Source organism: Acinetobacter sp. SK-43, from assembly GCF_015351505.1.
GTDB lineage: Bacteria > Pseudomonadota > Gammaproteobacteria > Pseudomonadales > Moraxellaceae > Acinetobacter > Acinetobacter junii.
The window spans coordinates 1-57671 of the sequence record NZ_JADKPY010000036.1; the positions used below are offsets into that span (position 1 = coordinate 1).

At 38.4% G+C, this 57671-nt stretch carries 59 protein-coding genes, 1 tRNA gene and 1 pseudogene; 35 read left to right on the forward strand and 26 right to left on the reverse strand.

Going from position 1 to position 57671, the window contains the following annotated elements:
• Positions 1-8: 8 nt before the first annotated feature.
• On the reverse strand, positions 9-920 hold the full coding sequence (locus tag IRT38_RS08380) for a LysR family transcriptional regulator (protein WP_004913535.1): 912 nt from the start codon (positions 918-920) through the stop codon (positions 9-11).
• Positions 921-1017: 97 nt separating this feature from the next.
• Here IRT38_RS08380 and gstA point away from each other — a divergent pair, with 97 nt between their 5' ends.
• The 3 genes and pseudogenes from gstA to IRT38_RS08395 form a co-directional block, all read left to right on the forward strand.
• Positions 1018-1620, forward strand: a complete 603-nt coding sequence (gene gstA / locus IRT38_RS08385) for a glutathione transferase GstA (RefSeq protein ID WP_194597440.1) — start codon at positions 1018-1020, stop codon at positions 1618-1620.
• 38 nt (positions 1621-1658) lie between these two features.
• The gene (locus IRT38_RS08390) at positions 1659-1871 is read left to right on the forward strand and encodes a tautomerase family protein (protein WP_194597441.1); all 213 of its coding nucleotides are present in this window, start codon (positions 1659-1661) and stop codon (positions 1869-1871) included.
• A gap of 1 nt (position 1872) precedes the next feature.
• Positions 1873-2250 (forward strand): annotated as a pseudogene (locus IRT38_RS08395) (nuclear transport factor 2 family protein); the annotation flags it as partial.
• A gap of 3 nt (positions 2251-2253) precedes the next feature.
• Here IRT38_RS08395 and IRT38_RS08400 read toward each other — a convergent pair.
• The 8 genes from IRT38_RS08400 to dapD form a co-directional block, all read right to left on the reverse strand.
• Positions 2254-2616: a glyoxalase superfamily protein gene (locus IRT38_RS08400; RefSeq protein WP_087540078.1), complete on the reverse strand. Its 363-nt coding sequence runs from the start codon at positions 2614-2616 to the stop codon at positions 2254-2256.
• Positions 2617-2628: 12 nt separating this feature from the next.
• The gene (locus IRT38_RS08405) at positions 2629-3192 is read right to left on the reverse strand and encodes a CAP domain-containing protein (RefSeq protein ID WP_194597442.1); all 564 of its coding nucleotides are present in this window, start codon (positions 3190-3192) and stop codon (positions 2629-2631) included.
• Positions 3193-3306: 114 nt separating this feature from the next.
• Positions 3307-3768, reverse strand: coding sequence for a peroxiredoxin (locus tag IRT38_RS08410; protein ID WP_004913517.1), 462 nt, complete (start codon positions 3766-3768; stop codon positions 3307-3309).
• Positions 3769-3788: 20 nt separating this feature from the next.
• Complete coding sequence (locus IRT38_RS08415) at positions 3789-4475, reverse strand: diphthine--ammonia ligase (protein WP_194597443.1); 687 nt, start codon at positions 4473-4475, stop codon at positions 3789-3791.
• Positions 4476-4565: 90 nt separating this feature from the next.
• On the reverse strand, positions 4566-4982 hold the full coding sequence (locus IRT38_RS08420; protein WP_004913510.1) for a hypothetical protein: 417 nt from the start codon (positions 4980-4982) through the stop codon (positions 4566-4568).
• Positions 4983-5012: 30 nt separating this feature from the next.
• Positions 5013-5681 (reverse strand): 7-cyano-7-deazaguanine synthase QueC, encoded by a 669-nt coding sequence (gene queC, locus IRT38_RS08425; protein WP_212639577.1) that lies wholly within the window; start codon positions 5679-5681, stop codon positions 5013-5015.
• A gap of 70 nt (positions 5682-5751) precedes the next feature.
• Positions 5752-6462 (reverse strand): 7-carboxy-7-deazaguanine synthase QueE, encoded by a 711-nt coding sequence (gene queE, locus IRT38_RS08430; RefSeq protein ID WP_004913505.1) that lies wholly within the window; start codon positions 6460-6462, stop codon positions 5752-5754.
• A 103-nt stretch (positions 6463-6565) separates the two neighbouring features.
• Complete coding sequence (gene dapD / locus IRT38_RS08435) at positions 6566-7387, reverse strand: 2,3,4,5-tetrahydropyridine-2,6-dicarboxylate N-succinyltransferase (protein WP_004913502.1); 822 nt, start codon at positions 7385-7387, stop codon at positions 6566-6568.
• Between the two features lie 290 nt (positions 7388-7677).
• On the opposite strand from dapD, the gene carO reads away from it, so the two are divergent.
• Positions 7678-8430, forward strand: coding sequence for an ornithine uptake porin CarO (carO, locus tag IRT38_RS08440; protein WP_125318105.1), 753 nt, complete (start codon positions 7678-7680; stop codon positions 8428-8430).
• Positions 8431-8523: 93 nt separating this feature from the next.
• On the opposite strand, the gene IRT38_RS08445 is transcribed toward carO, so the two are convergent.
• The 6 genes from IRT38_RS08445 to IRT38_RS08470 form a co-directional block, all read right to left on the reverse strand.
• A complete protein-coding gene (locus tag IRT38_RS08445) occupies positions 8524-9447 on the reverse strand; it encodes a CysB family HTH-type transcriptional regulator (RefSeq protein WP_004913497.1) in 924 nt (307 codons plus the stop codon).
• 76 nt (positions 9448-9523) lie between these two features.
• Positions 9524-10594: a sulfate/molybdate ABC transporter ATP-binding protein gene (locus tag IRT38_RS08450; protein WP_194597444.1), complete on the reverse strand. Its 1071-nt coding sequence runs from the start codon at positions 10592-10594 to the stop codon at positions 9524-9526.
• Positions 10595-10605: 11 nt separating this feature from the next.
• Complete coding sequence (cysW, locus tag IRT38_RS08455) at positions 10606-11499, reverse strand: sulfate ABC transporter permease subunit CysW (protein WP_194597445.1); 894 nt, start codon at positions 11497-11499, stop codon at positions 10606-10608.
• Entirely contained in the window at positions 11496-12329 is an 834-nt protein-coding gene (gene cysT / locus IRT38_RS08460) for a sulfate ABC transporter permease subunit CysT (protein WP_126131786.1), read from the reverse strand. The genes cysW and cysT overlap by 4 nt, the downstream gene beginning before the upstream one ends.
• A 78-nt stretch (positions 12330-12407) precedes the next feature.
• On the reverse strand, positions 12408-13010 hold the full coding sequence (locus tag IRT38_RS08465; protein ID WP_194597446.1) for an RBBP9/YdeN family alpha/beta hydrolase: 603 nt from the start codon (positions 13008-13010) through the stop codon (positions 12408-12410).
• 82 nt (positions 13011-13092) lie between these two features.
• The gene (locus IRT38_RS08470) at positions 13093-14100 is read right to left on the reverse strand and encodes a sulfate ABC transporter substrate-binding protein (protein WP_194597447.1); all 1008 of its coding nucleotides are present in this window, start codon (positions 14098-14100) and stop codon (positions 13093-13095) included.
• A gap of 251 nt (positions 14101-14351) precedes the next feature.
• Between IRT38_RS08470 and pabC the strand changes: the two genes are divergently transcribed.
• From pabC to tmk, 3 genes are read left to right on the forward strand one after another with little or no spacing between them, the layout of a single operon-like run.
• Positions 14352-15164, forward strand: coding sequence for an aminodeoxychorismate lyase (pabC, locus tag IRT38_RS08475; RefSeq protein WP_194597448.1), 813 nt, complete (start codon positions 14352-14354; stop codon positions 15162-15164).
• A gap of 2 nt (positions 15165-15166) precedes the next feature.
• Positions 15167-16243 (forward strand): endolytic transglycosylase MltG, encoded by a 1077-nt coding sequence (gene mltG, locus IRT38_RS08480; protein ID WP_004953066.1) that lies wholly within the window; start codon positions 15167-15169, stop codon positions 16241-16243.
• Entirely contained in the window at positions 16243-16842 is a 600-nt protein-coding gene (gene tmk, locus IRT38_RS08485; RefSeq protein ID WP_194597449.1) for a dTMP kinase, read from the forward strand. Before mltG ends, tmk begins: the two co-directional genes overlap by 1 nt.
• A gap of 221 nt (positions 16843-17063) precedes the next feature.
• Here the strand turns inward: tmk and nadB are convergent, their stop codons facing one another.
• The gene (gene nadB / locus IRT38_RS08490) at positions 17064-18701 is read right to left on the reverse strand and encodes an L-aspartate oxidase (protein WP_171191614.1); all 1638 of its coding nucleotides are present in this window, start codon (positions 18699-18701) and stop codon (positions 17064-17066) included.
• A 376-nt stretch (positions 18702-19077) separates the two neighbouring features.
• On the opposite strand from nadB, the gene IRT38_RS08495 reads away from it, so the two are divergent.
• The 11 genes from IRT38_RS08495 to IRT38_RS08545 all read left to right on the forward strand — a co-directional run bounded on the left by IRT38_RS08495 (position 19078) and on the right by IRT38_RS08545 (position 28379).
• On the forward strand, positions 19078-20454 hold the full coding sequence (locus IRT38_RS08495) for a Do family serine endopeptidase (protein WP_004913465.1): 1377 nt from the start codon (positions 19078-19080) through the stop codon (positions 20452-20454).
• A gap of 115 nt (positions 20455-20569) precedes the next feature.
• The gene (locus tag IRT38_RS08500) at positions 20570-21028 is read left to right on the forward strand and encodes an acyl-CoA thioesterase (protein WP_004913463.1); all 459 of its coding nucleotides are present in this window, start codon (positions 20570-20572) and stop codon (positions 21026-21028) included.
• Between the two features lie 161 nt (positions 21029-21189).
• Positions 21190-23007, forward strand: a complete 1818-nt coding sequence (gene lepA / locus IRT38_RS08505) for a translation elongation factor 4 (RefSeq protein ID WP_004913460.1) — start codon at positions 21190-21192, stop codon at positions 23005-23007.
• Positions 23008-23028: 21 nt separating this feature from the next.
• Positions 23029-23892, forward strand: coding sequence for a signal peptidase I (lepB, locus tag IRT38_RS08510; RefSeq protein WP_004913459.1), 864 nt, complete (start codon positions 23029-23031; stop codon positions 23890-23892).
• 23 nt (positions 23893-23915) lie between these two features.
• On the forward strand, positions 23916-24296 hold the full coding sequence (locus IRT38_RS08515) for a DUF4845 domain-containing protein (protein ID WP_004959732.1): 381 nt from the start codon (positions 23916-23918) through the stop codon (positions 24294-24296).
• Complete coding sequence (gene rnc, locus IRT38_RS08520; protein ID WP_004913454.1) at positions 24262-24960, forward strand: ribonuclease III; 699 nt, start codon at positions 24262-24264, stop codon at positions 24958-24960. Before IRT38_RS08515 ends, rnc begins: the two co-directional genes overlap by 35 nt.
• Before the next feature lie 4 nt (positions 24961-24964).
• Positions 24965-25990 (forward strand): GTPase Era, encoded by a 1026-nt coding sequence (gene era / locus IRT38_RS08525; protein WP_129262311.1) that lies wholly within the window; start codon positions 24965-24967, stop codon positions 25988-25990.
• A 24-nt stretch (positions 25991-26014) separates the two neighbouring features.
• A complete protein-coding gene (locus IRT38_RS08530; RefSeq protein WP_004953083.1) occupies positions 26015-26218 on the forward strand; it encodes an NF038104 family lipoprotein in 204 nt (67 codons plus the stop codon).
• 9 nt (positions 26219-26227) lie between these two features.
• Entirely contained in the window at positions 26228-26935 is a 708-nt protein-coding gene (locus tag IRT38_RS08535) for a DNA repair protein RecO (protein ID WP_151958309.1), read from the forward strand.
• 54 nt (positions 26936-26989) lie between these two features.
• Positions 26990-27718 carry a pyridoxine 5'-phosphate synthase gene (gene pdxJ / locus IRT38_RS08540; RefSeq protein WP_004913445.1) on the forward strand — a complete coding sequence of 243 codons (729 nt, stop codon included), beginning with the start codon at positions 26990-26992 and terminating at the stop codon, positions 27716-27718.
• Between the two features lie 4 nt (positions 27719-27722).
• On the forward strand, positions 27723-28379 hold the full coding sequence (locus tag IRT38_RS08545; protein WP_004913443.1) for a tRNA-(ms[2]io[6]A)-hydroxylase: 657 nt from the start codon (positions 27723-27725) through the stop codon (positions 28377-28379).
• A gap of 97 nt (positions 28380-28476) precedes the next feature.
• On the opposite strand, the gene IRT38_RS08550 is transcribed toward IRT38_RS08545, so the two are convergent.
• A tRNA-Asn gene (locus IRT38_RS08550) sits at positions 28477-28552 on the reverse strand.
• 235 nt (positions 28553-28787) lie between these two features.
• Between IRT38_RS08550 and IRT38_RS08555 the strand changes: the two genes are divergently transcribed.
• Positions 28788-29210: a hypothetical protein gene (locus IRT38_RS08555; RefSeq protein WP_004913441.1), complete on the forward strand. Its 423-nt coding sequence runs from the start codon at positions 28788-28790 to the stop codon at positions 29208-29210.
• A 59-nt stretch (positions 29211-29269) separates the two neighbouring features.
• Here IRT38_RS08555 and IRT38_RS08560 read toward each other — a convergent pair whose 3' ends face one another.
• The gene (locus IRT38_RS08560) at positions 29270-30502 is read right to left on the reverse strand and encodes a pyridoxal phosphate-dependent aminotransferase (RefSeq protein WP_194597450.1); all 1233 of its coding nucleotides are present in this window, start codon (positions 30500-30502) and stop codon (positions 29270-29272) included.
• Positions 30503-30714: 212 nt separating this feature from the next.
• On the opposite strand from IRT38_RS08560, the gene IRT38_RS08565 reads away from it, so the two are divergent.
• On the forward strand, positions 30715-30897 hold the full coding sequence (locus tag IRT38_RS08565) for a hypothetical protein (RefSeq protein WP_004913435.1): 183 nt from the start codon (positions 30715-30717) through the stop codon (positions 30895-30897).
• Positions 30898-30966: 69 nt separating this feature from the next.
• Here the strand turns inward: IRT38_RS08565 and IRT38_RS08570 are convergent, their stop codons facing one another.
• Both IRT38_RS08570 and IRT38_RS08575 read right to left on the reverse strand, forming a co-directional pair.
• On the reverse strand, positions 30967-32598 hold the full coding sequence (locus tag IRT38_RS08570; RefSeq protein WP_194597451.1) for a S8 family peptidase: 1632 nt from the start codon (positions 32596-32598) through the stop codon (positions 30967-30969).
• A gap of 261 nt (positions 32599-32859) precedes the next feature.
• A complete protein-coding gene (locus IRT38_RS08575; protein WP_194597452.1) occupies positions 32860-33648 on the reverse strand; it encodes a hypothetical protein in 789 nt (262 codons plus the stop codon).
• A gap of 223 nt (positions 33649-33871) precedes the next feature.
• On the opposite strand from IRT38_RS08575, the gene IRT38_RS08580 reads away from it, so the two are divergent.
• The 9 genes from IRT38_RS08580 (at position 33872) to proB (ending at position 44180) form a co-directional block, all read left to right on the forward strand.
• Complete coding sequence (locus tag IRT38_RS08580; RefSeq protein ID WP_194597453.1) at positions 33872-34564, forward strand: SDR family NAD(P)-dependent oxidoreductase; 693 nt, start codon at positions 33872-33874, stop codon at positions 34562-34564.
• An 84-nt stretch (positions 34565-34648) separates the two neighbouring features.
• Positions 34649-36673, forward strand: coding sequence for an excinuclease ABC subunit UvrB (uvrB, locus tag IRT38_RS08585; RefSeq protein ID WP_194597454.1), 2025 nt, complete (start codon positions 34649-34651; stop codon positions 36671-36673).
• A 120-nt stretch (positions 36674-36793) separates the two neighbouring features.
• On the forward strand, positions 36794-37378 hold the full coding sequence (locus IRT38_RS08590; RefSeq protein WP_004953101.1) for a lipocalin family protein: 585 nt from the start codon (positions 36794-36796) through the stop codon (positions 37376-37378).
• A 103-nt stretch (positions 37379-37481) separates the two neighbouring features.
• The gene (gene rarD / locus IRT38_RS08595) at positions 37482-38429 is read left to right on the forward strand and encodes an EamA family transporter RarD (protein ID WP_194597455.1); all 948 of its coding nucleotides are present in this window, start codon (positions 37482-37484) and stop codon (positions 38427-38429) included.
• Between the two features lie 249 nt (positions 38430-38678).
• Entirely contained in the window at positions 38679-40136 is a 1458-nt protein-coding gene (locus tag IRT38_RS08600) for a glyceraldehyde-3-phosphate dehydrogenase (RefSeq protein WP_194597456.1), read from the forward strand.
• Between the two features lie 165 nt (positions 40137-40301).
• Complete coding sequence (locus tag IRT38_RS08605; RefSeq protein ID WP_227592154.1) at positions 40302-41018, forward strand: MFS transporter; 717 nt, start codon at positions 40302-40304, stop codon at positions 41016-41018.
• Positions 41018-41698: a hypothetical protein gene (locus IRT38_RS08610; protein ID WP_194597457.1), complete on the forward strand. Its 681-nt coding sequence runs from the start codon at positions 41018-41020 to the stop codon at positions 41696-41698. The genes IRT38_RS08605 and IRT38_RS08610 overlap by 1 nt, the downstream gene beginning before the upstream one ends.
• A 115-nt stretch (positions 41699-41813) precedes the next feature.
• The gene (cgtA, locus tag IRT38_RS08615) at positions 41814-43031 is read left to right on the forward strand and encodes an Obg family GTPase CgtA (protein WP_004913416.1); all 1218 of its coding nucleotides are present in this window, start codon (positions 41814-41816) and stop codon (positions 43029-43031) included.
• Between the two features lie 15 nt (positions 43032-43046).
• The gene (gene proB, locus IRT38_RS08620; RefSeq protein ID WP_004913414.1) at positions 43047-44180 is read left to right on the forward strand and encodes a glutamate 5-kinase; all 1134 of its coding nucleotides are present in this window, start codon (positions 43047-43049) and stop codon (positions 44178-44180) included.
• 40 nt (positions 44181-44220) lie between these two features.
• On the opposite strand, the gene IRT38_RS08625 is transcribed toward proB, so the two are convergent.
• Together IRT38_RS08625 and IRT38_RS08630 are read right to left on the reverse strand one after the other, a co-directional pair.
• Positions 44221-44898 (reverse strand): HAD family hydrolase, encoded by a 678-nt coding sequence (locus IRT38_RS08625; protein WP_194597458.1) that lies wholly within the window; start codon positions 44896-44898, stop codon positions 44221-44223.
• Positions 44865-46073 carry a DUF1615 domain-containing protein gene (locus IRT38_RS08630; protein WP_194597459.1) on the reverse strand — a complete coding sequence of 403 codons (1209 nt, stop codon included), beginning with the start codon at positions 46071-46073 and terminating at the stop codon, positions 44865-44867. Before IRT38_RS08630 ends, IRT38_RS08625 begins: the two co-directional genes overlap by 34 nt.
• 82 nt (positions 46074-46155) lie before the next feature.
• On the opposite strand from IRT38_RS08630, the gene dusB reads away from it, so the two are divergent.
• Positions 46156-47181: a tRNA dihydrouridine synthase DusB gene (gene dusB, locus IRT38_RS08635; RefSeq protein ID WP_004953115.1), complete on the forward strand. Its 1026-nt coding sequence runs from the start codon at positions 46156-46158 to the stop codon at positions 47179-47181.
• Positions 47182-47240: 59 nt separating this feature from the next.
• Here the strand turns inward: dusB and oxyR are convergent, their stop codons facing one another.
• The 4 genes from oxyR to rubA all read right to left on the reverse strand — a co-directional run bounded on the left by oxyR (position 47241) and on the right by rubA (position 50611).
• Positions 47241-48146, reverse strand: a complete 906-nt coding sequence (gene oxyR / locus IRT38_RS08640) for a LysR family transcriptional regulator OxyR (protein ID WP_004953118.1) — start codon at positions 48144-48146, stop codon at positions 47241-47243.
• A 6-nt stretch (positions 48147-48152) separates the two neighbouring features.
• The gene (gene estB / locus IRT38_RS08645; protein ID WP_004913400.1) at positions 48153-49097 is read right to left on the reverse strand and encodes an esterase EstB; all 945 of its coding nucleotides are present in this window, start codon (positions 49095-49097) and stop codon (positions 48153-48155) included.
• Between the two features lie 89 nt (positions 49098-49186).
• Positions 49187-50368, reverse strand: coding sequence for a rubredoxin reductase RubB (gene rubB, locus IRT38_RS08650; RefSeq protein WP_004953119.1), 1182 nt, complete (start codon positions 50366-50368; stop codon positions 49187-49189).
• 78 nt (positions 50369-50446) lie between these two features.
• Entirely contained in the window at positions 50447-50611 is a 165-nt protein-coding gene (gene rubA, locus IRT38_RS08655) for a rubredoxin RubA (RefSeq protein ID WP_004678010.1), read from the reverse strand.
• A gap of 348 nt (positions 50612-50959) precedes the next feature.
• Between rubA and IRT38_RS08660 the strand changes: the two genes are divergently transcribed.
• The 5 genes from IRT38_RS08660 to cysN all read left to right on the forward strand — a co-directional run bounded on the left by IRT38_RS08660 (position 50960) and on the right by cysN (position 57617).
• Positions 50960-51397: an SRPBCC family protein gene (locus IRT38_RS08660; RefSeq protein WP_194597460.1), complete on the forward strand. Its 438-nt coding sequence runs from the start codon at positions 50960-50962 to the stop codon at positions 51395-51397.
• Positions 51398-51556: 159 nt separating this feature from the next.
• A complete protein-coding gene (lysS, locus tag IRT38_RS08665) occupies positions 51557-53083 on the forward strand; it encodes a lysine--tRNA ligase (RefSeq protein ID WP_194597461.1) in 1527 nt (508 codons plus the stop codon).
• A 149-nt stretch (positions 53084-53232) separates the two neighbouring features.
• Complete coding sequence (locus IRT38_RS08670) at positions 53233-54684, forward strand: capsule assembly Wzi family protein (RefSeq protein WP_194597462.1); 1452 nt, start codon at positions 53233-53235, stop codon at positions 54682-54684.
• Positions 54685-55012: 328 nt separating this feature from the next.
• Entirely contained in the window at positions 55013-55921 is a 909-nt protein-coding gene (gene cysD, locus IRT38_RS08675; protein ID WP_004913386.1) for a sulfate adenylyltransferase subunit CysD, read from the forward strand.
• An 82-nt stretch (positions 55922-56003) separates the two neighbouring features.
• On the forward strand, positions 56004-57617 hold the full coding sequence (gene cysN / locus IRT38_RS08680; protein WP_194597463.1) for a sulfate adenylyltransferase subunit CysN: 1614 nt from the start codon (positions 56004-56006) through the stop codon (positions 57615-57617).
• The last annotated feature ends 54 nt before the right edge of the window (positions 57618-57671 follow it).

A 57671-nucleotide genomic window follows, 5' to 3' on the forward strand; every position in this document is an offset into this window, starting at 1 on the left:
GAATGTTTTTAAGATTTTAGTTCTTTAAGCAGAAAATCGATGAAAACACGAATATGGAAAGATTCGTATTTTTTTGATGGATAAAGTAAAGAAAATGGGCGTGAAGTGCCTGAAAATTCGCTAAGTACTTCAATCAAATCTCCATTCTTAAGCTTATTTTCTACAATAAAACGATAGGTCTGTAATAAACCAGCGCTATGTTTTGCCAGTGTAACCGTGCCTAAAATATCGTCTAAGCAACGGATATTTCCCGCACTTTGATATTCAATTATTTGTTGATTAGAGGTAAATAGCCATGGAACGTTTTTCCCTGTACTGGGAAGAACAAACTGAATACATTGATGATGCTGTAAATCTTCAAGGCTTTGCGGTGTTCCGAATTGTTTTAAATACTCAGGCGACGCCACTACAATCAGTTCAGCCTGTTCTAGTTGCCGTGCAATCAAATTTGAATCAGCAAATTGTCGTCCACGAATCGCCAGATCATATCCTTCTGCTATAAAGTCCACATTTTTATTGGTTAGTTGAACATCTACTTGGATGCTTGGATATTGCTGTGAAAACTTTGCTAATAACGGGAGGATGCGATAGTGTCCATAAGGTGTTGGAACACTGATACGAATTAAACCAGAGGGTTGCTGTGTTTGATTTTTTAGTTGTTGTTCTGCTTCTAAAATTTGATTCAGCGCTTGTTTACATTCATCAAAATAGATTTTCCCTTGCGTAGTTAAACGGACTTGTCGAGTCGTTCTTACAAACAATGGTGTCGCTAAATGCTTCTCTAATCGAGCAATGGAGCGACTGACCGCTGCTGGACTCACACCTGCATGTAAGGCTGCTTTGGAAAAGCTTTCATATTCTGCTACTAAGCAAAACAATTCGACGCTACTAAACATCATCCGTTTTAGAGGGTGATTCATTCATTACACCATGTAAAAAATGATTTGAGTTGTAATCTATTTAAGCACATATAAGTAAACAATAAGATGATTCGCATACCTTGTATGGAGTTATTTTATGAAATTGTTCTATTCACCAAATGCATGTTCTCTAGCCCCACATATCGTTTTAAGAGAGCTTGGGCTTCCATTTGATTTAATCAAAGTCGATTTGCAACAGCATTTAACTGAACTGGGTGAGGACTTTTATCGACTCAATAAGAAGGGACAAGTACCTGTATTACAGCTGGAAGATGGTTCTTTTTTAACGGAAGGTGCTGTGATTAGTCAGTTTCTTGTTGATCAATTCGAACGTAAGGATTTATTACCTGAAATAAACACCGTAGAGCGTTATCAAACACTTTCTTGGATGAATTTTATTGCTGCAGAAATTCATAAAGCATATTCACCATTTTTCCATGAGTCTTATGGCGAAGAATCTAAAACTGTCTTTAGTACGATTTTAAATAAACACTATGCATGGGTTGATCAACAGTTAGATGGGCAAAACTACTTATCGGGAAGTAATTTTACCATTGCTGATATTTATCTGTTTGTGGTGACACGCTGGGCTGACTTTATTGGTCTTGATCTTGGGCATTTTATTCATTTAACAGCTTTTATGCAGCGAATTGCTCATCGTCAAACGGTTCAAGACGCAATAGCTGCCGAAGCATCTTAGTATTCTTGCTATCTATAAAATTATAAAAGGAGATCCGCATGCCTTATATTTTAATTCAAATTACTAAAGAAAATGTCTCTACAGCACAGAAACAACAGTTGATTCAAGAGGCTACAGAGTTAGTGGTTCGGGTGCTTCATAAAGATCCAGCTACTACATTTGTGGTCATTGATGAAGTTGATACAGATAACTGGGGTGTGGCAGGCGAATCAGTTTCGACCATACACAATAGACAAAGAATAGGTACATAAGATGAAAAATAATCCGATAATTAAGATTCAACAGCAACTCGAAAAATACTTTGATGGTTTGTACTTTTGTGATGTGGATAAATTACAGGACATATTTCATTCCGATGCAACTTATATCAACGCTACGGATGATCCGATGCTTAAGTTAGATATGGATACTTATTTCTCTATTGTGGGAAAGCGTATTTCACCCGCATCTCAAAACCAATTGAGACAAGATAAGGTAATTGCGATCAATTTGATTCATGATCAGTTAGCGATGGTACATGTTGAATGTGTGATTGAACCTAAATATTTTTATGATGCACTTACATTGGTACAAAAGCAGGGTGAGTGGAAAATTATTTCTAAAGTACTCCATTATCAACTTTTAGCGGACCAATTAAGCATCTTCCCAAAAGATAATTCGATTGGAAAAGGGATCAGTCATACTCAGTTCTAATGTTTCCCAATCTGTTTTTTCAACTTGGGGTTTAGCAAACTTATAATCCTTGACCTCAAGTTCATTTTTTAACAAGCTGAGATTCTCCCAGTAAATACGAATCGCACTATGCGGACTCGCATCACCGAAGTGTTCGGACAAATGGAGAATACAATCGTCTTTGGAAATTTGCAGATAAACAGGGAAGTTGTCCCCGAAAGTATGCTGCCAATCGATTTGGAAACCTAAATAATCAAGATAAAATGATTGTGCTAATTTAATGTCAAAGACACGAAAAATAGGAATGATCGAGCCATTTTGCATAGGTATTTCCTGTTAACGAATTCCGAATTGTTGTGCCCAGTATGGCTTTTGTTTTTCAGTGGAGTCAAAGGTACATGCCACGGCATAGTCTGTAAATTTAGGATTCATTATATTGGCACAATGCATGGGGCTGTTTAGCCAAGTCGTTAATACTTCATTCAAGTTTTTCTGCCCACGTGCAACATTCTCACCTCCGCCGCGTCCTTTAAACTGATAAAGTTTCAAGCGAGCTTTGAGGTCTAAACCGCCCTGACTACGATGCCCTAAAAAATTATATTGAGCTATATCTATGGCATGAGCATAAGCACTTCTAGCCAAATGTTCATTCCATACTAAGGGTGATGTTGCTGAAAAATGTCGTTGTCCACATTGACGCGCTTGTTGCCGAATTTCGTTAATCGACTGCAAGATGGTTTGTTGATAAGCTGGGTTTTGTAAGTCTTCACAGCGTATTTCGTTTGATAATTTCTGAACTTGAGAGGTTGAAGTAGAATATTCTTGTGAACGTGTTGGGGTGCTGATACTGCATCCAGAAATAAACAACGGAAATAAAATTAAAACTTGGATCGATTTCATTTTTTAAGATTTAGGTTCGTTATTTTAATCGTTTAATGATACGTTATTTTAGTTTAGGGCTACAATTTAACTGTAAAAAAGCGAGTATAAACTCGCTTTTTTGAAGGCAAGCAATTAAGCAGATTGTAAAACTTTTAAATCTTCCAATACTTGTTCAGCATGTCCTGCAGCTTTAACTTTACGATAGCTTTTCACCAATTGCTTATTGTGAAAAATAAAGGTTGAACGTTCGATGCCCATGACTTGTTTGCCATACATATTTTTTTCTTTAATGACATCAAAATGTTTACATAAGATTTCTTGTCGATCACTAATCAAATTGAAATTAAGTGATTGCTTTTCAGTGAAGTTCTGGTGAGATTTAACAGAATCACGTGAGACACCAATAATTTGACAGTTTAAAGCTGCAAACTGATCTTTTAAACATGAAAAACCGATCGCCTGAGTTGTACAGCCAGGTGTGGAATCTTTAGGGTAAAAATATAAAACTAACCATTCACTTTCGATTTGTGTCAGGTTAAGTTCACCTTCAGTTGTCGGGAAGCTTTGATCAGGTAATTGAATATTCTCAGACATGTCTCATCCTTCAATAAAGGTTATGGTTGATCTAGTTCAAGTGGTAAAAATGCATATTCTTCATGATAAACAATTTCACCGTGACGTATAGGAATTGCTTTGTTAAAAATGGGACCATTGATCACTGTGGTGTGAAATTCACCACCTTCGCCACATGGATCAATGCCGCGATCTTCCAGTTCTTGGATATATTCCAAAGTAAGTGTTTTACCTAAGTCTTCAACGCGCATCCCCAATTTGAGATTGACGGTAACAATAACACTGTGAAAACCAAGTGAAATAAATTCCTCAACGACTTGTTTGTGTGGCCTTAACCAAAGTGGCATGCCTAACTTGAGCCCAACCTGTTGAGTGACTTTATCGTGCCAGCAACCATGCTGTGGCATGTCGAGATCGCCAGTAACGAGTACTTCAGCTCCATGAGCTTTAGCCTGATGAAGTAAATCAATAAACTTACTTTCATAATCAGACCAACTCGATGAAGTCATATAAACAGGTAAACCTATCGCATCAGCTTGAGCACGAATGATATCTAGGGGCATCGCGTGCGAACGTGATCGTTTTCCTTGTTCCTCTAACATTACAATTAAGCCTAACACCGTCCCTTTATGCATAGCATGGTACAAGGCGAGAGAACTATCTTTGCCTCCACTGAATGAAACGATTGATCGTCGATTTTCAGCATTGGTTTTCCATTGGTCGTGCATGAATTTAGTCAATTTCTTTAAGTGATTCAAATATTAACAGAACTAAAAAAAGCCTGCATAAATGCAGGCTTTAATCTGAACAATACAAGCTTACTTTTTAGGAGCTTGTTGCTGAGCAGCTTTCATTGCTTCTTCAGTTAATTTTTCTAACTTAGATACCAAAGGGGCGCCTAAGCAAGCTTGTAAATCTTTATTTTGCTGTTGGACAAACGCTAAAGAACTAGGGCTTTTCTTGGCATTAATTGCACTTTGAATTTCCCATTTTTGTGCTTCAGTTACTTTACCTTGTGCATCAATTTGGCAACTACAGAATTTACTTACTTCCGCAGAGGTTAGTTTTCCACCTTTAGCTGTTTGATCTTTACATACGTTGACTAATGCAGATTTTACATTGGTACTTTTATATGCTGCTTGTAATGGATTATCAGCTGCATGAGATGCTGTAGCAAAAAGAGCCGCAGCTGACATCATTGTTGAAAGAATAATATTTGATTTAGAAAACTTCATATAATGTACCTAATTTTTACCTTATATCGTTTATTCCGCATAGCGCGTAGGATCCGCGACACCTGCTTCGATAAAACCTTGCTGACGTAAACGACAACTGTCGCATTTGCCACATGCACGTCCTTGAGCATCTGCCTGATAGCAGGATACCGTTTGGCTATAGTCTACGCCATGTTCGATGCCTAAGCGTATAATATTCGCTTTGGATAAATGTAACAGAGGTGTTTCAATTTTAAGAGGTTTTCCTTCAACACCAGCTTTTGTTGCAAGTCTTGCGAGATTGGCAAAAGCGTCAATAAATTCTGGGCGACAATCTGGATATCCTGAATAATCAACAGCATTTACACCAATCACAATGGCTGCAGCGTCAAATACTTCAGCTGCTGCAAGAGCATAGGATAGAAAAATTGTGTTACGTGCTGGAACATAAGTTACAGGAATACCTTCTTGTAATTGTTCAGGTACATCAATGTTATGATCTGTAAGCGCGGAACCGCCTAAATTACCCAAATCGATATTAATTACACGATGTTCAACGCCTGCTCGTTGTGCAAGTGCCTTAGCTGCATCAAGCTCAGTTGTAGAGCGCTGACCATACATAAAACTTAAAGCGATACAGTCATAGTTTGCTTGTGCCCAAGCGAGACATGTTGTCGAGTCTAAACCGCCAGACAATAATACGATGGCACGAGAACGCATATTATTTTCCATTATTCAACCTAAAATTATTCGTAGATGATTTGCCTCATTTGAGACAGTCACAAGATCATTAGCGACCAGATTCATCATTCCATAACAGCTTATGTAACTGTAATTGGAAGCGAACAGGGAGATGGTCATCTAAAATCCACTGAGCTAAATCACGTGCAAGAGCAGGTAGAGCAACAGCACCTTTTTCTACCGCGAAAGCAGGAGAGAACCATACTGTACTGACTTTATCTTGCAACTGGAAATTTTCCAGTTGTTGTTTAGACCATTCATAGTCGGCACGATTACAGATCACAAATTTAATCTGATCATGCTGTGTTAAATAGTCGAGATTGGTAAGTAAATTACGATGATCTTCATTAGACGTTGGTGTCTTTAGATCTAATACTTTCGAAACACGTGGATCAACTTTAGAAACATCTAAAGCTCCGCTTGTCTCAAGCGAAACGTCAAAACCGAGATCACACAAGCGTTGAAGTAATACAAGACAATTCGGTTGTGCAAGTGGTTCGCCACCAGTGACACATATATAAGGTGTTTTAAACTGGCTTGCTGTTTCAATGATATGTTCAAGTGATTGACGCTCGCCACCTTCAAAAGAGTACGTGGTATCACAATAGCTGCAACGAAGAGGGCAACCAGTTAAACGAATGAAGACAGTGGGTAAGCCAAATGTATTCGCTTCGCCTTGCAAAGAATAAAAAATCTCTGTGATACGCAAACCAGCAGCAGGATCAGAGACAGGAATTGCAGAGGAACGTAAGGAAGTCATAAAGAGTTACCACAAAATCAGCAAGCTATTAAAAAACAAAAATCTCTACGATCAGTGATAATCGTAGAGACGAGGAGCAGTATAAGCTCCGTGGTATTACATCTTAGTCAGCACGTAATAAATCATTTAAACTTGTTTTAGCACGTGTTTTCGCATCAACTTTTTTCACGATGATTGCTGCGTAAAGGCTATAAGTTCCACATTTAGAAGGAAGGCTTCCCGCAACTACAACTGAACCAGCAGGTACGCGACCATAGTGAATCTCACCAGTTTCACGATCATAGATCTTAGTCGATTGACCGATGAATACGCCCATAGAGATTACAGAGCCTTCACCAACAATCACGCCTTCTACAATTTCAGAACGCGCGCCGATGAAGCAGTTATCTTCAATGATCGTTGGGTTTGCTTGTAATGGCTCTAATACACCGCCAATACCTACACCACCAGATAAATGTACATTTTTACCAATTTGCGCACATGAACCAACAGTTGCCCAAGTATCAACCATTGTGCCTTCATCAACATATGCACCGATGTTGACATAAGATGGCATCAAGATCACATTTTTAGCTTGGAAGCTACCACGACGAGCAACAGCTGGAGGAACTACGCGTACACCTGCTGCTTTAAATTGCTCTTCAGTCCAACCAGAGTATTTAGTTGCAACTTTGTCATAAAACTGTAGATCACAAGCTTCAATAGGTTGGTTGTCATTGAGTTTAAAAGAAAGTAAAACTGCTTTTTTTAACCATTGGTGAACAACCCACTCACCATCAATCTTTTCAGCCACACGAAGTGTACCGTTGTCTAAACCAGTTAATGCTTCTTCAACGGCTTGACGAATTTCTGTAGGGCAGTCCGTAGCTGAATAATTTGCACGGTCTTCAAATGCTTGCTCAATGATCGTAGAAAGCTGAGACATGATCTTCCTTCATCCAAAAAAATTTTGAAGATTTTACACTAAATTGAACCAAGAAGCTTTGAAAAAAGTCGTTACAATAAAGTGTTTTAAAATTAAGCAATAAAATTGTAATAAATTCGGATTTAATTGTTTTTTATCTATTATTTTAAAATATACAATTATTCTGAATTTGTATCAAAAAATAACAAAAAGTAATCAGTTTCTGTATAAAAAGATATCAATCATTCTTTTAAGATTTTATTACAGTAACAACTATACCTTAGATAAAAGTATTTTTTGAGGAGACTTCAATGAAAGCTTTGCGCGTTATTCTAGCTGCAGGTGCATTAACAGCGATTGCAGGTTCTGCTTTAGCAGCAGATGAACAAGTTGTGAAGGAATCAGGTTCTACGTTTCCTTCATACTTAGATCCAGTTTCAGTTCGTGCTGAAGTGGGTACTACAGGTTACGGTGGTGCTATTTCATATCGTGTAAATCCGTATGTAGGTTTAACTTTAGGTTATAACGGTGGTGATATCTCTTGGTCTGATGATGTTAAAATTGATGGTACCAAGTATGATCTAGATATGGAAAATAACAACACATATCTAAACGCTGAGTTATATCCATGGGGTGCAAGTGAAAATGCATTTGCTCGTTCGTTGTATGTAGCAGCTGGTGTGGCTTATCTTGATAATGATTATGATCTTCAAAAACGTACATCAGCAGGTCGTACTTTATCAATAAACAACAATGACTACGAAGTTGTTGATGCTTCTAAAGATGGTGGTGTAACAGGTAAAATGTCATATAAGAATGATATTGCGCCATATGTAGGTTTTGGTTTGAATGCTCCAGTATATAAAAATATTGGTGTGTTTGGAGAGGTTGGTGCTTACTACACGGGTAATCCAGATGTGAAGCTTGATGCTTATAATTTGAAAGCTGTTACAGGTGCTAAGCCTATCGATCAAGCCGTGGCTGATGAGCAAGATAAGATTGCAAATAAAGGTAGCTATGAGTGGATGCCTGTAGGTAAAGTAGGTGTAAGTTTCAAATTCTAATCAATTTGTAAAAAAAACGAGCTGTAAAGCTCGTTTTTTCGTTTAAAGATACTTTTCCCAGATATAAAAAATGGCTCTTTAAGAGCCATTTTTTTATTCCTCAGGGTAAGCGACTTTTTTAAGTGCTTTAATATCGGTTTTAGGTGAGCAAAGCGAGATAAACTCATAACCATAACCACGTAGTAAATGACCTTTTCTTACAGCAATCCACGTAGTGTTAGTACCAAAAATGTGAGTTTTTATTTGCTGTAAACGATAGTCACGTTCGGCATCATATGCGACATCATTGACGATCCCGACACCCATATTGAGTTCAACATAGGTTTTAATAACATCGGCATCTAACGCTGACATTACGATATCTGCATGCAAATATGCATCTTCAAATGCTTTATCGATTTTAGAGCGACCTGTAAAACCTCCGTGATATGTAATCAACGGATACTCTGCTAAAAGATCGAGACTGATGTTGTCTAATTTCGTTAAAGGGTGGTCTTTAGGTGTAATAATACTGTGGTGCCATTCATAGTAAGGCACGCTTGCTAAGTTTTCCTCTGTGGTGAGAGATTCTGTCGCAATTCCAATATCAGCTTCACCTTGAAGTAGCATTTCAGCGATTTCAACAGGACTTGCTTGTTGTAAAACCAAATGCACTTTAGGAAAAAGCTTCTTAAATTGATTCACAATTGGAGGTAATACATAACGAGCTTGGGTGTGTGTTGTTGCAATCGTTAAAGTACCTTCATCAACTTTATTGAAATCGTCAGCAAGGCGTTTGATATTATCAGCATCAACTAACATGCGCTCGACAATACTCAATAGGGACTGTCCTGGTTCAGTGAGACCAAGTAATCGTTTACCTTTACGCACAAAAAGTTGTACGCCTAATTCATCTTCTAAATCTTTAATATGTTTACTGACACCAGATTGGGAGGTATAAAGTGCCGCTGAAGCTTCAGTTAAATTAAAGTTTTGACGAACTGTTTCTCGAATAATTCTGAGTTGTTGGAAGTTCATAATCATTATTTCCGCATATAGGATGAGGAACGGCTAAAGTTCCATATGAGTAGTTTAGCCGTCATCAAGTATTATTTTAAGCAACTTGCGTCGTTGGGTCTGCAAATAAATGAAGTTGAGCTGCACTAATCCAGACGGTTTGGTTTGGTCTGAATTGATGCAAATTAGCTTCTTCTACACTGAGTAAAATTTCGATAGTACGCCCACTACGATCTTGTAATTCAGCGATCACTCTACCTGCAATCCAGACTTCACGTAAAAAAGTCGCTTGAACAGTATTCGGTTGAGGCTGCGCATGAATGTGTAATTCATTTGGTCGAGCAAAAGCGATGACTTTTCCTTGCGGTGCTTGCAAATGATTTGGTAGTTGAATGCGATCATCTCCGATACGAATAATACCGTCATGATGTTCACCTTCAAAACGATTTGCTTGACCTAAGAAATCAAATACAAATGGTGTCGCTGGTTTTTCATAAACTTCACGAGGCGAACCAATTTGTTCTACATCACCTTTATTCATGACAATGATTTGATCAGCAACTTCTAAAGCTTCCTCTTGGTCATGGGTTACAAAGATAGAGGTGATGTGCAATTCATCATGTAGTGTGCGTAACCAACGACGCAGTTCTTTACGAACTTTAGCATCCAAAGCACCAAAAGGTTCATCCAGTAATAAAACACGAGGTTCAACTGCTAGAGCACGTGCTAAAGCGATACGTTGACGTTGACCACCGGATAGTTGTGTAGGGTAACGATCAGCTAAAAAGCCAAGTTGAACTAAATCAAGTAAACGCGTAACTCGTTTTTTAATTTCAGCTTCTGATGGACGTGATGCACGTGGGCGAACACGTAAACCAAAAGCAATATTGTCATAGACGGTCATGTGGCGAAATAAAGCGTAATGTTGGAAAACGAAACCAACTTGTCGCTCACGTACATGAATGTCAGTTGCATCTTCACCTTCAAGCAATACTTGCCCGCCATCGGCTGATTCTAAACCTGCAATAATTCGCAAAAGTGTTGTTTTTCCGCAGCCCGATGGACCAAGTAAAGCTACTAGCTCGCCCTCTGGGAAATCTAAAGAGATATTTTTAAGCGCGTGGAATGCGCCAAAGTGTTTTTCAATATTTTTAACTTGAATACTCATTTGTACATTCCTCAGTGGCTAGATGGATTATGTTGATGTTCATTGCTTTGGTCTTGGCGCATCTCTAACCAAGTTTTTAAAATCAAAGTGATGATTGCTAAGAATGCCAGTAAAGATGACACCGCAAATGCAGCACTGAAGGTATATTCGTTGTATAGTATTTCTACATGTAAAGGTAACGTATTCGTTTCACCACGAATGTGTCCTGAAACAACCGACACCGCGCCAAACTCACCCATAGCTCGTGCATTACATAGAATCACACCATAGATCAATCCCCATTTAATATTTGGAAGTGTTACTTTCCAGAAAGTTTGCCAACCAGATGCACCAAGTACGATTGCAGCTTCTTCTTCTTCAGTACCTTGAGCTTCCATGAGCGGAATGAGTTCGCGTGCAACAAATGGAACAGTGATGAAAATAGTAGCTAAAACAATACCTGGAACGGCATATAGGATTTTGATGTCATTATCCATGAGCCATCCGCCAACCCAACCTTGAGAGCCAAAAATTAACACAATCATTAAACCTGCTATCACAGGTGAAACTGAGAATGGCATGTCGATAATGGTGGTCAAAATGGCTTTACCACGGAACTGGAACTTAGCTACTGCCCAAGCTGCTGCAACACCAAATACAACGTTAATCGGTACAGCAATCGCAATAGTGATTAAGGTGAGCTTTACAGCCGATAGCGTATCTGAGTCAGTCAATGCATTTACATAGACTTCTAGACCCTGCTTAAAAGCTTCGACAAAAACCAAAATTAAGGGCAGAACCAAGCAACTTAAGAAAAAGATTAATGCAATAGTAATTAGACTATAACGAACCCATGTCGGTTCTCTAGTGGCATCTCTTGCTTGTAATTTGAGTGCCAAAGCATTGCTGTTTGTATTCAAACTCATTGTGCAACTCTCCCTGTACGACGGCTTGCCCATGCTTGAACTAAATTAATTAAAAATAAGATGGCAAATGAGAGAATGAGCATGACTACAGCGATCGTTGTTGCGCCTGCATAATCATATTCTTCTAAACGAGAAATGATCATGAGGGGAGCAATCTCTGTTTTATACGGTTGATTGCCTGCAATAAAGATGACAGAGCCATATTCACCAACACCACGAGCAAATGCCAAAGCAAATCCTGTCAGCAACGCTGGAAATAAAATTGGAAGTATGACTTTGGTAATGGTCTGCCAGCGATTTGCACCAAGTGCAGAAGCTGCTTCTTCTAACTCAGATTCAATATCGCTGAGAACTGGTTGTACTGTTCGAACAACAAAGGGTAATCCAATAAATATCAGGGCAAGAGTAATACCAATAGGGGTATATGCAACTTGAATCCCTAACGGTTCCAAATATTGACCAATCCAACCTGTTGGAGCATATAAAGAAGTGAGTGCAATCCCTGCAACAGCTGTTGGTAGGGCAAAAGGTAAATCGACTAATGCATCGACAATTCTTTTACCTGGAAAACTATAGCGAACTAAGCACCATGCCAATAATAATCCAAAAAACACATTCACTAGCGCAGCAATCAATGCCGCACTGAAACTAAGTTGCAGTGACTTTAGGATTCGTTCTGAAGTTAAGATTTCCCATAAACCATCCCATCCGATTCCTAAAGATCGGATAAATACAGCAGATAAAGGAATAAGCACAATCAAAGATACATAAGCGAGAGTAAAGCCTAATGAGAGACCAAACCCTGGCAGCACTCGGGAACGCTGCGACATGACATTTCCTCAAAGAGAAATATTTGCTAAATAAGCAAATAAACGAAACTAAAATCAAAAAATACGGTGAAGATGGGGCTAGGCAAATTTCATATTAAAATTTGCGACCTTCATTAGAGCGGTAGGTAAGCTCTTTTTTTCAGGTAATAAATAATTCAGGATCTCAGGGAATGGACCAAACCCTGAAGCAACATTGATGTGGCCAACAGGTCCTAAATTAATTGGTGTTAATTTCCATGATTCTGCGAGCTGTAAAGCATCGACATAACTAAGCCATTGATCATTCTCACTAATTAATAACGTCGTTGGCACATCAATACTGAGTCCATGAAAATATGCTTTATAGTCAGTTAGACTATGACGAGCGAAACCTGCCTCACCAAAACGTGCTGGATTTGCGGGTGCAACCAAAACTAAATTTTTTACTTGTACATTTAGTTCAGGATGCTCGGCGAGAGCCGCTACACTGGTTAAGCATCCAAAACTATGAGCAACGATCTGAACAGGTTCATTTACAGATGAAACAGTTTTGACAAACTGATCAACCCACTCTTGCAAGACTGGACGATCCCAGTGTTTCTGTTGAACACGAGAACTAAACATGAGTTTTTGTTGTAGCCAAGACTGCCAGTGTTGAGCCTCGCTGCCGCCTACACCAGGAACAATTACGGTATGAGTCATGTCTAATCTCCTTAGAATCCTTCCCAACCTTGCTTTATGAAAGTGAGGAAGTCCCTCTTAGAAAAAGTGGGACTTAGTTGGATTATTTACCTGTGCTATTGATCTTGACGATTTGGTCGAAAATTCCACCATTATCAAAATGGGTTTTTTGTACTTTTGCCCAACCACCAAATTCTTTATCGATTGTTACTAGTTTCAGTGGTTTGAATAAATTGCTGTATTTCTTTAATACGGCTGCATTGCGAGGACGATAGAAATTACGCACTGCAATTTCTTGACCAGCAGGAGAGTACAAGTAATTCAAATATCCGCGTGCAATTTGGGCGTTACCTTTTTTCTGAGCATTTTTTTCTACTACGGCAACAGGTGGTTCCGCTAAAATAGAAAGAGACGGTGTGATGATTTCGAATTTACCTGGCTGCTCTCGAACGGCAAGGAAAGCTTCATTTTCCCAAGCTAACAACACATCACCGATACCACGTTCAGCAAATGTAGTTGTTGCTCCGCGTGCTCCTGAATCCAAAACTTTGGTTTGCTTATAAATTTGACGCACAAATTCTTGAGCTTTAGCGTCATTGCCGCCTTTTTGATGTTTTGCCCAAGCCCATGCACCTAAATAATTCCAGCGAGCACCACCCGAGGTCTTTGGATTTGGCGTGATGATTTCAACACCAGGTTTGACTAAATCACCCCAGTCTTTGATTTTCTTTGGGTTATCTTTTCGAACAAGGAATACAATCGTTGATGTATATGGCGTAGAGTTATTTGGTAATTTCTTTTGCCAGTCTGCTGGAAGTAATTTTGCATTTTCAGCAATTTCATCAATATCAGCAGCAAGTGCTAGTGTTACAACATCAGCATTTAAACCATCAATGACAGCACGTGCTTGTTTGCCTGAGCCGCCGTGTGATTGTTTGAAGTCAATATCTTGTCCTGTGCGCTGTTTCCAGTAAGCACCGAATTGTTTATTGAAATCTGTATAGAGTTCACGTGTCGGATCATAAGACACATTTAAAAACTCTTGCGCAGCAAAAGAAGAAACTGAAAGTAATGCAGCAATTACACCGACTTTGACCTGAGATAAACGCATGGAGACCCCTCAAAAATTAAATCATTGTTTGGAATATGGATGCAGCATAACTGCAGTTTTTTTGCAAAAAAAATAATTAAAATCGAATTTGATATGAAAAATTAAGAAATACATAAAAGAGATAAGTTATGCTGAATAACTGATAAATAAGAAATTTTTATTTTACTGGTGAAGTTGTTATAATTATTTAAAATCAATAGGTTATTAAGATTAATAGCTTCGATAAATGCATCCCACAGGATCTTTAACTTATGCAATGCTATAAAAATGGGCAGTTGATTGATTCAATTCCTTTATTGGATCGTGCGTTTCACTACGGTGATGGGTGTTTCACAACAGCACGATTGGTGCATGGTAGAATGGAATTAAAACAACTACATATTGCTCGTTTGAATTATGCTTGCAAAAATTTAAGCTTGGATGCCGATTTATCTTTTATAGAACAAGCATTAGATCAATTGTCACAACATGAAAAAAACTTGAATGGTACGTTGAAGGTTGTAATCAGCCGTGGAGAAGGTGACCGAGGATATAGTCTCCCTTTACACCCAGCTGATGTATATGTGTGGTTTTATCCTAAACAATTGCAACATTTAGAGCCTGAATGGATTGAAAGTGGTTTACTGAATCATGCTATAGGTTTGCATATGCCTCATTTGGTTGGTTTGAAGACTTTGAATCGACTAGAGCAAGTTGTGTTGAAGCAAGAAGCAGATCAGCGAGGTTGGCTAGAAGCATTAGTTACCGACGTGCAAGGGTATATTGTTGAAGGTGTAAGCAGTAATTGTTTTATTCGTATAAATGATCAATGGATTACTCCAGAACTTCGCTATAATGGCGTGCACGGTGTAATGCGTGCACACATTCTATCTCGTATGCAACAAAATGATATTTCATGTGAACAACGTTGTATTGAAATGGATCAGATCGCGCATATCCAGAACATATTTTTCTGTAATGCTTTGCATCCGATGAAAGCTGTAGTTCGATTTCAAGGTCGAACAATGCAGCAGCAACCGTATCTTGATTTATTTAATTTTTTAAAACTTAGCCAGATTGACTAAATATGCCGAAACCTCCGAATCCAAGCAAAACTAAGAAAAAGCCTAAAGCCAAATCACAAGCTAAGTTTTCTATTAAGTTTTTTATCATAGCAATCATTGCTTTTTTGATTGTGATCTTTGGTGTTTTCTGGTCAAGTTTATTCAAGAATTACCCTGTTCAAAACAAAAAACAGCTTTTGGTCATTTCTTCTGGAGATACCTATTCTGGTTTTATTGACCGTTTAGCTGAAGAAAATAAAGTGAATTTTCCGATTCTTTTGAAACTCTATCAAAAGTTCATGATTCATGACACGATGAAAGCAGGTGTTTATGAAGTCACGCAAGGTATGAGTGTTCGTCAAGTTTTGGAAATGTTATCCAATGCTGAAAATGCTCAAATGAATCGAATTTTAGTGATAGAAGGTACAACATTTAAGCAACTGATTAACAACCTCAAAAAAGATTCAAATGTCACTAAAACAATATTGGATTTACCTCAGGATCAATTATTAAAAGAACTCGATATTCCTTATTCACATCCTGAAGGCTTGTTTGCACCAGATACTTATTTCTTTGCCAAAGGCGAAACTGATAAAAAAATCTTAACGGATTTATATCATCGTCAAATGAAATCTTTAGATGAAGCTTGGGCGAATAAAGCAGCCAATCTTCCTTATAAAGATAAATATGAAGCATTAATTATGGCTTCAATTATTGAAAAAGAAACTAGTTTAGATCGTGAGCTTGAGCAAGTTTCAGGTGTTTTTGTGCGTCGTTTAAAAATTGGTATGCGCTTACAAACCGATCCTACTGTAATTTATGGTATGGGGGATCGTTACACAGGTAATATCACACGTAATGATTTAAGGACACCAACCGCATATAACACTTATACTATTAATGGTTTACCGCCAACCCCAATTGCATTACCAAGCAAAAAAGCGATTGAAGCGGCGATGCATCCAGACGATTCAAAAAATATTTATTTCGTCGCAACAGGAAATGGTGGACATAAATTTAGTGCTTCTCTAGCAGAGCATAATCGTGCAGTACAAGATTACTTGTCTGTACTCCGTTCAAAGAAAAATCAAGGTGAATGATGTTTATTAGTTTTGAAGGTACGGAAGGTGTAGGGAAAACCACTCTGATTCGTAAAATTCATCAGTACTTTGAACAGCAAGGTAAGGAAATTGTACTGACCCGTGAGCCTGGTGGCACACCATTAGCAGAACAGATTCGTACATTATTATTGGCAGTAAATCATGATGAGCAAATGAGTCATGATACTGAGCTATTACTGATTTATGCTGCACGAGCTCAACATTTACAACAAGTGATTTTACCTGCATTAGCGGCGGGAAAAATTGTGTTGAGTGATCGTTTTACTGATGCCAGCTTTGCTTATCAGTGTTCTGGGCGTGGTTTAAGTCAGGAAAAGCTGCAATTGTTAAATCAAACTTTTGTGGCAAAAATGCCGAATATTACCTTTTGGTTGGATGCACCGATTGAGTTGGGCATGACCCGTGCTCGAGAGCGTGGTGCATTAGATCGTTTTGAACAAGAAAAATTGAGCTTCTTTGCCAAGGTGCGTTCTGGTTATGAGACTTTGTGGCAAGCAGAGCCTGAACGGATCAAGCGTTTGGATGCAACACAAAATGAGGATGTTGTGTTTCAAGAAGCATTGCAGTATTTGAAGTAAATACGATTATATACTCAACCTGCATTTTCGAAAAGTTTGGGTGATGTTTGGGTTTTATTTCTTATGCCTTACTTTTCAAGGATGAAAAGTAACAAAAATCCTTTGTTGAGCTGACGGTACATTCTTGATACCGTAGCTTAACGGGCGACATTCATGTCGCCTATCGCGATAGTAAATAATAACTATAAGTTATCTTGAAAATATCAAAAAATGTGAAAGTATCACTCATTCACCAACGGCTGTTCCACCTTAAAGTTTGGCGGAGTTAACACGGTCTTACGAATTTCGTTTGAAAGCTCTGGGTAATCAAGCGTGTAATGCAAACCTCGTGATTCCTTACGTTCCATCGCACAACGTACAATCATTTCAGAAACTAAAACGAGGTTACGCAATTCGATCAAGTTCTTACTGACTCGGTAATCTTGATAGTATTCATTGATTTCACGCTTCAACATCTCGATACGATGTAACGCACGTTGTAGACGTTTAGTCGTACGCACAATACCGACGTAGTTCCACATGGTTGAACGTAGTTCATCCCAGTTTTGTAATATAACAACATCTTCGTCAGCATCAGTCACTTGTGATTCATCCCAAGATGGTACGTTTGGAAATTCAAAGCTCAAGTTATGTTTGCTTTGAATGTCTTCCGCTGCACTCATACCATAAACGAAACATTCGAGTAACGAGTTACTCGCCATACGATTTGCGCCGTGTAAACCTGTATAAGAAGTTTCACCAATCGCATACAAACCATCAAGATCAGTTTGGCTATTAGAATCAACAACTACACCACCACAGGTATAGTGAGCAGCAGGAACAACAGGAATCATGTCTTTGGTAATATCAATTCCGAGTTCAAGCAAGCGAGCATATAGCGTAGGGAAGTGTTCAATAATAAATTCAGGTGATTTATGTGTGATGTCTAACCACACATGACGAATACCTAGACGTTTGATTTCATGGTCGATGGTACGTGCCACAATATCGCGTGGCGCCAGTTCAGCGCGTTCGTCAAAACGAAGCATAAAACGCTCGCCGTCAGGTAGACGTAAGTACGCACCTTCACCACGCATTGCTTCAGTAATTAAGAAAGAGCGTGCTTTAGGGTGGTATAAACACGTTGGGTGGAATTGATTAAACTCCATGTTTGCTACACGACAGCCTGCACGATACGCCATCGCAATACCATCACCTGTAGCAATATCTGGATTAGATGTATAGAGATATGCCTTCATTGCACCGCCACATGCTAATGCAGTAAAAGGTGCTAAGAAAGTATGAACTTGCTCAGTCTTTTCATTAAGAGCATATAAACCTATTGCACGGTTGGTTTGATCTAGATGACCAAGTTTGTGCAAGGTAATAAGATCAATTGCAATGTAGTTTTCAAAGATAGTGATATTTTTACGTTCTTTCGCACGTTCAACTAGGGTCGTTGAAATGGCTTTACCAGTTGCATCAGCCGAGTGAATGATTCGACGCTGCGAATGGCCACCTTCACGGGTGAGATGAAGTTGTTCATCATCGTCTAGAGTGAACTGGACGCCTTGTTTTAATAAGAAATCTACAGAAGGCTTACCACCTTCAACCGTATGTTTGACAGCATCTAGCTCACAAAGATGTCCGCCTGCAATCATAGTGTCATTAATATGTTGTTGAATTGAATCAGTCTCATCCAATACTGCAGCAACACCACCTTGAGCATAGTAAGTGCTAGCTTCAGTTAGTTCAGCCTTAGCTAAGATTGCAATGTTATAATGATGAGGTAAAGAAAGTGCGAGACTTAAACCTGCACCACCACTGCCCACAATAATCACGTCAAAATGATGAATTGTTTCTAAATCAGGCATGTCGATCTGCTTCAATATCAAACGTTCGCTAATGACACCGCTTTTTTGTAAAAAAGGCAAGTGCTATTCTGCTTAGAATTGCGCGAATTTTTAGCGAATAACCAGATAATTAGTCTATATGCCAAGAATTAAACTTTTCACACAGATTGAACATAAGTTACGTGAAGCAACATGGTTTTAATTTCTATTTAAGTAATTCAATAGAAACTCAAGCTGTAATTAGGAAGAATATATTTCTCCACATTTTCTCCATAATTTTATTTTTAAATTTGTCTGTATACCTCGAAAATACAAACATTTTTTAACGAAATAAAAATGTAGCTTATGATAAAACATTAGCTTAAATTTCTATTCGATCATCAGTATGTAGGTTCTTGCTTCTATGAAAAGTCGATATATACAACAAGGATTGTTCACTGCGGTATTTACAGTAGCAGCTGCACAAGTAAATGCTGCGTCACCAGTAGATTTTTCAAACCTCGTAGAACAGGTTAGTCCTGCGGTAGTGAGTGTAAATGTTGTCAAGAAAATGACTCAGGAAGAGTTATTACAGCAACAAGTACCAGAAATACTACGTCGTTTTTTTGGTAATCAGATCATTATCCCGCAGCAGCAGGGACCACAAGAAAAAACTGCTTACGGCAGCGCATTTTTCATTAGTAAAGATGGTTATTTAGTTACCAACCATCATGTAATTGAGAATGCATCTAGAATTAGTATCACCCTAAATGATCGTCGTGAACTCGATGCAACCTTAGTGGGAAGTGACGAGCGAACAGATGTTGCTGTTCTCAAAGTGAATGGCAATAACTTTCCTGAATTAAAAATTGGTGATGTAAATCGACTCAAAGTTGGTGAGCCTGTTCTCGCGATTGGTTCGCCATTTGGTTTTGATTATTCAGCTTCAGCTGGAATTGTGAGTGCAAAGTCTCGAAATATGAGTGGTGAAACTTCTGTTCCATTTATTCAAACAGATGCCGCTTTAAATCCAGGTAACTCTGGTGGCCCTTTGTTCAATCAACAAGGTGAAGTGATTGGTGTTAACTCTCGTATCTTCAGTGGAACTGGAGGTTATATGGGATTGTCATTCTCTATTCCTATTGATGTTGCGATGGATGTTGTTCAGCAATTAAAAGTGAATGGTAAAGTGACACGTTCTTATCTTGGTGTGATGTTGCAAGATATTGATCGTAACCTAGCAGAGGCTTATAAATTACCAAAACCTGAAGGTTCTCTCATCACACAAGTTACACCTAAATCGCCAGCTGAAAAAGCAGGTCTGAAGTCGGGTGATGTGATTTTGAAAATCAATGGAAATTCAATTCTGCGCACAAGTGATTTGTTAAATGTGCTTAATCGGGTAGCACCGAACCAAACGATTCAATTAGATGTTTTACGAGATGATAGAACTCGTACTATATCGGCAACACTTGGCACCGCGCCAGACGATACGCCAGCTGCAGAAGATAAGAATAATCCAACAAGTGGTTTAGGGATGAGTATCCGTAATTTAACTCAAGCAGAGCAAACTCGCTTGGATGTTAATGGTGGAATTCTAGTTCAAGATGTTAAGCGTGGTGGATTAGCATCATTGTCTAATATCGTCGCGGGTGATGTGATTATTCAGGTGAACGGAACTCCGATCACAAACAGTCAGATGTTTGCAAAAACGGTAGCTGCTTTACCAAAAAATAGCGTTGCGCGAGTTGCAATTATTCGCCAGGGGCAACGTGCAATTTTAGGTTTACGCTTACCTTAAATAAGATTAATGGTCTTGAAACCACCCAAATTTTGGGTGGTTTTTATTTTTGAAATTGGAACTAGATTGCACTAGTGTATGCCATGATCGTTGAATTTAGTGATTAATAAGTAATATGAGCACAATTTTTGATTTAAAAATTCAAGTAGAAGCTAAGCATATAGATGTATTGGGCCATGTTAACAATGTGATGTATGTCCAATGGATGCAAGATGTAGCTGCAGCACATATCGAAGCTTTAGGTTTGGGGTTAAAACAGTATTTTGAACTTAAGCATGCGATGGTGGCAGTCGAGCATCATGTCCAATATCGGAAAGCTGCGCTTGAAGGTGAAGAAATTATTTTAAGAACTTGGCTAGACGATCTAAATGCACTTTATTCATTTCGTCAGTACGCATTTTATCGACCTAAAGATCAAAGCATTATTTTTATGGGTAATACTAAGTGGGCTTGTATTGAAATTTCGACTGGGCGTCCAAAACGTATGTCACCAAGTTTCACACAAGCATATCAACCTATTTCTGCTAAGCTCGATCCTATGGATTTCTCAGTTTTATACCATCAAGTGGATTAAGTTGCTTCGCGAGTAAACTAAAGCGATAGGTTTTGAAAGCAAGATAATTATTTTGAATACTTTAAAATTGGCTTCTGTTATAATCGGCAACAATTTTGTTAAACCGTTTTGGCTTATAGCAACTAAAAAGTTATGAGCGTTCAATATTCTCAAGGTAACCCATGGCGCAAGCTAAAAAATCCGTAGATATCAAAAATATACGAAATTTCTCGATCATTGCTCATATTGACCATGGTAAGTCCACTTTGGCTGACCGTTTTATTCAAATGTGTGGTGGTTTGCAAGATCGTGAAATGCAAGCCCAAGTACTGGATTCAATGGAGCTCGAGCGCGAACGTGGGATTACCATTAAAGCTGCATCCGTTACTTTGTACTACACACATCCAAATGGTCAAGAATATCAGCTTAACTTTATTGATACGCCAGGTCACGTAGATTTCTCATATGAAGTGTCACGTTCTTTAGCTGCTTGTGAAGGTGCATTACTGGTGGTCGATGCTGCACAGGGTGTTGAGGCTCAGTCTGTAGCGAACTGTTATACAGCAATTGAGCAGGGCTTGGAGGTATTACCAATCTTAAATAAGATTGATCTTCCACAAGCTGAGCCAGAGCGTGTTATTCACGAGATTGAAGAAATCATTGGTATTGAAGCAACTGATGCTCCAACATGTTCAGCAAAAACTGGCTTGGGTGTAGAAGGTGTTTTAGAGCGTTTGGTTGATGTTATTCCAGCACCTGAAGGTGATCGTGAAGCTCCATTACAAGCTTTAATCATTGATTCATGGTTTGATAATTATCTCGGTGTGGTTTCACTTGTTCGTATTAAACAAGGTCGTATCCGCAAAGGCGATAAAATGCTAGTGAAATCGACTGGTCAAACACATCCAGTTACCTCAGTTGGTGTTTTCAACCCTAAGCATACTGAGACCGATATCCTAGAAGCTGGTGAAGTAGGTTTCGTTATTGCGGGGATTAAGGATATTTTTGGTGCACCAGTAGGTGATACCATTACTTTATCATCGACACCTGATGTTGCCACTCTACCAGGTTTCAAAAAGGTTAAACCGCAAGTTTATGCTGGGCTTTTCCCAATTGATTCTAGCGACTTTGAACCATTCCGTGAAGCATTACAAAAGCTGCAAATTAACGACTCGGCATTGTTTTTTGAACCAGAAAGCTCAGATGCATTAGGTTTCGGATTCCGTTGCGGCTTCCTTGGTATGTTGCATATGGAAATCGTACAGGAACGTTTAGAGCGTGAGTATGATTTAGATTTAATTAGCTCAGCACCTACTGTAATTTATGAAGCACTCACCAAAAAAGGTGAAACCATCTATATCGACAGTCCATCAAAAATGCCAGATGGATCAACAGTCGAAGATTTGCGTGAACCAATTGCAGAATGTCATATTCTTGTTCCTCAAGAGTATCTTGGCAATGTGATGACTTTGTGTGTAGAGCGTCGTGGTGTGCAAAAGGATATGAAATTCCTTGGAAACCAAGTGTCTATCACATTTGAAATTCCAATGGCTGAAGTAGTAATGGACTTCTTTGATCGATTGAAGTCTTGCTCACGTGGTTTTGCATCGCTCGATTACAACTTCGTACGTTTTGAGAGTTCATCTTTAGTTAAGGTTGATGTATTAATTAATGGTGAGAAAGTTGATGCTTTAGCGATGATTTGTCATCGTCAGGATGCTCGCCATCGCGGAATCGCTTTGGTTGAAAAGATGAAGGATTTGATCCCTCGTCAAATGTTCGATGTTGCAATTCAGGCAGCGATTGGCGCACAAATTATTGCTCGTTCTACTGTAAAAGCGATGCGTAAAAACGTATTGGCAAAATGTTACGGTGGTGACGTGTCTCGTAAGAAGAAATTACTTTCAAAACAGAAAGAAGGTAAGAAGCGCATGAAGCAGGTGGGAAGTGTTGAAATCCCACAAGAAGCTTTCTTAGCTGTATTGAAAGTCGAACGATAAAGAAATAATTAGGACTCACCCATGGATTTTGATTTTAATTTGATTTTAGTACCTGCCACACTGATTTTTTTTCTAGTGTGGTTGCTTGATAAGTTTGTATTTAAACAGCGTGCAAATAAAGGTCGTGATCAGGAAAATTTTATTATCACATGGGCCTATGACTTCTGGCCAGTTTTAGCTGTTGTTTTGGTTTTACGTTCATTCTTATATGAGCCATTTAATATTCCTTCAGACTCTATGGTGCCAACCTTGGAGACTGGGGATTTTATTTTGGTCAACAAATTTGATTATGGCGTGCGTCTACCAATTGTGAACTCAAAAGTACTCGATGTCGGTGAGCCAAAGCGTGGGGAAGTAATTGTTTTTAGATATCCGCCACAGCCCACAATTAGCTATATTAAGCGTGTAGTTGGATTACCTGGAGACCATATCCAGTTTAAATCTGGGCAATTGATTATCAATGGTAAACAGGTTGCTAAAGTTGCCACTGAAGTAAATCGAGCAAAAGATCAATTAGAAACACCGACTGTGTATTATTTTAAAGAGACTTTGGGTGAGCATCAGCATTTGATTCGTTATCTAGATGGGCGTAACCCGCTAGCAGAACAATATCAATTCGCTCAGTTAAAAGGTGCTGAAGCTTTAGTACCATTTGTTGCAAAAGCAAATGACGTATTCATTCAAAGTAATGGTCAAGATTGGGAAGTAACTGTACCGAAAGGGCAATACTTCGCAATGGGTGATAACCGTGATCAAAGTGCGGACAGTCGTTTTTGGGGATTTGTACCGGAAGAAAATTTAACTGGACGAGCATTCTATATTTGGATGCATAAAGAGCCTGGTTTTAATCTTCCAAGTTTTAACCGAAATGGTAAGATTGATTAATAAAAACACATAGGAAATATAAAATGCGTAAATCTCAGCAAGGGGCTTCGTATATTGCTATTTTATTTGGGGTGGTTCTTTTTGCAATTGCAGTTAAAGCTGCCATTGCGATATGGCCAGCGTATTGGGACGATAAAATCATCAATACACAAATCGAAGGTGTATTAAAGGATAGTCCAGAAAATATCACACCAGCAAAGTTTGCTCAGCAAATGGATCAACGTCTAGATATGAATGGCGTTCGGGATTTGAGATTTAAAGATGTTGCAATCGTGACTTATAAAGATGATTTAATCGTTAAGAAAAAGTATGAAGTGCGTAAGCCTTTCATGCTTAATATTAGTTTAGTTATGACTTTTGAGAAGACTTTTGACCAAAAATCTGCCAAACAACAAGCTGAATGACGCTCGACTACAGAATCGAATAGGTCATCAGTTTCAACAATTTGATTTGTTAAAACTGGCATTGACTCATCGTTCTGTGAGCCATAAGCATAACTATGAGCGCCTAGAATTTCTAGGCGATTCATTATTAGGGATGATCATCGCTAATTATCTGTATCACACCTATCCTAAAGAGAATGAAGGACGTTTAACGCGAATGCGTGCGACTTTGGTTCGTCAAGAAGCTTTGGGGAAAATTGCGAATGACCTACAGCTGAGTCGGTCATTAATCTTAAGTACAGGTGAGCTAAAATCAGGTGGACATCATCGAGAGTCTATTTTAGCTGATACTGTGGAAGCAATTATTGGTGCGATTTATTTAGATAGTAATGACCTAAATCTACTGCAAAGCATTGTGTTAAAATGGTATGAGCCTTATCTAGATCATATCGAACCGACAGATCAGCTCAAAGATCCGAAATCACGCCTGCAAGAGTATTTACAAGCACGTAAAAAACCTCTCCCAGTTTACGAGGTTGTAGATATTCAAGGTGATGCACCTAACCAACATTTCAAAGTTGAATGCAATGTTGAAGGGATGCCAAAATTTATTGGTGAGGGCTCAAGTCGGCGTTTTGCTGAACAAACTGCAGCAGCCGAAATTTTAAAATTATTGGAGCAATAACCGAATGTCTCATTCAGATGAAAATAAGCCAGATGCAATTGTGTCGCAAGATGGCAATAATTTAATTGATCAGTTCTTTAGCTCGCAAGGAACAACAATTCCTTCCGACTTTAAAAGCGGTTTCGTTGCAATTGTGGGTCGTCCTAATGTTGGTAAATCGACATTAATGAATCACTTGCTAGGTCAAAAGCTTTCGATCACTTCACGTAAGCCACAAACGACACGTCATAAAATTGTCGGTATTGATTCACGTGAGAAATCTCAGGCTGTATTTGTAGATACACCTGGGATGCACAAAAAAGAAGTGCGTGCGATTAATAAAATGATGAATCGTGCTGCACATTCAGCATTACGAGATGTGAATCTAGTTTTATTTGTGGTCGATGCTCAAAAATGGACTCAAAATGATGAGTTGGTTTTAGAGAAACTTAAGAATGCAGAAATGCCAGTCATTCTGGTGATCAATAAGCTAGATACTTTTGAAAATAAGAATGAAGCGCTACCATTAATTCGTGAACGTGCCAAATTAATGGACTTTGCTGAAATTGTTCCAGTGTCGGCACTACGTGGTGCTAATCTAGAACATTTACGTGACACTATTGAAAAATATTTGCCTTATCAAGCCCCTTTATATTCATTAGACCAAATTACCGATCGTTCTGAACGTTTTCTTGCGAGTGAAATTATTCGTGAGAAAATTATGCGTCAGTTGGGTGAAGAACTTCCATATGATTTAACGGTACAAATTGAATCGTTTAAAACAGAAGAAGCGACAGTAAATGAAAAAACTGGTCGTCTAAAGCCACCTTGTACTTATATTGATGCAACGATTTTTGTCGAGCGCCAAGGTCAAAAAGCAATTGTCATCGGAGACAAAGGTGCGAAACTAAAAAGTATTGGTATGGATGCACGTACAGACATGGAAAAAATGTTTGAACAAAAGATCATGTTGACGCTTTGGGTGAAAGTTAAAGGTGGATGGTCTGATGATGAGCGTGCGCTCAAAAGCTTGGGTTATAGTGATATCTAAGCAATAATGTACAAGGAAACAGGTATGAAAAAATCAATACATGTATTTGCTATCCTGATGTGTGTATTCATGTTGCAAGGTTGTATTCACAAACTTGTAACCGTACCTGTTAAAGTTGCCTACAAGACTACTAAAGGTGTGGTAAAAGGAACTGCTGTTGTAGTTGGTGCAGTCATTCCTGATGGTGATGATGAAGAGCAGAAAGACAATGAGGAAGACAAGGACTGATCTTGTCATATGATGCGCAATGAAGTTCTACATGGTTATTTAATTCACCATCGTAAATACCGTGAAAAAAGTCATATTGTGCATTTGTTTACACAAGAATGTGGACGCGTGGATGGAATTTTAAGGCAAACGCCTCCTCCACAATACCAGCCAATTCGCTTACAAGCTTCAGGTAAGTCGGAACTCAAAAATTTCACTAAATTAGAAATTCTAAATCAGCCTGTTTTTTTTCATGGCGATGCTTTTTTTGCTGGATTTTATTTAAATGAAATTTTATTGCGTTTATGTCCCCTAGAAGAAGCCATGTCGCAAACTTTTCAACAATACCAAGTGATATTGTTGCAGTTACAACAGTTAGCTTCACATCCGCAAGCCTCAGTATTTTTGAAACAGATTTTACGCCAATTTGAACATGTTCTATTGCAAGAACTTGGTTATGCAATAGATTTTTCGATTGATGCAAATCAACAAGAAATTCTTGCTTTTCAGCATTACCAATTTCAACTGAATGATGGTTTTATGCCTGTTGCACAAGCATCTAGATCTACGTTAGAAGGACGTTTAATCGCATCGATGCAAAGTTATGAGCTTGGACAGGATTTTGCTAACGAGCAATTGCAATTATTGAGTAAACTATATCGTCAGATGATTAGCGCATTATTGGGCGATCGCCCTTTAAAAAGTCGGCAATTGTGGATTCAAAATACTCAATCTTAATTCTCTTGAGGCAGTATCTGAACTGCTTTGTGTAATAACCTATAGGATATTTTTATGGCTGCAATATTGGGTGTAAATATTGATCATGTTGCGACATTAAGACAAGCACGTGGTACTACTTATCCTGATCCAGTTCAAGCTGCTTTAATCTGTGAAGAAGCAGGCGCTGAGGGGATCACTTTGCATTTGCGTGAAGACCGTCGTCATATACAAGATGATGATGTTCGTCGGATGCGTCCTTTATTGAAAACGCGTATGAATCTTGAATTGGCAGTTACCGATGAAATGGTTGAGTTTGCCAAAGAAATCAAACCACAACATGTATGTTTTGTTCCAGAGCGTCGCCAAGAAGTAACGACTGAGGGGGGCTTGGATGTGGTAGGTCATTTTGATAAAGTCAAAGCGGCTACTGAGGCACTCAAAGCGATTGGTAGTGATGTTTCTTTATTTATTGATGCTGATTTTGCTCAAATTGATGCTGCAGTAGCATGCGGTGCTCCAACCATTGAGATTCATACAGGTGCTTATGCTGATGCTGAAACTGAAGCAGAACAACATGCTGAATTGGAACGCATTATCAAAGGTGCTGAATATGCAGCAGCTAAAGGGCTAGTTGTGAATGCAGGGCATGGTTTGAACCTAAATAATGTTGCACCCATTGCTGCGATTCCACAAATTCATGAACTCAATATCGGGCATTCAATTATTGCAGATAGTATATTTGTAGGTTTAGCTCAAGCAGTCAAAGATATGAAGGCAGCAATTCAGGCGGCTGAGAGATAATTGGATGAGTAATTTAAACTACGATGAGTTAATGCAACCTGTTATTGATTTCTTAGGGTGTACGACTCCTCAAGCTTGGTTAGATGAAGCTGTTAATCACTTAGATATCTTAATGCAAGACCATGCGAATTGTGAAAAAAAGGCTGCGGGAACAGCGATGAACTTAATGTTCCGTTATAGTTTTTTTACTGACCTGCAAGTAAAGTTAGCACAATTAGTTCGTGAAGAAATGCTGCACTATGAGCAAGTGTTAGAGTTCATGACTAAACGTGGTTTAGAGTGGAAAGGCTTAAGTGCAGGGCGGTATGCAGGGGAGCTACGCAAAGAAATTCGTACTTATGAACCTGAAGCTTTGATTGATGTGATGATCATTGGTGCATTTGTTGAGGCACGTTCTTGTGAGCGATTTTATTCACTAGCACCGAAGGTTGATGATGAGTTGGGGCGATATTATCGATATTTGCTTAAATCAGAGTCTCGTCATTTTGAAGATTATTTAGCGCTGGCTTTAGATGTAGCTAAAACAGCAAAATTGAAAGACCCTGAAGAGAATATTCAGAAGCGTATTGATCATATACGTGAGGTTGAAAAGAATTTAATTTTAAGCCCAGATGATACTTTCCGTTTTCATAGTGGTGTTCCTGCAAATATTGCTGCTTAAAAAATGAATTGATCAAGATGCCTCTAGAAATAGGGGCATTTAAATTTTATATTTGCAATAAAAAAGCCTTTATCAAAGATAAAGGCTTTTTGAATCTTGGCTCTCCCACCTGGGCTCGAACCAGGGACCTGCGGATTAACAGTCCGTCGCTCTACCGACTGAGCTATGGGAGAATCTGAGTGCCATTATAGGCGGCTTTTAAAATCGGTCAAGCGAAAAACATCAAGTTTCTTATATTTTGATGTTGGATGCTTTTTATTTGCACAGTTGAGCAAAGTCTATAAAAAAAACTTGAATTTTGATGAGGCTGTTGTTAGATTTTGATTTAACAAAAGTGTTTAGATCAGTCTAAACAGTGTGGATTTAACCCAACTTGCCAGCACTAAAATGGCTAAATCGGAGGTCGAAATGACTACTCTTCGTATTGAATCTATTTTTTCAAATTTTTCTTTCTACAAGCAAAATTATCTCAATATAATTAACGATCCTTCCCAATATTATCAAGTCGTAGAAAGTGCAAATATTCATTTCGCAAGTTTTAGTGATGAGCGCTTATATTTAGGTGATTTATTACAACTTTGGCTAAGTGATAAATGGACGGAGCATCAGCTTAAGACCTTAGCAAAATCGCATTATTTGTTGCCAACACAAGATGGGGTAAATGGTCAAAACTCTTTATTTCTTTTCGCTTTTAAAAAGCATAGTTTATTTAAACAAGCCTATGCATATGCTTGGAATACTTTAGAAAATAAAGTTCAAAAAATTGCTTTGAACGAAAGTTTCCCTTTCTATTGTCATTATTTGACATTAAGTCGTCCAAAACGGGTTTAATATTTCTGAAATAAAAAAGACCTGTACAAGACAGGTCTTTTTTATTTGTTTTTTAGGATTTAAGCTGTTTTCTCTGCTTCAATAGAAGCAATTGCTGCATCAACGCCTTCGATTGAATCAGCAGCATTTTTAATACGCGTTAGAGCATCTACCAACACTTCATCAGCAGTTGCATATGAAATACGCATAAAGCCACCTAAACCAAATGCATCACCTGGTACAACTGCTACACCAGTTTCTTCGAGCAACCATTCAGAAAACTCTGTGCAAGATTTTAAGCCTTTAGCACGAATCAATGGGCGAATGTTTGCGTATGCGTAGAATGCACCATCTGCTGGTAAGCAAGAAATACCTTTGATTTCATTCAGACCATTCACAACCAAGTCATGGCGACGCTTAAATGCTTCAATCATAGGTTGAAGGACGTCTTGTGGACCATTTAATGCGGCTTCAGCTGCAACTTGTGAAATTGAAGTTGGGTTCGATGTAGATTGTGATTGAATGTTTTTCATCGCACCGATTAGTTTTGCTGGACCTGCAGCATAACCAATACGCCAGCCTGTCATTGCATAAGCCTTAGATACGCCATTGAGTACGATAGTGCGGTCGTATAAATCAGGAGCAATCGTCGCAATGTTGTAGAATTCATTTTCCCAACGGATTGGTTCATACATATCATCTGAAGCAATTAAAACTTGCGGATGACGGCGTAGAACGTCAGCAAGAGCTTCTAACTCAGCTTTGGTATAAATCATACCTGTTGGGTTTGAAGGACTGTTAAGTACCAACAAACGAGTATTTGGTGTGATCGCAGCTTCTAATTGTTCAGGTGTGATTTTGAAACGTTGTTCTTCACCACATTTTACAATCACTGGCGTACCTTCAGCGATGATCACCATATCTGGATAACTTACCCAAAATGGTGCAGGGATGATGACTTCATCGCCTTTATTTAAGAGCGCAAGCGCCAAATTAAAGAAACTTTGCTTACCACCACAAGATACTAAAATCTGGTTAGGTTGATAATCTAAATTGTTATCACGTTTTAATTTCGCAATAATCGCCTTTTTTAAGCTTGGAGTGCCGTCAACTGCTGTATATTTTGTAAAGCCTTTGTTAATCGCTTCAATTGCTGCATCTTTGATGTGTTGAGGTGTATCAAAGTCTGGTTCGCCTGCACCTAAACCAATCACGTTTTTACCAGCAGCTTTAAGTTCTGCAGCTTTATTTGTAACTGCTAGTGTAGGGGACGGTTTGATAGCATTTACACGATCAGATAGACGTACGTCCACGGCATTATTCCTTCTTATGGGATTAAAAAATAAAAAGCATTATATTTTAGCTCAAATAAGCTGAGGTGTGGTCGAAAGTTGCCTTAATCGAATAAAAAGTTACCAAATACTGAAGATTTATAGGATTTTGTTTTTTACATATTTTATTTTTATCAAAATATCAAAAATCCTTTACAATAGCCGCTAGAAATTTAGATTTCGAGAGAATTTTAATGAGTACGCAACAACCAAAAGCCAAAAAAGCTTTGGTGAAATTACCTTTCCCGATGCCATCTGCGCAAGATGACTCAGATGAGCAGTCAACACACAATCAGGTGAGACCAAAACCTGAACAGTATGCTGATCGTACTTGGATGCCACCTCGTGGCACACGTCGCTCAATGGGCAAGCGTTAATCAAGTCACAGTGTGATTAAAATAAAAAACCTCGCAGCTTGCGAGGTTTTTTTATAATCGTTCTATCTATTAACGATAAATGGTAACTGAGCTTACGATATTGCTGCTAGAAGCGTAAGTCATATTGGTACCTGAAATATTTTTGACACTGTATTTGGTATTGCTCGTAAATCGGCTGATATTACCACTGTTCAATTGGCATTGACCTTGTGAATTTGTCGTGCAATTTATTGATGTTCCTCCAACACTAAAACCTCCACTTACTGTCGCATTTGCGATTGGTAAATTGTTTGAATCAGTCACAGTTGCGATGACATTAGCGCGCCATGTTCCTAACTTTGAAACGATTACAGAAGAACCAGTTAATTGGCTAATTCTAACAATCGAAGTCGGAGTAGTCGGCTGAGTTACGCTCGACACAGTGTTGTAAAGAAGCTTATTTGGACTACCAGCAACGTTTAATACAACATTCGCAGTAGCAGAACTGAGTAACTGAGTTGTTATCGTTTGAACAGTAGCTGTAGGGGAGCTTTCTAATAAAGTTGCAACGACACCAGCTACATGAGGTGATGCCATCGAAGTACCATTTAAATTGGCTGTCGCTGTGTTGCTACCAATCCATGCTGATGCAATATTGCTACCAGGTGCAAATAAGTCTACGCAGCTTCCGTAGTTTGAATAACTTGCACGATTATCACTACTGTCCGTTGCTGCAACTGTAATTGCTTTTGCCGCTCGTGCAGGTGAGCTATTACACGCATCGGTATTTGAATTACCTGCAGCCACTACAGTAACGAAACCGTTATTCACGAGATTATCAACAGCAGTGTCTAATGTGCTGTATGCACTACCACCCAGTGACATATTCACTACAGCGGGTTTGCGACCATTTTGAATAATCCAGTCTAAACCTGATATGACGCCGCTCATTGCACCAGAGCCATTACAGTCCAGAACGCGCACTGGGGTGATAAGACTATTTTTAGCTACACCATATGTGGTGCCTGCTAAAGTTCCAGCTACATGTGTGCCATGACCATCACAATCTTCTGTCCCTCGACCATCATTGATCGCACTAAAACCATTTTGAATTCTGCCTGTAAATTCCTGATGTGTTGACAAGATTCCTGTGTCTACAACATAGGCATTAACACCTGCACCGGTATTTTCATAACTGAAGCTTTTGCTGAGTGGTAGATTGGTTTGATCAATTCGATCCAAGCCCCATGAAGGATTTGACTGAGTGGTTAGATTGGTTTGTATGACAGCATCTTGCTCAATAAAATTAACCTGAGGATTTCTTTGCATTGCCTGAATAAATTGCTCACTTGCTGTTTCAGGAATACTGATCGCAAAGCCGCGAACTGCTTTTGAATAAACAAATAGAATTTTTCCACCAAATTGTTGAGCGATATTTTTGGCAGCTGTACTCGGTAACTCAGATAATGGATTTAAAACCACAATATATTGATTTTTAATCGGTGTATTTGAATTTGTTGGGGCTTGAATCGTGCTTTTTAATTTGGGTGTTGCGACTGATAATGGAGTTGTAGATAGAGAGTTTGTTGTACTTTGATTGATCGAGTTGGTTTTAACTGGAGCATTTGGATTTGTATTGCTTTGATTAAACGCAGCATAACTTAAAGCCATGATCGAAATTGCAGATGTTGCAACAATAAATTTACGAGATTGAGCTTTCATTCAGATGTCCCTATTGATTAAGTTTAATCACACAATCTGATCCTTATTATGTGTGCTTTTTATTCATCAGATGTTGATTATAGGCGGATAAAGTATGAAAGTAATAAGTCAGTGTGATGAAAGCTAAAATTTTTTTGTAATAATATTGATGTAAATCAAATATGTACGCAGCAATGTGTGTCAGTTATCGAATAGAGAACCATGTAAACCAAATCTTGTATTTGTAATTATTGTGGGATTTGGTTTAGCTGATCTTATCAATTAACGATTTACACAATGATCAATTCGGATATCTCCATTCCATAGGTGAATGAAGTCATCTTCATCAAATTCGTATAGTTCCATCAATGCAATAATCGTCCCAATGAAAATCATCGGTTTTTCGTCATTTTCATCAAAATTAAATAAGCTAGATAAATGTTTGAGCGTATCGTTAATTTCATATTCACGACCACGATCATACCGATCACATGGGTACATCGGTTCTTTTAAAATTTGTAATGCAATTTGTTGCTGTTCAGGTGACAACGAAGTCGTGTTGAGAGCTTCTTCATAAGATTGATAACCGTATTCATCAAAAAAAATAACTTCATTTTTGATAAAAGCTTTCACCCATTCTTGAGTCAATGTTGGGAAAAGTCTTTTGCGGTCAGGTTCTAAATAGGGTTTGAAGGATTGTGGGAAAATCACATTATTTGAAATGCCTTCAAACAATGGTGCAATTTCCGAAAATTTATAACCCGCACTTCCACATCCAAGAGCAGTCACAAAATACTTCATTTTGGGATGATTTTTCGTATAAATTTTAAAATCATTAACGTAATGTTCGATCTGTGGAAGAGGCATTTGTTGCAAATGTTCATTGAGCGTTGGAATAGCAAAACTTTGACCAGCCCAACCACGACCAACACCTTTTACCGCCGCAAAATGTTGTGCAGCTATACGTGCAGCTCCAGTATCATGAATACCTGCTAAATTACTTCCAAAAACAAAAACAGTGTCTTCTGGAAGCTCTGTAATGATTGTTTCGTCATGGTATTGATATGTCATTGGAATTCGTATTTTGCGTTGTCGTTGCAACCATGTTGCTATTGATTTGTAATAGGGTCAAGTAAAAAAATATTTAATTGTTATGCTAAGAATTTCAAATTCTTAAGTGCCTTTTTTATTTCAAATCAGTTAAGGGAATTGCGATAAAATTCTCGTGACATGAAATTCACATCTTATTGTCTAAGCTCAAGTTTGAAAAATGATTAATCTTTAGGTGATCCAAATGAGTATCGTTGTTGCTGGGGCTTCAGGTGGAATTGGTCATGCACTTTTTAAACAGTTAATTCATCAACCTACAAAGCAAGTTTATGCTATTAGTCGCCAGAAGCTTAGAGAATGTGATTTACAAGCTGACTTGTCAGACCCAGATCAAATAGACCATGTACGAGAATTTTTGGATCATATTCAGGTTTCAGAAATTTATTGTTGTGCAGGTGTGCTGCATGAAGATATTAATATGCCTGAGAAAATGTTAAGTCAAATTCGAGATGAATGGATTTATAAATCTTTGTCACAAAACGTAATGACTCATGTCCATCTTGCAAAAGCCTTAGCCCCAATTCTAAATAAAAATTATGATCTAAAATGGCTCTCCTTGTCGGCTAAAGTCGGGAGTTTGGAGGATAATAGCTTAGGAGGATGGTATAGCTATAGAATGACCAAAGCCGCACTGAATATGTTCATTAAAAATTTAAGTATCGAGTGGGCACGTAAATCTTCAAATATTCTCGTGGCAAGTATTCATCCAGGAACAACGGATTCAGAATTATCTAAACCATTCCAACGCAATATTTCGCCAGAAAAATTATATAGTGCTGAGCAAACTGCCGATCGATTAATTTCCGTGATGAACAACTTATCTAAACATCAGCATGGGAAATTATTAAATTGGGATGGGCAGTTGTTACCTTATTAATAAAATGCAACTAAACTTGAAAAGCAGCAACTAGCCCAGATTGATTTGTTAAACTATTTTTAAATTTTATCAAAGAGTGTGCTTGTGAGCGAAAATCAACCTTTCGACTTAGTGACAAATTACCAACCCGCGGGAGATCAACCACAGGCGATTGAAAAATTAGTCAAAGGAATTGAACAAGGTTTTCGCAATCAATTGTTGTTAGGGGTAACAGGTTCTGGAAAAACCTATACGATGGCAAATGTGATTGCTCAAACGCAACGTCCAACCATCGTTATGGCACATAATAAAACCCTGGCAGCACAGCTTTATGGAGAATTTAAAGCCTTTTTTCCAAATAATGCGGTTGAGTACTTTGTAAGTTATTACGATTATTATCAACCTGAAGCTTATGTTCCTTCTTCAGATACGTTTATTGAAAAAGACTCAGCGATCAATGATCACATCGATCAGATGCGACTTTCTGCAACTCGTGCATTATTAGAACGCAGAGATGCAATTATTGTTGCTTCAGTATCGGCGATTTATGGTTTGGGTGACCCAAATGCTTATATGCAAATGCTATTGCATATCGTGCAAGGGGATCGCGTCAGTCGAGATGACATTATTCGTCGTCTAGTTGAAATGCAATATACACGCAACGAGTTAGAGTTTTTACGCGGTACTTATCGAATCCGTGGTGAAATTATTGATATTTTTCCTGCTGAATCTGATCAAGATGCCATTCGCGTTGAACTGTTTGATGATGAGGTTGACTCGATTCGATGGTTTGATCCTTTGACGGGTAAGTTGGTGCGTAAAGTTCCTCGTGTAACAATCTATCCGAAAAGTCATTATGTAACACCAAAAGATCATCTAACCCGCGCGATTGATACGATTAAAGATGAATTAAAAGATCAGCTTAAATTTTTCAAAGACAATGATAAATTGCTCGAAGCTCAACGTATTGAGCAACGTACACGCTATGATTTAGAAATGATGCAACAGCTCGGGTATACCAACGGGATTGAGAATTACTCACGTCATCTTTCAGGTCGAGGAGCAGGTGAGGCACCACCCACCTTGTTTGATTATATTCCTGAAGATGCTTTGCTGATTATTGATGAATCGCATGTAACAGTTCCTCAAATTGGGGCGATGTACAAAGGAGACCGCTCGCGTAAAGAGAACTTAGTGAATTACGGGTTCCGTTTACCGAGTGCTTTGGATAACCGTCCTATGAAGTTTGAAGAGTGGGAGCGCATTGTTCCGACGACGGTATTTGTCAGTGCAACACCAGCGCAATACGAGTTGGAAAAGTCAGAACAAATTGTTGAGCAGGTGGTTCGTCCTACTGGATTAATTGATCCTGAAATTGAAGTGCGTCCAGTTTTGACGCAAGTGGATGACGTTTTATCTGAGATTAATATTCGTAAACAAGTCAATGAACGTGTCCTTGTGACTACACTGACCAAGCGAATGGCTGAAGATTTAACTTCATATCTAAAAGAGTATGGTGTCAAGGTAGCTTATCTGCATTCTGATATTGATACGGTTGAGCGTGTAAAGATTATTCATGAATTACGCACAGGTGTGCATGATGTACTGGTTGGGATCAACTTGTTGCGTGAAGGTTTGGATATGCCAGAAGTCTCTTTAGTCGCTATTTTAGATGCGGATAAAGAAGGGTTCTTGCGTTCAGAACGGTCATTGATTCAAACTATTGGTCGTGCGGCTCGTAATGTGAAGGGTAAAGCAATTTTATATGCTGATCGCATTACTGATTCTATGCGTAAGGCTATGGATGAGACTGAGCGTCGTCGCAATAAGCAAATCGAGTTCAATGAGCTTCACTGTATTACACCACGCAGTGCTGTGCGACAAACCATTAAAGAAATTGATACTGGCGAAGTGCTCAGTGATGATGAGATCGATGAAAAAGTGCTTGAGCAAGCTCAGTCAATCAGTGCTGATGAGCAACACTTACTCTCTGATCCAAAGTTATTTGCAAAACACATTTCTAAATTGGAAAAGGAAATGTTGAAAGCATCGAAAGAGTTACAATTTGAGCAAGCAGCTCGATTACGTGATGAGATTGTTCGAATGAAAGCGCATATGTTGCAGTCATAATTGTTGAGATAAATCCTGTTAGATGATACATATCGCAACAGTTTTTGTTTATAAATTGGGCTATGTTACTAAGCTAACTATATGACTATTTATAACAAATTTCTGTTTTGAGGATTTCCCATGCCATTTATTAAAACTTTTCCAAAAGCGAGTTGGCGACTAGCTAAAATTGCAGTGGGTGGTGTTGTTCTAACAGGTTTGGCTGCCGGCACAATTGCATATGCTCAAACAAAGCCTTTAGCAACTGTTGATAAGGTGGAGTTGGATAAGTATTTGGGAGTATGGTACGAAGTTGCACGCAAACCTATGTTCTTTGAACGTAAATGTGCTTACAACGTTTCAGCGACTTATACACTTAATGAAAATGGCAATATTGTTGTTGATAATAAATGTTATGACAAAGATGGAAATTTACAGCAAAGTATAGGTGAAGCCTTTGTCGTAAATGCTCCATTTAACACAAAATTAAGTGTAAGTTTTTTACCAGAAGGTGTTCGATGGGTTCCTTTAGCACGAGGTGATTACTGGATTTTGAAATTGGATGAAGAATATCAAACAGTTTTAGTTGGTGAACCGAGACGTAAATATTTATGGGTATTATCTAGAACCCCTAATCCTAAAAAAGAAACCATCTTGGAATATTTAAACTATGCAAAATCTCTAGGTTTTGATGTTAGCGATGTAATTTTTCCCGACCATCGATAAATAAGTTATACTTATTCGAAACCATGCTTGCATGGTTTTTTTATTTTTATATAGTGGATAAGTCAAGTATTTATTAGGGCGTCTAATAACGCTGAGGTTCAAAATGTTTAAAGGAATAGCCTATTCTATTTTGGCTTCAGTAACGTTCGGTGTTTTATATTTTTATACTCAGTTTTTGGGGGCGCTCGATAGTGAGCAAACCTTTGGTTGGCGTATTATTGCGACATTACCATTTTTAACTTTATTTATGTGGATGAGTGGTGATTTGGTTCATATCAAATCGATCTTTCAAAGAATATTAGCTAAGCCAAGTTTAATTCTATTATTAATAATTACTTCGATACTTACCTCAGCGCAACTTTGGTTGTTTTTATGGGGGCCTATGCATGGTCGGGGGTTACAAGTTTCTTTAGGTTATTTCCTGCTTCCTTTGGTTTTAGTGCTAGCGGGAAGTGTTCTTTATGGAGAAAAACTCTCAAAATTTCAGTGGGTCGCAGTTTTACTAGCTGTATTTGGGGTGGGGCATGAGGTTTGGCGACTGGGAAGTATTGCTTGGGAAACCGCATTTGTAGCGATAGGCTATGCCGCTTATTTTATTTTAAGAAAGCAGATACATACCGATAATTTGGGTGGTTTTTGGTGGGATTTATTGTTGATACTGCCAATTGCTATTTTTCTTACACATACAGGAGCAACACCGTATGTGAAGTTTTTAGAGTTTCCAAGTTTATTTTTTGTGGTTATTGGTCTAGGTTTACTTAGCGCAATTGGTTTGGGGAGTTACATTTTAGCTAGTCGATATTTGCCATTAATTATTTTTGGTCTATTGGGCTATTTAGAGCCTGTTTTATTGGCGCTTGTGTCTTTGTTACTGGGTGAAAAAATTGGTGCGGAAGAGTGGCTGACTTATATTCCAATTTGGTTGGCAGTATTGGTGCTAATTTTAGAAGGTACTTTACATCTCTTGGAGCAGAAACGACGTCAGAATCAACTTGAGGTCAACCTCAAGCAGTACCCCAAACGTATAAAACCAAACGATGAAGTAGAATAACGAAGTAGGTGTAGTTGTTTTTGGGAGCTGCGAAGATTATGAGTGAGTGAATCGAGAAGAGTAATGCCTGAATACAAATGATTTTCTAATAATCATAAAAATAATTATAGGTATTTTATGAATTTATAGTCAATTAGGACAAAATCTTAGCCCGATTAGCAGCTTTTGATTCAATAATGATGATAATTCTATTACAATTGTGGCGTTTTAAAATTCACGCCCAGTATATATAAATTAGAGGACGTAACTGTGAGCAAAGAAACTATCATTGCCTTACACGCAGAACACCAAGGTCGTTGGAAAAACCGTGAAGAAATCGCGGAACGCATGATTACCTTAATTGGTCAATTATACCGTGAGAAAAATATTGTTGTTTCTGTTTACGGTCGTTCTTTAATTAACCGTTCAGTGATCCAAATTTTAAAAACTCATCGTCGTACACGTATGTTAGACGTTGAGCTTTCAGTTGTTCACACCTTCCCAATCTTGGAAGCGCTGATGAAAGTTGAAAATATTGGTTCTGCAGAAGTTGATATCGGCAAACTTGCTGTTGAATATAAAAATCTAGGTGGTGATGTTGACGCTTTTGTTGCAAACGCTGTTTCTTCTGTCCAAGGTAATTCAGAAGCTGCTGAGCCAAAAGATGTTGTGCTTTACGGTTTTGGTCGTATTGGTCGTATCTTAGCGCGTTTAATCATCAGTCAATCTGGTTTAGGTCGTGGCTTAAGTTTAAAAGCGATTGTTGTACGTAAATCATCTGATGGTGACTTATCAAAACGTGCTTCTTTGTTACGTCGTGATTCAATTCACGGTACATTCGACGGCACAATCTCAGTTGATGAAGAAAACGAAGCAATCATTGCAAATGGTCAATTCATCAAAGTGATTTATGCATCAAGCCCAAGCGAAGTAGATTACACAGCTTACGGTATTGATAATGCTCTTCTTATCGACAACACAGGTAAATGGCGTGATGTTGATGGTTTAAGCCAACACTTACAATGCGCTGGCGTTGCTCGTGTTGTGTTGACTGCACCTGGTAAGGGTGACATGAAGAACGTTGTATTTGGTGTGAACCAAGCTGATATCTTAGATGAAGACAAAATCATCTCAGCAGCAAGCTGTACAACGAATGCAATTACACCTGTATTAAAAGTTTTAGATGACAAATACAAAGTATTAAATGGTCATGTTGAAACAGTTCACTCATTCACTAACGACCAGAACTTGATCGATAACTATCACAAGGCTGATCGCCGTGGTCGTGCAGCTACACTAAACATGGTTATTACTGAAACTGGTGCTGCTAAAGCTGTTGCTAAAGCATTACCAGCACTTAAAGGTAAATTAACTGGTAACTCAGTACGTGTACCTACACCAAACGTTTCTCTTGCGATCTTGAACTTAACGTTAGAGAAAGAAGTGGATCGTGAAGAAGTAAACGAATACATTCGTCAAATTTCGATCAACTCTAATCTACAAGGTCAAATTGGCTATACAAACTCAACTGAGGTTGTATCTAGTGACTTTATCGGTTCTCGTACTGCGGGTGTATTTGATGCGCAAGCAACAATCACTTCTGGTAACCGTTTAACTGCTTATGTTTGGTATGACAACGAAGTGGGTTATAGCTGTCAAGTTTTACGTATTGCTGAACAAATGTGTGGCGTGAGCTATGCAAAAGTTCCTGCTGAAACAAATGCATAATATTTGTTAGCAAAGCTATACAATAAAAGCCCAGTTTAGACTGGGCTTTTTAATTGACTGTACAGAATCTATGCAGATTAAAACATTAAAATAGACGAAAATAATCACAAAGGGATAGGATTAGTTAGGATTACTTCATTGTTGCAGTTTAGACGTTTATAGGCGATATTTGGTCTTATCATTGTTGCAAACCTATGTGGTGTTTATATTGCAATGTGGGTATTTAAACACTTCAACATTTATATACCTTTAAAAGATCAAGATGTTGCGATTGATTTACAAGAACCATTGCAAGTCCGCGTAAAAGTAAAAGATGCACTTAATGTAGATGTTGATGGTCGAGTCAATGCAAAAATCCCAATAGATGAGCAGCTTAATGTTCCTTTAACACAAACACTTACACCAAGAGTTTATTTTGATAATCTCGTACCAATTAGTACAACTATTCCAGTTAAGGAAACGATTCAGGTAAATCAAAATTTACCAATTGATACCAAAGTTCAAGTTAAAATATTAGGTAATGATGTCACGTTGCCATTAAAAGGCACGATTCCATTAAAACTTGCTGTGCCGATAGATATCCAAGTTCCTTTACATCAAAAAGTTCATTTGAAATTTGATGCGCCTGTACGAACAGTGCTTAAAGAAAATCTAAATATTCCTCTAAAAGCACAGCTTGATGCCAATATTCCAATTCAAGGAAAATTAAACGTACCGATTACTTCTGAGTTAAGTGCATCGGTAGATGTGAAAAATACACTTCCTGTAAAAATTGCAGACGGTGAGTTGAAAATTCCACTATCTACAATTTATTTAGATCGTGTGAAAACTCAACCTGTTGATGAGCCTGCATCACCTCATGACGTTAAAATAGGTGAGTAATGGATATCACCAAATCACTTAAAAGTTTATTGATCAGTTTTGTGATTCTCACTACGTTAGTGGCGATTTTATTTTGGTTTTATCTGAATATTCAGGCATCTTTGATTGTATCGGCTGAACAAGCTGATATTCGATTGCCTGAATCTTTAGGAACCAAAATTCAGGTAGGGGAACATTTACGAGTTCGGTCTGAAGGTCAATTACAAACTACTTTAGATATTGATCGCACATTGCAATTGCCGTTAAAAGGAAAATATTTAGCTGATTTGAGTTTTGAAGTTGAAACACCAATTACGGTCAACATTAATTATCAAACGATGTTGAAAGTGGGTGAGCTTATGCCTATTGAAACATCCACTGATTTAATTTATCAAAATAAATTATTGCCTAAATTTCCACTCAAATTGAATGTGCCAGTTAAGTTAGATATACCATTTGAATTAAAGCGGACATATACCATTCCAGTTAAAATTGTGTTTGATGGTCCCGTTCATTTTGGATTCGATGAATCGGTTACACTTCCTGTAAAACATCAATTTAAGCCAAGCTTTTATATGAATGATGCTATCAATATGAGTAATATTTCCTCATTCAACGCAATCATGTATAACTCAGTGCAAGACACAAAAGCGAATTTAGATATGAAAATGGATTTGCCATTGAAGAATGTAAAGCCTTAAAGGTAACAAAAAACTCTTTTTTAGCGTTTGATATGCATTTGCTGATTATTCTATTCGAGAAATTTATTAAAATGTGGCAAAATAGTCCGCTTTTAAGATTTTAGAGGATTGGCACATGCGCTTTGTTGATGAAGCAGTCATAACCGTAGAGGCTGGCGACGGTGGCAATGGCGTAGCCAGTTTTCGCCGTGAAAAATTTGTCCCTTTTGGTGGCCCTGATGGGGGCGATGGGGGACGTGGCGGAAGTATATATATTCAAGCCGATGATGATACCAGCACCCTAGTTGATTATCGTTACACACGACGTTTCCGTGCTGAACGTGGTAAGAATGGTTCAGGTGCGAACTGTTCAGGTCGTGGTGGCGAAGACATTATTTTAAAAGTACCTGTTGGTACAACAATCGTAGATACCGAGTCAGGCGACATCATTGGTGATTTAGTTGCTGACGGTCAACGTGTAAAAGTGGCAAACGGTGGTGATGGTGGTTTGGGAAATACTCATTTCAAATCATCTACCAATCGTTCACCACGTAAATGTACACACGGGATCAAAGGTGAGTACCGTGAAGTTCGTTTAGAATTGAAAGTCTTAGCAGATGTAGGTTTACTCGGTATGCCGAATGCTGGTAAATCGACATTTATTCGTGCTGTAAGTGCGGCAAAACCAAAAGTTGCTGACTATCCATTTACAACGATGGTTCCGAATCTTGGTGTTGTAGATGCCGATCGTCATCGTTCATTTGTTATGGCTGATATTCCTGGATTAATCGAAGGTGCAGCTGAAGGTGCAGGGTTAGGGATTCGCTTCTTAAAGCACTTGGCACGTACACGTATTCTTCTGCATATTGTTGATGTACAACCAATTGATGGTTCAGATCCAGCTTATAATGCACGTGCAATTTTAGCTGAATTAGAAAAATTCTCTCCGACATTAGCAAAACTTCCGATTGTTCTTGTACTAAATAAACTTGATCAACTTCCTGAAGAATCGAGAGATGAGTGGTGTCAGCACATTCTAGATGAATTGCAGTGGACTGGTCCTGTATTTAAAACTTCTGGTTTGATGGCAGAAGGTACTAAAGAAGTTGTTTATTACTTAATGGATCAAATCGAGCAACAACGTGAGCGCGAAGTTGAAGATCCAGAGTACGCTGCAGAAATTAAAGCATTACGTGAACAGCTTGAAGCTGAAACGCGTGAACAAACCATCGCAGCAAAAGAAGCATATCGTGCTATGCGTAAAGCTCAGCGTGAAGCTGACTTGGACGATGATGAAGATTTTGATGATGATGAAGATGAAGGCGGCGTAGAAAGTATCTACGTTCGTGATTAGTGAACCGAGGATAAAATGATAGAAGTGGTCGATGGGCAACGTCAGCTCAATGCGTGTAAACGAATCGTTGTTAAAATCGGATCATCTCTACTCACTGCAAATGGTCAAGGTTTAGATCTGAATGCGATCTCCCACTGGGCGAAGCAAATTGCTGATCTACACAATGCTGGACACGAGATCATACTCGTGTCTTCAGGAGCAGTTGCAGAAGGGATGGTACGCATGAAGCTTGCGAGTCGACCCACTGATCTACCCAGTTTGCAGGCTTGCGCTGCAATTGGTCAAATGGGACTGATTCATACATGGTCTAGCGTACTTGATCAGCATGGTATCCAAACTGCGCAAGTACTCCTTACACATGATGATCTAGCTGACAGACGTCGCTATTTAAACTCATGTGATGCTCTACAGAATTTAATCGATTGGCGAGTCATTCCTGTAATTAATGAGAATGATACGGTATCAACTGACGAAATTCGTTTTGGTGATAATGATACTTTAGCAGCAATGGTTGCGGGGCAAGTTCAGGCTGAATTGTTGATTATTTTGACTGATCAACAAGGGATGTTTGATTCAGATCCACGCAGTAATCCTAATGCTAAATTATTCTCATCTGTTCGTGCATTAGATGACACGCTGTTTGAAATGGCAGGTGGTGGCGGCGTACTTGGTCGTGGTGGTATGGTTACCAAGGTTCGCGCAGCTCGCCTTGCTGCAAAATCTGGTTGTCCAACTTTAATTGCCAGTGGTGAAAGTGAAAATGTACTTGCTCGTTTGATGGCGGGTGAAATGTTGGGCACTTTATTTACGACTGATAATGACCGTGTCACAGCACATCAGCAATGGTTGGCTGCGCATTTGCAAACAGCGGGTCGTTTAGTTATAGATGACGGTGCAGTTGAAGCGATCAAACTTAAACATCGTAGTTTGTTACCTGTAGGTGTCAAGGCGATAGAAGGGCATTTCGATCGCGGTGATGTTGTGGAATGTGTAGATAAGAGTGGCGCTAGAATTGCCGTTGGTCGTGTGAATTTTAGTTCGCGCTCAGCTGAAATGGTTAAGGGACTGTCTTCCGAAAAAGTCTACCAAGTACTTGGTGAAGCACGTTCACTAGAAATGATCCATCGTGATCACATGGCGATTTATTAATTCACTCTGTGTAAAAAAGCTCGCTTCAAGCGGGCTTTTTTTATATTTTTTTAACATTCTTCCACATGTCATGGTCTTGAGAATCATCGACTTTTGGTAATGGCTTATCTTCGCCAACCATATAGGTAAAATCAGCAATAGATAGCATTTCTAAGTCTTCTTCACTGTTACCATACGCATAAATATGTTGATAATTAGAGAGATTATATTGATCCAATATACGTCGTTTCTTCTGCTCTCGACTACAATCTTCTGACTGATAAAAACCAGTTAAATGACCATTTTGTATTTCAGTTATTGTACAAATAAGTTCGATATTTAAAAATTTACAAACATATTTAAGGTATAAATCAATTGAAGCTGAAACCAGCACAATATGATCGCCACGTTGCTGATGTTTATGCAATTGTTTCATTAAATTTGAATCAAGTTTTTTAATTATTTTTTTTGCATAATCTTGCGATAGTTGATCTACAAAATCGACGGGAATATCTTTGAACATGCTTTGATAAAGTTTTGGTCTCATTGCATGTGCTGGATATAAATTTAAATAATAGGCTTGAATCCATGGCAGAATTTTCAAGCCATTTTTTACAATATGTCGTTTTGAAAGGGTGTAAAAGATAAACCCAGTAAAACTATCTTTGGGATATAAAGTCCCGTCAAAATCAAAGAGTGCAAGATTTATAGTTTGATTCTTTTTGCTTTTTGCATGCATTGCTCATAACGCCCGTTAACACGACTTGCAAACCAATTTGTATTGTAATCACGACTCAATTTAGGCCCTGAAATGACCACTTGAGGCATGACAGCATACATTGGTTCTTTGTTGGTTTTCTTTTGATAAAGTTTTTGAACAGCTAAGTAAGTTTGAGTATCTTCAAATTTTTTCTCTTTTTCTTTTTTCAGATCGGCACGAATTTGTCGTGGAGTTACCAATACATTATTTTGAGCAAAAACAGCAATTAATTCTTTTTCAGTTTGGCTTTGTGTAGATCTTACATCACCGTCTTTATTGTATAGGAGTAAGTCACCATCTAAACTAATTTCAGCTTCTGTTAATGCACCTAGCATTTTTTGGAAGGCAGCATTACGGCTCGAATACATTCCAGAGTTATAATCTGCAAATCGATAAATTGCTTCATCATAATTAGCAGGGTATTCCATTAAACGATGAATACCGTAGTATAGACCGCCATACTGAGTGTAAAGATCATTGCGTAACTCGGCTATGCCTCCAGCTTTACGTTTATGCTCTTTGGCATAATTGATATGTACTTGCATTGAGCCTAATGTGGTGATTGGATTTAACTTCTCACCAATGTCTTGCCCAACCAGTTTGGCTGCGCCTGTTAATGCACTCACATGATAATGTTGAGCCATGTAATCGAAAATTTCTCGATAGAGTAAGTCTAATTCGCGTTCAGTTTGTACTTTACGCATCTGGCTCATATAGTTGTTTTCTGGTGAAGGTTGGTTTTTGAGTACATCTTCAAAATAACCAGCGACTGTGCCACCAATTTTTTCGCCAAGTTTTGCTTCGAACTTTTCTTTTAGTCTTGAGTTAATTTCCTCAACCGCTTTTGCACCTAATCCAGGTACTGTAGGGTCAGCAACAAAGTTCGATTCTTGATCGACTACAGCGACAATACTACATACATTTTGCTTAGTTTTAGGAATGCTTAGCTCTTGCATAATATCGAAAATATCTTGAGACCAAGATTCACGATCATTTACACGTGCAGGAATGACCTTTCTGATTTGATCAGCCTCCATCTCAGGATCTTTGTCACTTGACCACCAAGCATTATCACCACAAGCGGCTAAGCTTATGCATGCAGTTAAGATGCTAATAGTCTTGAAAAAGGGACGAGTCGAAGTCGATTTATTCATAATCAGTGCAACACCGCATAAAAAGATGAGCTGAATGGGCGAATGAAGTATACTATGTTGATCAGAATTTGTAAGAAAATATATGTATATTGGCCCATATCAACTGTCAAATAATTTGATTGTCGCACCTATGGCGGGTGTAACCGATAGACCGTTCAGAACCTTATGTAAATACTTTGGTGCGGGTCATGCGGTTAGTGAAATGATGACCGCTGATAAAACGCTTCGCATGAGCAAAAAAAGTTTGTACAGAGCTAATTTTGACGGTGAACTTGCTCCAATTTCAGCACAAATAGCTGGCTCTGATCCAGAGCAACTTGCTGAAGCTGCACAATATCAGGTTGCGAATGGTGCGCAAATCGTTGACATTAATATGGGATGTCCTGCGAAAAAAGTATGTAATAAACTCGCGGGTTCGGCTTTACTGCAAGATGAAGATCTCGTGGCAAGGATTTTAGATGCTGTCGTTGCAGCAGTGGATGTACCTGTAACTTTAAAAACACGCCTTGGCTTTTTAAATGGTGAGGAAAATATTCTTCGTGTCGCGAAGCGTGCCGAGGATTCAGGTATAGCAGCTTTAGCTTTACATGGTCGTACACGTGAAGATATGTATTTAAATACTGCTCGCTATGAATTAATTCGTGAAGTTAAAAAAAACATAAATATTCCCTTGATTGCGAATGGCGATATCGATAGTCCTGAAAAGGCAAAATATGTTTTAGATTATACTGGTGCTGATGCTGTTATGATCGGGCGTGCTGCTCAGGGACGACCATGGATTTTTAGAGAAATTGCGCATTATCTTGAGACAGGGGAGCACTTGGCGGCACCAGAAATTGTAGAAGTGAAACAAGTTTTAATGGGGCATTTAGCTGAGCTGTATCAATTTTATGGTGAATACTCAGGATGCCGTATAGCCCGTAAACATATTGCTTGGTATACGAAAGGTTTACGCTCTAGCAACGAATTTCGTCAAAACATGTATAAAGTTGAAAATACAGCTGATCAAGCCAAAGTGGTTGAGTCTTATTTTGACCAATTATTAGATCAAGGTCGACGCATGAGTGATGTACAGGTTGAGCAAGTAAATTTATTGGAAATAAAATAGAAATTTTTACTGTTTTTCTTTAAAAAAATGCCTGTAATTCATATTACAGGCATTTTATTTTATTCTAGATGCGCAGTGATTTTCTTCAAAATCTGAAAAATCACATCGAACTCGCTTTGTAGAGGAGTACTTTTGCGAGTTACTAAAGCAAGTGTGCGGCTTGGGGCATCACCGATCGATTTGACAGCAATTTCTTCATTAAAATGAATCATACTGTTCTTCAAAGCTATCTCAGGTAATAAAGTAAAACCTAAATCAGAAGACACCATTTCAACAAGCGTTGGTAGTGAACTCGCTTTTAAACGGTGATCATTTTTACGTTCGCCGACTGGGCAAGCACTCAGTGTATGATCACGTAAACAATGTCCTTCTTCTAAAAGCATGAGACGTGTTAAATCCAAATCATCTAATGAAGTTGCTTCAGCCGCATTCTTATCTTTTTTATTGTAAACAACAAATAAGTTTTCTTTAGCGATTTCAGCAACTTTTAAACCACGAGTATCGAATGGCAAAGCAAGAACGATCATATCTAAATTGCCGTGTTCTAATTTTTCGACAATTTTCTCACTTTGTGCTTCATGTAGATGAAGTTGTATTTTAGGAAGTTGACGATGAACTTCATCTAAAAGTTGCGTCAAGATAAAAGGTGCGATTGTAGGAATAATTCCAAGATGCAAATCACCTGTTAATGGTTCGCTCATTTCTCGGCTTAGGCGCATCAAATCTTGTGCATCAGCTAGTAATACACGCGCACGGGCAACAACCTGTTCACCTAGAGGAGTCAAACGGACGTTTTGACGATCACGCTCAACTAAGACGCCACCTAAAAGACGCTCCAATTCCATAATGCCACCCGATAATGTTGATTGGGTAACAAATGATCGACGAGCTGCTTCAGTAAAATGTAAAGTTTCTGACAACGTAACTAAATATGATAGCTGTCTTAATGAGGGTAATGCAGCCATAGTGTCCTAGTGTGATGATTTAAAGTGATGTGCAAACAAACCACTAAGTTGAGGAATGAAATGTGCAGGAATATCATGCCCCATTCCATGAATTAATTCAAACTTAGCACCAGAAATCGCTTTTGCAACCGCTTTCCCATGACTTGGCGGTAATAAGCGATCTTTTGAACCGTGTACCACTAATGTTGGTTGATTAATAGTCTTATTGAGTGGCAGCAATGAACCTGTACATAATATTGCTAAAAATTGTTGAAGTACACCCGCTGGATAGAAACTACGACGATATAGTTTACGAATAGTCTGAATTGCTTCTACTTGGTTAACGTATCCAGGAGAGCCGATAATATGAAATACTTTTAAACTATGATTGACGATCGCATCTTCATCATGAGCTTCAGGTTTTCCAATTAAGCTAAAGAGCTGTTTCGGAAAAGGTGGTGGTAAAAACGGCTGATTATTACTTGTAAATAAAAGGCCGATTTTCTCAACTTTTTCTGGATATTTAGCTGCTACGATTTGTGAAATCATGCCACCCATAGAGGCACCGATAATATAGGTTTTTTCTAAACCTAGCTGATCTATTAGCATAGCCACATCGTCAGCCATATCATAAAGCGTGTAGGGCGCACCTTCATTCGTTAACCCGACCATGAATCGACTCATGAGTTTCATGGTATTCAGTCGTTGTCCTTTATGACGAACTTTTGAAGACAAACCAATATCACGATTATCAAATCGAATAACACGAAATCCTTGATCAATTAGGGATTTGCAAAAAAAATCTGGCCAAAACAGCATTTGCGCGCCTAATCCCATCACCAACAAAATTGTTGGATGCTCAGGATTTCCCCCAACCTCAACATGTAACTCAATGCCATTACCCAAAGTAACTTTGGTTTCTTGCATAAATGGAGCATAAGGAGAGACATTAAATTGAAGTGCGCTGTTCATGGTATTCATTCCAAGTTGAATTGTTTTTATCTACTTTCGGGAGAGAGTTTATTGGAACCCATTTCTCAATAAACTCTGTTATTTAAACCTTAAGCTTGAGCAGGAATCAAGTCCGGTACGAGTTTAGTTAAAGTTAAACGCTGTTTACCAGCAGTTGCACCTAATAAAACAAAACCTCTTAATGTCCCTTCAGCATCAGTTGCTTTAGCAAGCATACCATCATCAAACTCTTCAGTTTCCCAATTCACTTCAACATCAATTGGTGCAGGTAAAACAGTAAGAGGTGCAGCTGGTGTTTTTACCGCAACTGGCATAGCAGGGTAATGAACATTTGTGCTTTGACCACTTAAAGTTTTTGCTAAAGCACGTGCTTGTTGCATGATAGGCATGACGTATGGAAGCAAAGTTCCATTTACTTCAGCACAGTCACCCACTGCATAGATATCAGCTTGATTGGTCTCTAGTAGTGTATTTGTGATAATACCTCGACTAGTTTGAATATCGGCAGCTTTGGCTAAAGCAGTGTTTGGTTGTAAACCGATAGCAGAAAGAACAATATCTGCAACCAAAGTTTGTCCATTCGCCAAAGTCACAGCGTAGTCTTCACCATCATTAATTTTGGTAACTTTCTCAACTGTAGTTGAAAGTGCAAATTTAATCCCAGCTTCTTCTAAGTTGGTTTTAAATGCTTCAGCAACATGAGTTGGTAATAAGCGTCCAAGTGGTTGAGGTGCTAAATCAATGACCGTAACGTCATAGTTACTATGTAATAAGTCATTCGCAAATTCACAGCCAATCAATCCAGCTCCGAGAATCACTACGCGTTTGTCTTTGCGCTTTGCTAGATTTTCACGGAATACACTATAGTCAACCAATGAGTTGACCACGTGAATATCTTCACTACCATCGCCCGCAATTGCTAAACGAATCGGATTTGCACCCACTGCAAGAACTAATTTTGAATAGGCTTGTTTGAAAATCTCACCATTTTTTTCTAACGTGATTTCATGGTTTTCAGGATGAATTTCTTTTACCAAAGTTGCCGCTTCAATACGCATATTAAGTTGGGCTGCCATTTTAGCAGCATCACCTAGAGCAATTTGTTCAGGTGCTTTATTACCTGCAAAAGCATTGGATAATGTTGGTTTAGCATAGTTTACCGCATCATCCGCGCAGATCATCATGAGTTCTTGTTCAGGACTCAGTTTACGGAATTCTCGTGCAACAGTATAACCAGCCATGCCTGATCCGATGATGACGATAGGATGCATTACATTCTCCAATTTTTTTAATATAAAAATAAAACATAAGAAAAAAAGACCATGATGATCATGGTCTTTTAGTTCTATTTAGATTTCAACCATTTCAAAATCAGCTTTTGAAACGCCGCAATCTGGGCAAGTCCAATCATCTGGGATGTCTTCCCATTTTGTCCCTGCTGCAATGCCGTCTTGTGGCCAGCCTTCTGCTTCGTCATAAATCCAACCACAAACGATACATTGATATTTTTTCATGTGACTCTCCAAACTGATAGGTATGCTCAAATTGCCTTTCAGTAAAACTATTCCATAATGTCGTTACGATCGCTGCAATAGAACTAACTTGTGTTGATCGGGAGTTAGATTTTTACGCAGAACGACATTTAAGTAAAGTAAATGCAAGAGTTTAATCATTTATGTAAAAAGTGGTATGGCAATTCGGGCCGAAAGTCTTGTTATTTGAGCAATTACTCTAATTAATTTTATATCGAGGACTTTATTATTTGCTGAAAATAATGAAACGTATAAGTTTGGTTTGAATAAAAAACATACATTTGAAAATCAGTTATGATGAATTATCACAATAATAAGGACGTTATATTTATGAAAACGCTAAGTTACAACATTAAAATTTATGCGACTCCTGAAAGAGTCTGGGACATATTATGGGGAACTGAAACCTATAATGTTTGGACAAAATTCTTTTCTTGTGATTCTCAAATGAAGTCTGATTGGAAAGTAGGTGGTAAAACCTATTTTACTGATGGTGATGGAAATGGGATGGTATCGACAATAGAACGAATAGATGAGCCGAATGAAATTGTTTTCAAGCACCTCGGGATGATTAAAGATGATCAAGAGGATTTTGATAGTGAGGATGTGAAAGCTTGGGCTGGCTCTTTGGAAAAATATTTGTTGGTTGATTACAATGGAGAAACGCAACTTCATGTAGAAGTCGATATTCAACCTGAATACGAAGAAATGATGAATAATGGTTTTGATCAAGGATTGGCGATGGTTAAACATTTAGCAGAAAAATGAGACTAATTCGGCTTGGGTTTTTGTTCTAAATTTGCAAAGTATCAGTTTGAAAATTTGATAAAATCTTCATTTTTTTGAATTGTCTGGTTGAAACAATACGAAAATGGGTTGTGATCTGCTATTCTATGTCACTTCATTTTTTACTTAATCGAGGCAGAGATGACGCAACAAAACGCTCAATCGACTTCTGAACAGACACTTTCCGAAAACGATTTAATCGCACAGCGTCATGCCAAATTAAAGCAAATCCAAGATACTGCCAAACAAACTGGCAAAAGCCCTTGGCCAAACACATTTAAACGTGAGCACTATGCTGCTGATTTGCAAGAGCAATTTAAAGATTTAGCTAAAGCGCAAATTGAAGGCGGTGAAAAGGTTTATGTAAAAGTTGCTGGTCGTGTCATGCTCAACCGCGGATCATTTATGGTGATTCAGGATATGACTGGTCGTATCCAACTTTATGTTGATCGTAAAGGTTTAGCTGCTGATATTTTAGAAACAATAAAAAGTTTAGACCTTGGCGATATTATTGCTGCAGAAGGTTATATTGGTCGTTCAGGTAAGGGTGACTTATATGTGCATCTTGAAGGTTTTGAATTACTAACCAAATCATTACGCCCATTACCAGATAAATTCCACGGTTTAACTGACACCGAGGCAAAATATCGTAAACGTTATTTAGATCTTATTGTCAACGAAGAAACAAGAAAAACATTTGAAATTCGTGCCAAAGTTGTTGCAGGTATTCGTGCATTTTTAACCAATGAGCGTTTCATGGAAGTTGAAACGCCAATGATGCATGTTATTCCTGGTGGCGCATCTGCAAAACCATTTGTAACACACCACAACGCTTTAGATATGGAGCTTTATTTACGTATTGCGCCTGAGCTTTACTTAAAACGTTTAGTGGTAGGTGGTTTTGAACGTGTATTTGAAATCAACCGTAATTTCCGTAATGAAGGTGTTTCAACTCGTCACAACCCCGAATTTACGATGATTGAGTTCTACCAAGCATATGCTGATTATAAAGATCTGATGGCATTGACTGAGAATATGCTTGAGAAACTTGCAATCGATATCTTGGGTACAACAGATGTACCTTATGGTGAAGAGGTATATAGCTTTAAAGGTCCATTCAAGAAAATCTCAATGTTTGATGCGATTCTTGAACACAATCCAGATTTCACACCTGAAAATGTAAATGACCGTGATTTCTTGGCTAAGTTTACTCAAGAAGTATTAAAAGAGCAGGTTAAGCCAGGCTTTGGTTTAGGTAAGTTACAAACCATCGTGTTTGAAGAAACAGTTGAAACTAAGCTACGTCAGCCAACATTTATCACCGAATATCCAGCTGAAACCTCTCCACTTGCACGTCGTAATGATGATAATCCACATATTACTGATCGTTTCGAGTTTTTCATCGGTGGACGTGAGTTAGCAAATGGTTTCTCGGAATTAAATGATCCAATCGATCAAGCAGAGCGTTTCCAAGCCCAAGTTGCTGAGAAAGATGCTGGTGATGATGAGGCAATGCATTACGATGCGGACTTTATTGAAGCGCTAGAATACGGTTTACCGCCAACAGCAGGTGAAGGTATTGGTATTGATCGTTTAGTTATGTTGTTTGCGAATGCCCCAAGTATTCGTGATGTGCTTTTATTCCCGCATATGCGTCGTAAAGACTAAACATTTGACTGATTAATAAAAGAAGCCACTCTTAAGAGTGGCTTCTTTGTTTTCTGCGTTAAGAAATGTAATTGTTTGGTTAGAGGATTGAAATGTGTCTCTAAAAAAACGATGATGTGCTCATAAATAAACTTGAGAACAGTTTGGACATGTTTCTAAAAAAATCGCTTTCTATAGCATTATTTGCCTCGTTTTCATCGACTATTTTTGCGCAAGGCTTAGTGCTCAACGATGAAAATTTACGTACTGATCTAAATTGGTTAAATCAGCAAGGCGTCATTCAAATCAGTACATCTACATGGCCCTTAAGTGGTGATGAAATTCAAAGAGCGTTGTCACAAGCGAAAGTGACTAATAATACACAGCAAAAAGTTGTGAACTCTGTGATAAATACTTTGCAGGCAGACAATGCAACTGTAAAAGTGGGTTTGCATGCTGGTACGGATTTAAAGACAGTTCCTCAAGCATTTGGTGATAACCAAAAATCTCAATATCAAATCGCAGCTGAGTTGAATGCTGGTGGTGACAATTGGGATGCTAAACTTCGTGTAAATGGTGAAAAAGATCCATTAATTGATAATGGAAATGATGCAAATGTAGAGGGTTCTTATATAGCTGGTAAGCTTTGGAATCAATGGGTTATTGCAGGTCAAATTCCAACTTATTGGGGACCAGGTCATGATGGTAGCTTAATTCGTGGCGATGCAAGTCGTCCTGTATATGGTGTGACTGTACAACGTGCAGTTCAAGATGCTTTTGAAACAAAATGGTTGTCTTGGATTGGACCTTGGCAATATCAGGCTTTTGCAGGTCAATTAGATGACTATAAAGCTATACCAGACGCAAAACTGATTGGATTACGTTTAACTGCTCGTCCTTTTCCTGCTTTAGAGCTAGGAGCTTCAAGAGCGATTCAATGGGGTGGAGAAGGACGACCAGAGAGTCTAAGCTCATTATGGGATGCTTGGACGGGTAGTAAAGACAATGGAGGAACTGGCGAGGCTGATCCTTCTAACCAAATTGCAGGATTCGATAGTCGATTATTTTTGCAACCTCTATTTAATGTGCCTGTAAGTTTATATACACAGTTTGTTGGTGAAGATGAAGCAGGTGGACTACCAGCAAAATATATGTACTTAGGCGGTGCAGATTTCTCTTCTAGCTATAAAAATATGCCATATCAACTTTATGCTGAATGGGCTGACACACGTACAAATGGTAAAGCACAAGGTATTTCCTATAGTCATACTATCTACACGGATGGCTACTATCAACATGGTTTCCCATTAGGCCATGCAATGGGGGGAGATGGTCAGATGTATTCTGTTGGTGGAAATGTTCGTTTTGATGTAATGAATCGTTTAAGTGGTCGTGTTATTTATGCAAAAGTAAGTCAAACTCAACGTGTGCAAGATAACAATGCAGCTTTTCCAGAAGCTGACACTGTGAAAGGTTTAGACTTGACTTGGACACACTATTTAAAGCCAACAATCCCTCTTAAAATTAATGGTTGGGTAAGTGATTCAGATTTAAATGGCAATGATGGTGGTGTTTCTGTAGGTCTTGAAATTCCATTAGAACGTAACATGTTCCGTTTCTAATTTTAAACATCATAATCCCAAGAAAAGAAGCTTAAACAGGCTTCTTTTCTTACTTTAGAATAAAAATAAATGGTTTCACTTTTATAATGAAGTTATATATTCATATCATAATTTTGCATATTGATATGAAAAAACAAGCTAAAGAACTCTCTCTAAATTATTATAATGAATAAAACTTACTAGATCATTAATTAAGTTCTGGTAATAACATCGATATCACGAAAAATTGGAGTTGTTATGATACTCGTTCCTCCACACGGTCTTCCAAGTGGTGGTGTAAGACCGCTTATAGATTTTATGGGTAGCATGAATAAAGGAGGAAGTGTACATGACTGAGAATAGATTAACTCACCTCAAACAGCTTGAGGCTGAAAGTATTCACATCATTCGGGAAGTTGCTGCTGAGTTTGAAAACCCTGTGATGCTTTACTCGATTGGTAAAGATTCGGCGGTTATGCTCCATCTAGCATTAAAAGCTTTCTATCCAGCGAAACTCCCATTCCCATTACTACATGTAGATACGGGTTGGAAATTTAAGGACATGATTGCTTTCCGCGATAACATGGCGAAAACACATGGCTTTGATTTGATTGTTCATCAGAACAAAGAAGGACGTGATGCTGGGATTAACCCATTTGATCACGGTAGTTCAAAATATACGGATATCATGAAAACTCAGGGCTTAAAACAAGCCTTGGATAAATACCAATTTGATGCTGCCTTTGGTGGTGCACGTCGTGACGAAGAGAAATCACGTGCGAAAGAACGTGTTTATTCATTCCGTGATACGAAACACCGTTGGGATCCTAAAAACCAACGTCCAGAACTTTGGAATCTTTACAACGGTAAAGTAAACAAAGGGGAAAGCATTCGTGTATTCCCATTATCTAACTGGACTGAGTTAGATATTTGGCAATATATCTATCTAGAAAACATTCAAATTGTTCCTCTTTATTTCTCAGCTGTTCGTCCAGTTGTAGAGCGTAGTGGTACGTTGATCATGGTAGATGATGAGCGTATGCGTTTAAAAGAGGGTGAAGTTCCACAAATGAAATCGGTGCGTTTCCGTACATTAGGCTGTTATCCATTAACAGGTGCAGTCGAATCGGAAGCAGATACCTTACCTGAAATTATTCAGGAAATGCTTTTGGCCACTAGTTCAGAACGCCAAGGTCGAATGATTGACCATGATGAAGCTGGCTCGATGGAAAAGAAAAAGCAGGAAGGTTACTTCTAATTTCCTAAAGTAAATCTCTTTTAGAAAGAAGGATTTAGGGAAATTAAAAATGATTTCTAAAGAATATGTGGAGTTTTGAGCAATGTCTCATCAATCAGATCTTATTAGCCAAGACATCTTGGCGTATTTAAAACAGCACGAAAATAAAGACCTGCTACGCTTTTTGACTTGCGGTAACGTGGATGATGGTAAATCAACGCTTATTGGTCGTTTACTTTACGATTCAAAGTTGATCTATGAAGATCAATTGCAAGCAGTTACTCGAGACAGTAAAAAAGTAGGTACAACAGGTGATGCACCTGACCTTGCACTACTTGTAGATGGTCTACAAGCTGAACGTGAACAAGGTATTACTATTGATGTTGCTTATCGTTATTTCTCAACTGAGAAACGTAAGTTCATCATCGCGGATACACCAGGGCATGAGCAATACACGCGCAACATGGCGACTGGTGCTTCAACTGCTGATCTTGCAATCATTTTGATTGATGCGCGATATGGTGTTCAAACACAAACACGTCGTCATACCTTCATTGCAAGTTTACTCGGCATCAAAAATATCGTAGTTGCGATCAATAAAATGGATTTGGTTGAGTTTTCTGAAACTCGATTCAATGAAATTCAAGTTGAATATGATGCGTTTGTAAATCAGTTAGGCAACCGTCGTCCAGAAAATATCGTCTTTGTTCCAATTTCAGCTCTCAATGGCGATAACGTTGTAAATCCATCTGCGAGCACACCTTGGTACAAGGGTCAAACGTTGATGGATATTCTTGAATCAGTGGAAATCAAACGTGAATCGAATAAACATGAATTCCGTTTCCCTGTTCAATACGTGAATCGTCCAAACCTTGATTTCCGAGGTTTTGCAGGAACGATTGCGCTTGGTGAAATCAAAGTAGGCGATGAAATCGTAGCACTACCTTCAGGCAAAAAATCAACAGTTAAAGAAATTGTAACTTTTGATGGAAATCTTGAAAGCGCAGCTGCTGGTCAAGCAGTGACACTTACATTGAACGATGAAATTGATATTTCACGTGGTAATGTATTGGTTCGTGCAGGCGAGCAACCTTTAATTTCACGTAGCGTTCGTGCTTCAGTTGTTTGGATGACTGAACATCCTTTAGTTAAAGGCAAACTTTATAACGTGAAGATTGGTACCCAAACTGTACCAGCTAAAGTTACAGCGATTAATTTCCGAGTTAATGTCAATACACTTGAACATACACAAGTTGAAGAGCTAGAGTTGAATGCAATTGCTGATGTGGTTATTGAGTTTGATGCACCAGTTGTATTTGATCAATACCAAGACAGTCGTTATACAGGTTCATTTATCTTTATTGATCGTTTAAGCAACGTTACGGTTGGTGCAGGTATGGTTGAAGCTGCTGTTGAGTGGACTGCGCATAGCAATCCAGTTACTGCAGAAGATCGTGCTGCTCGTTTAGGTCAGAAACCTGCTGTGATAGGTATTTCTGCACAATTAATCGAAAATGCTCAAGCCTTAGAAAGTTTATTGATCCAACAGGGTGTAGTGGCGATTGCAAAATCTACATTATCAGTTGATCAGATCAATTTGTTACGTGAAACAGGTGTAGTTGTCATTACAACTACCGTTGAAGGTACGGATACAGACCTAACTGCTGAAACTGTTGAAGAAGCAGCAGAACAAATTGTTGAATTAGTTCGTTTATAATTATCTGAACTGATTTATAAAAGCCCGCGAAAGCGGGTTTTTTTATAGATTATA

Coding starts and splice junctions, on each gene's coding strand:
- IRT38_RS08465 (WP_194597446.1), bottom strand. CDS start 13,010: ATGACTCATACCGTAATTGTTCCTGGTGTAGGCGGCAGCGAGGCTCAA.
- queC (WP_212639577.1), bottom strand. CDS start 5,681: ATGCGTTCTCGTGCCATCGTATTATTGTCTGGCGGTTTAGACTCGACA.
- cysN (WP_194597463.1), top strand. CDS start 56,004: ATGTCTCATCAATCAGATCTTATTAGCCAAGACATCTTGGCGTATTTA.
- IRT38_RS08545 (WP_004913443.1), top strand. CDS start 27,723: ATGAGTAATTTAAACTACGATGAGTTAATGCAACCTGTTATTGATTTC.
- IRT38_RS08495 (WP_004913465.1), top strand. CDS start 19,078: ATGAAAAGTCGATATATACAACAAGGATTGTTCACTGCGGTATTTACA.
- carO (WP_125318105.1), top strand. CDS start 7,678: ATGAAAGCTTTGCGCGTTATTCTAGCTGCAGGTGCATTAACAGCGATT.
- gstA (WP_194597440.1), top strand. CDS start 1,018: ATGAAATTGTTCTATTCACCAAATGCATGTTCTCTAGCCCCACATATC.
- IRT38_RS08390 (WP_194597441.1), top strand. CDS start 1,659: ATGCCTTATATTTTAATTCAAATTACTAAAGAAAATGTCTCTACAGCA.
- oxyR (WP_004953118.1), bottom strand. CDS start 48,146: ATGGCTGCATTACCCTCATTAAGACAGCTATCATATTTAGTTACGTTG.
- lepB (WP_004913459.1), top strand. CDS start 23,029: ATGGATTTTGATTTTAATTTGATTTTAGTACCTGCCACACTGATTTTT.
- IRT38_RS08515 (WP_004959732.1), top strand. CDS start 23,916: ATGCGTAAATCTCAGCAAGGGGCTTCGTATATTGCTATTTTATTTGGG.
- pabC (WP_194597448.1), top strand. CDS start 14,352: ATGCAATGCTATAAAAATGGGCAGTTGATTGATTCAATTCCTTTATTG.
- IRT38_RS08410 (WP_004913517.1), bottom strand. CDS start 3,768: ATGTCTGAGAATATTCAATTACCTGATCAAAGCTTCCCGACAACTGAA.
- IRT38_RS08420 (WP_004913510.1), bottom strand. CDS start 4,982: ATGAAGTTTTCTAAATCAAATATTATTCTTTCAACAATGATGTCAGCT.
- cysD (WP_004913386.1), top strand. CDS start 55,013: ATGACTGAGAATAGATTAACTCACCTCAAACAGCTTGAGGCTGAAAGT.
- rarD (WP_194597455.1), top strand. CDS start 37,482: ATGTTTAAAGGAATAGCCTATTCTATTTTGGCTTCAGTAACGTTCGGT.
- IRT38_RS08445 (WP_004913497.1), bottom strand. CDS start 9,447: ATGAACTTCCAACAACTCAGAATTATTCGAGAAACAGTTCGTCAAAAC.
- IRT38_RS08630 (WP_194597459.1), bottom strand. CDS start 46,073: ATGAATAAATCGACTTCGACTCGTCCCTTTTTCAAGACTATTAGCATC.
- IRT38_RS08610 (WP_194597457.1), top strand. CDS start 41,018: ATGGATATCACCAAATCACTTAAAAGTTTATTGATCAGTTTTGTGATT.
- IRT38_RS08590 (WP_004953101.1), top strand. CDS start 36,794: ATGCCATTTATTAAAACTTTTCCAAAAGCGAGTTGGCGACTAGCTAAA.
- IRT38_RS08415 (WP_194597443.1), bottom strand. CDS start 4,475: ATGCACGACCAATGGAAAACCAATGCTGAAAATCGACGATCAATCGTT.
- era (WP_129262311.1), top strand. CDS start 24,965: ATGTCTCATTCAGATGAAAATAAGCCAGATGCAATTGTGTCGCAAGAT.
- tmk (WP_194597449.1), top strand. CDS start 16,243: ATGTTTATTAGTTTTGAAGGTACGGAAGGTGTAGGGAAAACCACTCTG.
- IRT38_RS08450 (WP_194597444.1), bottom strand. CDS start 10,594: ATGAGTATTCAAGTTAAAAATATTGAAAAACACTTTGGCGCATTCCAC.
- IRT38_RS08660 (WP_194597460.1), top strand. CDS start 50,960: ATGAAAACGCTAAGTTACAACATTAAAATTTATGCGACTCCTGAAAGA.
- lysS (WP_194597461.1), top strand. CDS start 51,557: ATGACGCAACAAAACGCTCAATCGACTTCTGAACAGACACTTTCCGAA.
- IRT38_RS08625 (WP_194597458.1), bottom strand. CDS start 44,898: ATGCATGCAAAAAGCAAAAAGAATCAAACTATAAATCTTGCACTCTTT.
- mltG (WP_004953066.1), top strand. CDS start 15,167: ATGCCGAAACCTCCGAATCCAAGCAAAACTAAGAAAAAGCCTAAAGCC.
- IRT38_RS08535 (WP_151958309.1), top strand. CDS start 26,228: ATGATGCGCAATGAAGTTCTACATGGTTATTTAATTCACCATCGTAAA.
- IRT38_RS08470 (WP_194597447.1), bottom strand. CDS start 14,100: ATGCGTTTATCTCAGGTCAAAGTCGGTGTAATTGCTGCATTACTTTCA.
- IRT38_RS08670 (WP_194597462.1), top strand. CDS start 53,233: ATGTTTCTAAAAAAATCGCTTTCTATAGCATTATTTGCCTCGTTTTCA.
- IRT38_RS08405 (WP_194597442.1), bottom strand. CDS start 3,192: ATGAAATCGATCCAAGTTTTAATTTTATTTCCGTTGTTTATTTCTGGA.
- cysT (WP_126131786.1), bottom strand. CDS start 12,329: ATGTCGCAGCGTTCCCGAGTGCTGCCAGGGTTTGGTCTCTCATTAGGC.
- estB (WP_004913400.1), bottom strand. CDS start 49,097: ATGAACAGCGCACTTCAATTTAATGTCTCTCCTTATGCTCCATTTATG.
- rubB (WP_004953119.1), bottom strand. CDS start 50,368: ATGCATCCTATCGTCATCATCGGATCAGGCATGGCTGGTTATACTGTT.
- IRT38_RS08580 (WP_194597453.1), top strand. CDS start 33,872: ATGAGTATCGTTGTTGCTGGGGCTTCAGGTGGAATTGGTCATGCACTT.
- cgtA (WP_004913416.1), top strand. CDS start 41,814: ATGCGCTTTGTTGATGAAGCAGTCATAACCGTAGAGGCTGGCGACGGT.
- pdxJ (WP_004913445.1), top strand. CDS start 26,990: ATGGCTGCAATATTGGGTGTAAATATTGATCATGTTGCGACATTAAGA.
- cysW (WP_194597445.1), bottom strand. CDS start 11,499: ATGAGTTTGAATACAAACAGCAATGCTTTGGCACTCAAATTACAAGCA.
- IRT38_RS08400 (WP_087540078.1), bottom strand. CDS start 2,616: ATGCAAAATGGCTCGATCATTCCTATTTTTCGTGTCTTTGACATTAAA.
- rubA (WP_004678010.1), bottom strand. CDS start 50,611: ATGAAAAAATATCAATGTATCGTTTGTGGTTGGATTTATGACGAAGCA.
- IRT38_RS08565 (WP_004913435.1), top strand. CDS start 30,715: ATGAGTACGCAACAACCAAAAGCCAAAAAAGCTTTGGTGAAATTACCT.
- dusB (WP_004953115.1), top strand. CDS start 46,156: ATGTATATTGGCCCATATCAACTGTCAAATAATTTGATTGTCGCACCT.
- IRT38_RS08555 (WP_004913441.1), top strand. CDS start 28,788: ATGACTACTCTTCGTATTGAATCTATTTTTTCAAATTTTTCTTTCTAC.
- IRT38_RS08570 (WP_194597451.1), bottom strand. CDS start 32,598: ATGAAAGCTCAATCTCGTAAATTTATTGTTGCAACATCTGCAATTTCG.
- IRT38_RS08575 (WP_194597452.1), bottom strand. CDS start 33,648: ATGACATATCAATACCATGACGAAACAATCATTACAGAGCTTCCAGAA.
- lepA (WP_004913460.1), top strand. CDS start 21,190: ATGGCGCAAGCTAAAAAATCCGTAGATATCAAAAATATACGAAATTTC.
- IRT38_RS08500 (WP_004913463.1), top strand. CDS start 20,570: ATGAGCACAATTTTTGATTTAAAAATTCAAGTAGAAGCTAAGCATATA.
- IRT38_RS08530 (WP_004953083.1), top strand. CDS start 26,015: ATGAAAAAATCAATACATGTATTTGCTATCCTGATGTGTGTATTCATG.
- proB (WP_004913414.1), top strand. CDS start 43,047: ATGATAGAAGTGGTCGATGGGCAACGTCAGCTCAATGCGTGTAAACGA.
- IRT38_RS08380 (WP_004913535.1), bottom strand. CDS start 920: ATGAATCACCCTCTAAAACGGATGATGTTTAGTAGCGTCGAATTGTTT.
- dapD (WP_004913502.1), bottom strand. CDS start 7,387: ATGTCTCAGCTTTCTACGATCATTGAGCAAGCATTTGAAGACCGTGCA.
- queE (WP_004913505.1), bottom strand. CDS start 6,462: ATGACTTCCTTACGTTCCTCTGCAATTCCTGTCTCTGATCCTGCTGCT.